Origin of the sequence: Glutamicibacter mishrai (assembly GCF_012221945.1) — a bacterium.
GTDB lineage: Bacteria > Actinomycetota > Actinomycetes > Actinomycetales > Micrococcaceae > Glutamicibacter > Glutamicibacter mishrai.
Map to the genome: position 1 here is coordinate 1 of NZ_CP032549.1, position 56,915 is coordinate 56,915.

The following is a 56,915-nucleotide window of genomic DNA, read 5'->3' on the forward strand; positions in this document are numbered from 1 at the left end:
TGCTAATGGCATCAGTCTTGTTCCTCCTGATGGTGCTGATCTTCTAGCGTACGCGCGTGATTGGTGAGAACTGGCATCTCGTGGCGCTAATCACAGCTGTTCGAGTTGCGGCAAAATCTCTTCGACAATTTGTAGAACGGACTTTCCGTCGACCACAACATGCACGTCAGCCAGCATTTCGTAAATAGGGCGTCGCTTTTCGTAAACCGAAGCCCAGACGGTGAGTGCTTCGTCACCTGCCAGCAGCGGGCGGTTGGAGTCGGCTTTGATCCGCTCGCCGCCGCCTGCTGGCCCAGCTCCAGATAGACCACGGTGCCGCGCGAGAGCAATTGCTGGTTCTCTTCGCGGAGCACCGCGCCGCCACCGGTGGCAACTACCCCGGTGAGCAGGCGCGCCAAGGCCTGGACTTCCAGATCGCGGAAATGCGACTCGCCATGCTCGGCAATATCTGCGGAATGGTGCCATGATGGGCCACCACGGCAGCATCCGAGTCGGCGAAACTGGTTGATAAGGCCGTGGCCAGTGACCTGCCCACGGTGGACTTGCCACTGGCCATCGGACCAATGAGGTAAATCATTACCGAATGCTTCCTAGACGCCAGTCGATCCCAGATTATCCGGGATGTTCGCCAGGTAGGAGTCGATATTGCGCTTGGTTTCAGCCACCGAGTCGCCGCCGAACTTCTCCAGCAGGGACTGGGCTAGCACCAGGGCCACCATGGCTTCGGCGACAACGCCAGCTGCCGGAACGGCACAAACATCCGAACGCTGGTGGTGCGCAGTGGTGTCCTCGCCGGTGGCGGTGTCAACGGTGCGCAGCGCGCGCGGAACGGTGGCGATCGGCTTCATGCCGGCGCGAACACGCAGCACCTCGCCAATGCTCATGCCGCCCTCGATGCCGCCAGCGCGGTTCGAGTTGCGCTTGATGCTGCCATCTTCGGCATGCACGATTTCGTCGTGCGCTGCCGAGCCGCGGCGGGCTGCGGTTTCAAAGCCGTCGCCGACTTCCACGCCCTTGATGGCCTGGATGCCCATCAATGCGGCAGCAAGGCGCGCATCCAGACGGCGATCCCAGTGCACGTAGGAGCCGATGCCCGGAGGGAGGTTGTAGGCGAGAACCTCAACCCGCCGCCGAGGGTCTCCCCTGCCTTGTGCGCGTCGTCGACCTCGGCGACCATGGCTTCGCTGGTCGCCTTATCGAAGCAACGCAGCGGATCGGCGTCCAATGCTTCAACGTCGTCGGCGGTAGGCAACGGCGCGTCGGCAGGAACGGAAACGGCACCTACGGCGGTGGTGTGTGAAACGAGCTGGATGCCCAGGTCGTTGAGGAAGCGGGAAGCCACCGAGCCCAGGGCCACGCGGGCCGCGGTTTCGCGGGCGCTGGCACGCTCGAGGATCGGGCGGGCATCGTCGAAGCCGTACTTCTGCATGCCGGTGAAATCGGCGTGGCCTGGACGAGGGCGGGTCAGCGGCGCATTGCGCGCCAGCGAAGCGAGCTCATCAAGATCGACGGGATCCGCGCTCATCACGCGCTCCCACTTTGGCCATTCGGTGTTGCCGATTTCAATGGCCACCGGACCACCCTGGGTCTTGCCGTGGCGTACGCCGCCAAGGAAAGTCACCTGGTCCTTTTCAAACTTCATTCGCGCCCCGCGGCCATAGCCCAAGCGGCGGCGCGCCAATGCTTCACGTACTACTTCGCTATCCACCGATACTCCGGCAGGTAGCCCTTCAAGAATTCCAACAAGTGCCGGGCCATGCGATTCGCCCGCGGTCAACCAACGCAACATGTCCTCTATTTTGCCATGACCTGATGGAATTACTGGTGTCGGAGCAGTCCCAGAGAGTCATACATCGCATTTGTGACGTCAACCCGCCGCTGCTCATCCCACGCCTCGGAGGCGAAAAGGCGGACCTGTTCGACCGCTTGGTGCACGAGCATGTGCAGGCCGGAAATGACCTGTCCCTGCCAGGACGAGGCCAATCGCGAGGGCCATGGATCGTAGGCGACATCCAGCAGGATCCCGGTTCCGGAGCCCACGGCCGGGACCCAATCGTCGCCCGCGCGCGGCGGCAGGGTGCTGAAGACCAGGGGCAGCTGGCGCAGCTGCTCGGCAAGTTCCTCGGTGATCGCCGATATTTCGTGGACGACCGGGACCATGCCCAGCTCTGTGGCCAGTTCCACGGCGCGCCCGGAGCGCTGGGCGGAGCGGACGACCAGGGTGACGTGCTTGACCCCGATCAGGGCGCTGGCCTGCAAGGCCGCCAGAGAGGTATTGCCCGAACCGAGGATCATGGCCCGGTCGGTGGAGGTCATCGAGAAGTCCGCGAGGGCCTGGACCAGTCCGTCGATGTCGGTGTTCTCCCCGTACAGGGAGCCGTCCTCGCGCACCACGATGGTGTTCAGCGCGCCAAGTTGCCGCACCCGGGTGGAGACCTCGTCCATCAACGGGACGAAGGCATCTTTCAGGGGCATGGTCACCGAGCAGCCGGCCCAGTTGCCCTGGCGCAGGCGCGCCACATGCTCGGCGCACTGCGCAGGCTGCAGATCGATGGCTTCATAGCTCAGCGCCGCGCCCAGCAGCTCGTAGGCGGTGCGGTGCAATACCGGCGACTTGGAGTGGCCGACCGGATGGCCCAGAACGGCAGCCTGCTTCATCAATTCACGTACTTTCTGCGGTGATGCCGCGTTTAGCAGACATCCGAATTCTGTTGGCACCATGCGCGGAATTCAGCCTGGTTCTGCTGGTGTTCGGCATAGCTGGAGGCGAACTTCGTTTCGCCGGTTTTGATGTTCACGGTCACCCAGTAGTAGTAGCCGTTTTCCTGCGGGTTGGCCGCAGCCTTGATCGCCGACGTGGCAGGCGAGCCGATAGGGGTCGGAGTCAGGCCCCTGTGCACGTAGGTGTTGTACTTGTTGCCAGCGTCCTTGCGTTCGGCCTGGCTGAACTGCAGGCTGTAGCGGTTCAAGCCATAGATCACCGCAGAGTCGACCTGGAGCAAACCGTGGGTTTCCTTGTTGGCTGGATTCAATCGGTTCTCGATGGCACCGGCTACGGTTGCGTAGTCCTTTTCGCGGGCTTCGGCTTGCAGGATCGAGGCGACTTTCAAGGTGCGGTAGCCCTTGTCCAGGTCGCTGATCCCGGCGTCCTTCAGGGTGTCCTTGGTGGCGCGCACCATCTTGGAAAGTACTTCCTTCGGGGTGCTGTCCAGTGCGAAGCGGTATTCGCCCGGGTGCAGCCAGCCTTCAAGGTTGGGCACTGAATCCGGCAGTCCGAATTTTTCCGGCTGGTTGGCCAGCTTTTTCAGGTCAGCCAGTTTCAGGCCGGAGCCCTTGGCGATTTCTTCCAGCGCCGCGTTCATGCGCAGGTTCGCCTTCAGGCCGATGTAGAAGACCTTGCCGGGTCGATTGTCCACGAGCACTTCGGCGGCATCCGCTGCCGGCATCTGGGATTTGAGCAGGTAGGTTCCGGGGTGGATGACCTTATTGGCCTGCTTGGAGTTCTCCACCGCCTTGATAAGCAGCTTGTCGTTGGAGATCACATCCAGGTCTTCAAGCTTGCGCGAGATCACGCCAAGGCCCTGGCCGTCTTCCACGGTGAATTCGACGGTGGCTCCGCCCGGACCGGGATAGTCGTCCGGGTTGAACTGCTTGACCAGGGATTTGATGAAGTAGAAGGACCCTGCCACCACTAGAGCGAAAATGAGCACGGTGGCCAGCATCACCAGATTGCGCTTGCGCCTGGTCTTCTTGCGGTGCAGTTTTTCGTGCTCTTGATCGTCCTGGCCGAGCAGGCCGTTGCTGTGCAGCGAGTCCTGCGGCTCGACGATCGGGGTTTGGGCGGTGTGCACCGGGGCAAGGGTGGGCAGGAACCGGGTGTGGGTGTCCTGCCCGCCCTTATCACCGGCAGCGTCCGCATTGGTGTCGCCGGCCGTCTCTGGATCGGCCGGAGCATTCAAGTAATGATCGAGTCCAGTGACTTCCGGGGTCGAAGGTTCAGCGATCGGCAGGCCTTGGCCTGCCGCGAAGCTTTCATACAGCGCGCGATGCGTTTCGCGTTGCCGTTCTTGACGGGCTTCTTCTCGCATCAACTCTCATTTCTCGGTGTGGCATCGTCCTCGGCCGCGTAGCGCGAAACCTATTTCATGACGATCCGGCTGGCCTGCACGCGGACGTTGTTCCGACGCATTTCCAGCACTTGCTGCAGGATCTCGGTGGCTGCGACCTGGTCGACAACCTTTCGATGATCCTCCATCTTACGGCCCGAGGCGTGCAACGCGCGATGCGCATTCACGGTGCTCAAACGCTCGTCAACCAGAAAAACCTCAAGCTCGATATTAGCGCTCACGGCTTCTTCTGCCAAAGCAATGGCGTAGTCACGGGCCATTTTGGTGGAGTCTGTGTCATTGCCCGCCAAGGACTTGGGCTCGCCGATGAACACCTCGCCGACATTTCGATCGGCGATGATGCGCAAGAGCATCCGGCGATCCGAATTCTTCTTCAGATCGCGGCGCAGGGTCATCACCGGGGTGGCCAAGATGCCCGAGGGGTCGGAGATGGCGACGCCGACGCGGGCCAGGCCCACGTCGACGCCGAGTGCCAATTTAGCCATTGGCCAAAGCCGCCCGAATGGCATCCAGCGCTTCATCGATCTTCGAAGCGTCCTGGCCGCCACCCTGGGCCATGTCGTCCTTGCCGCCGCCACCGCCGCCGAGCACGCCGGTTGCGGTGCGCACCAGCGCGCCAGCCTTGAAGCCGTTGGCGCGTGCATCGTCATTGGTCACAGCCAGTACCAGTGGCCGGCCATTGGAGACGCCGATCAGCACGATCACTGCCGCTTCGCTGCCCAGCTTGCCACGCAGATCCAAAGCCATGGTGCGCAGCGCGTCGGCTGAATCGATGGAGCCGGCGTTGTGGGCCAGCAACCGGGTCGAGCCGATGGTCTGGACCTTCTCCAGCAGTGCTGCCGACTGGGCGAGCATGGCCTGGCTCTTGAGCTCGGCGATCTGCTTTTCAGCGGCCTTGAGCTTGGCAACGGTGTCGTTGACACGCTCGGAGACCTGGTTGGACGGCACGCGGAACAGGCCCGAGAGCTCGGAAACCAGTGCGCGCTCGGCAGCACCGTGGCGGAAGGCCTCCATGCCGACCAGCGCTTCAACACGGCGGTTGCCCGAACCCACCGAAGCCTCGGAGAGCAAGGTCAGCTGGCCGATGCGAGCGGTGGTATCTACGTGGGTACCGCCGCACAGTTCGCGCGACCAGGCGCCGTTCATTTCCACGACGCGCACGTCGTTGGAGTACTTTTCGCCGAACAGGCTCATGGCGCCCAGCTTCTTCGCCTCGGCCAGGGCCATCTCATTGGTGATGACCTGGTGGTTGGCGGCGATCGCGAGGTTTACGACTTCTTCGACTTCGCTGCGAGCGGCAGCTGAGAGGGCTTCAGCCCACGAGAAGTCGAAGCGCAGGTAGCCTGCCTTGTTGAAGGAACCTGCCTGGGTGGCCGTTGGGCCGAGCAGTTCGCGCAGGGCGGCGTGCACCAAGTGGGTGGCCGAGTGGGCCTGCTCGCCGGAACGACGGCGGACCGCGTCAACCTGGGTGCGTACCAAGGCCTCGGCAGGAAGCTCGCCTTCGCGCACGATCACCTTGTGCACGTTCAGGCCCTTGACCGGTGCCTGGACGTCGGTGACTTCCAGCACGAAGCCGTCACCGGTGATCAGGCCGCTGTCGCCAGCCTGGCCGCCGGACTCGGCATAGAACGGGGTCTCGTTCAGGACCAGGTCGATTTCCTGGCCCTGCTCTGCGTAAGGCACGACCTGGCCATCGCGGATGATGCCGCGGATGGAGGATTCGCCTTCCAGAGTGTCGTAGCCGGTGAAGTGCACGTTGCCGGCCTCGGCCAGCTTGTTGTAGACCGAGAGGTCGGCGTGGCCGGCCTTCTTGGCCTTGGCATCCTTCTGGGCGCGGGTGCGCTGCTCGTTCATCAGCTCGCGGAAACGCGACTCGTCAACGGACAGGCCAGCCTCGGCCGCGATCTCCAAGGTGAGGTCGATCGGGAAGCCGTAGGTGTCGTGCAGGGTGAAGGCGTCGTCGCCCGAGAGGTTCGCGCCCTCTTCCTTGGCGTGGATCAGTGCCTCGTCAAGGCGGGTGGTGCCCGAAGCGATGGTGCGGCGGAAGGCGCGCTCTTCGGCGTAGGCGATGCGGGCGATGCGCTCGAAATCAGCCTCGACCTCAGGGTAGACGCCCTTCATGGCGTCGCGCGAGACCGGAAGCAGCTCTGGGAGCACTTCGCTCTCCACGCCCATCAGGCGCATGGCGCGCACGGCGCGGCGGATCAGGCGGCGCAGCACGTAGCCGCGGCCTTCGTTGCCCGGGGTGACCTGATCGGAGATCAGCATCAGCGAGGAGCGGATGTGGTCGGCGATCATGCGCAGGCGCACGTCGTTGGCGTGGTTGGGGTCTGCTGGATCCTCGGTGGAGGTGTAGCTGACGCCTGCCAGTTCAGCGGCCTTGTCGAGCACCGGACGGACCTGGTCGGTCTCGTACATGTTCTCGACGCCCTGCAGGATCATGGCCAGGCGCTCGAGGCCCAGACCGGTGTCGATGTTGCGCTTTGGCAGTTCGCCGGCAACGTCGAAGTCGGTCTTGGAGCGTACTGCCGAGAGGCGGTACTGCATGAACACGAGGTTCCAGATCTCAATGTAGCGGGTCTCGTCGACGGCTGGGCCGCCTTCTTGGCCGTACTGCGCACCGCGGTCGTAGTAGATCTCCGAGCAAGGACCGCCGGGGCCGGGCTGGCCGGTGTTCCAGTAGTTATCTTCCTTGCCGGTTCCCACGACGCGCTCGGTCGGGATGCCGATCTCTTCTTCCCAGATGCGGCGTGCTTCCACGTCCTTCTCGTCGCCGTCTTCGTAGACGGTGACCCAGAGGCGTTCCTTGTCCAGGCCGTAGCCGCCAGCTTCAACCGGGCTGGTCAGCAGCTCCCAGGCGAAGTGGATGGCATCCTTCTTGAAGTAATCGCCGAAGGAGAAGTTGCCGCACATCTGGAAGAAGGTGCCGTGGCGCACGGTCTTGCCGACTTCTTCGATGTCGCCGGTGCGGATGCACTTCTGCACCGAGGTCGCACGGTTGTAGGGGGCCTCTTCGCGGGCGGTCAGGTAAGGAATGAAGGGAACCATGCCGGCCACTGTGAACAGCAGCGATGGGTCAGATGAGACCAGCGAGGCGCTGGGCACCGCCGTGTGGCCCTTCGAGACGAAAAAGTCGACCCACCGACGGGCAATTTCCTGCGTTTTCATCGTGTTACGGATGATCCCTTCACTTAGCGGCGTCCACGCCCAAGGCGGAACGTAATTCTTCTTCTCTGGAGGTCATGCCTTGATGGAAGGCTTCCAGATATTCGGCGACACGGTCGGCGTACTTGCCGACCTGGCGGTTGAGCGCTGCACCGGATTTAACTTCAGCGTATTTCTTGGTGGCGAGCACTCCTACGCCCACTCCAATAGAAACCCACAAGAACTTTTTCATTCTAGTCTCCTTGGCGGCCTTCGATTGGCCGTCCCTCGTTCAGCGCGCCGATACGTGTTCGATCGAACAGGCTCTGGCTTAGCGGCTGCGGCGTGCCTTGCCGCTTGGCTTGGTGTTCATCGCGGCCTTCACGCCTTCGGTGAATGCGGCCACCTTGATCAGCGGCTTACCGACAGTGGCGGCGACCAACGAGGACAGCGCGGAAACATTGGCGGTCGTATCAGAAACGTTATTGGTGATCGTATCGACCTTTTTGAGCTGGTCGTTAGTGGTCGCCACAGTGTTGGCGACTTCACCTAGCAACGGGGTGGTTCCGTCGGACACGTCTTTGATCGTGGTGCGAAGCTCATCAAACACCTTGCCTAACTTGATGATCGGCACGGCCAGCAGCACTACTAGTACAACAAACGCGCCGGCTGCGATAAGCCCTGCAATATCCGAACCCGACATATGCTTCCTCTTCTGCTTGGGTTTTTGGTGCCAGTTCACCTTATCGAAGTCTGCGCTCCAATAGGTAGTTAAGCGACAAGCCCGCAACCGAAATCGGTTGCGGGCTTGGAACTAGCGCACGGATTTAGCGTGCGTAGTACTCGACCACGAGGTTCTCTTCGCAGGTCACTGGGATCTCTGCACGCTCAGGAGCGCGCAGGTAGGTAGCCTGAAGGGCTTCCAGCTTCACGTCCAGGTAAGCAGGAACAGCTGGCAGCACCTTGGAGTGCTCGCCGGCAGCAGCCATCTGGAATGGAACCATCTTCTCGCTCTTCTCGTGTACGTGGATCAGCTGACCCGGCTGTACCTTGAAGGACGGGCGGTCAACACGCTGGCCGTTGACCAGGATGTGACGGTGCACAACCAGCTGGCGAGCCTGCTGGATGGTGCGGGCGAAGCCTGCACGCAGAACCAGGGCGTCCAAGCGGGACTCGAGCAGTGCCAGCAGGTTGTCACCGGTCTGGCCGCCGAGGCGCTTGGCTTCCTTGAAGGCGCTCAGCATCTGAGCTTCGCGGATGCCGTACTGGGCACGCAGACGCTGCTTCTCGCGCAGACGTACTGCGTAGTCGCTGTCCTGCTTCTTACGGGCGCGGCCATGCTGGCCTGGACCGTATGGACGGCGCTCCATGTACTTTTCAGCTTTAGGGGTCAATGCAAGGCCGAGCGCACGCGAAAGGCGTACGGTGCGGCGGGCACGGGCGTTAGCCATTGATGTGTCCTTTTCGTTCAGCGACGGTATCTACTGGCCTCCAGGATGGAGAGTGTGTGGGCGTCGCGTCCCTGCTACACTGCAACCTTGCTCCGGTCGCCGATCACTCGGATTCCGGGCAGGGCTTGCCAGCCAAAGATCAAGTCTACACGAAGCGAAGGCAGCAAGTCTTGAGGCATAGCGCACAATTAGCGCTTGCGTGCCCCGCGCACCGGGTCCTTGCCGCGAATGATCTCCCGCAGTCGCGCCAGCCGCGATCCGATGGTTTTCTCCGCGCCATTGACCGTAGGCGTGTAGTAATTGGTGCCCAACAAATCATCGGGCAGGTACTGCTGGGTCGCAATGGAATGCGGCGCGTCATGGGCGTAGATGTACCCGACGCCATGGCCGAGTTGCTTGGCCCCGGGATAGTGCGCGTCGCGCAGGTGATCGGGCACCAAGGAGCCTTTGCCCTCGGCGACATCGGCCAGCGCGGCGTTGATGGCGTTGTATGCGGCATTGGACTTTGGCGCGGTGGCAAGATGCACCGTGGCATGGCCCAGCATGATCCGGGCTTCGGGCATGCCGGTGAGCTGCACCGACTGGGCCGCGGCCACGGCCAGTGGCAGTGCGGTCGGATCGGCCATGCCGATATCTTCACTGGCAGAGATCATCAACCGCCGGGCGATAAACCGCGGGTCCTCCCCCGCCGAAAGCATGCGCGCAAGGTAGTGCAGGGCAGCATCCACGTCCGAGCCGCGGATGGACTTGATGAAGGCCGAGATGATGTCGTAGTGCTGGTCGCCGTCTTTGTCATAACGTTGCACAGCCTGATCCATGGCCAGCTGGACGTGATCCTGGGTGATCCGCACCGGCGGTGTGACCTTAGACCCGGCAGCATTCCAGGCGACCGCCCCGGCGGCTTCGAGCACAGTCAGCGAGCGGCGGGCATCCCCCTGGGCCAGGCGGATGATGGCGTCGCGCTGTTCATCCTCGAGCTGGACCTGCCCGTCGAAACCTCGTTCATCTTCGATGGCCCGTTCCAGCAATGAGGCCAGGTCGGCATCGGTCAACGGACGCAGGGTAAGCAGCAGGGAGCGCGAAAGCAGCGGCGAGATCACCGAGAAGGAAGGGTTCTCCGTGGTGGCGGCTACCAAAACCACTACGCGGTTTTCGACCCCGGGAAGCAGCGCGTCCTGCTGGGCCTTGTTGAAGCGGTGGATCTCGTCGAGGAAGAGGACCGTAGTCACCCCGCGCAGGTCACGATCGTCCTTGGCCTGCTCGATGACCCGGCGTACGTCTTTCACGCCCGCGGTGATGGCCGAAAGCTCAACGAACTTGCGATTGGTCGCCCGCGCGATCACGTGCGCAATGGTGGTCTTGCCGATGCCTGGCGGGCCGTAGAGGATAACGCTGGCCGGGCCGGCCAGTCCCGTTTCGGGATTCTCGGCCAATTGGCGCAACGGCGAGCCGGGGCCGAGCAGGTGCTGCTGGCCTACGAGTTCCTCGAGCGATTTCGGGCGCATTCGCACTGCCAGCGGCGGACGCGGCCGGTTGACTTGGGACTCGCGTGCGTCGTGCGGATCATCGGACAGGGAATCGAACAAATCGCTCACCGTTCAAGCCTACCGATATTCTGGTGTGGATGCGGTACCGGTCCCCTGGCCACCGCCGAGAGCTTAACGAGAGGAATCCCTGAATGCGCGCCGTCGTCCAGGTTGCCAGTACTGCCCACGTCGAGGTCGAAGGGCAGATTGTCGGGAAGCTCGACTCCCCCGGGTTGGTGATCCTGCTGGGCGTGACCCACGATGACGATCAGGCAACCGCCCGCAAGGTGGCGGAGAAAATCTGGCAGCTGCGCATCATGGAGGATGAGACCTCGGCTGCGGGCAATAACGCGCCGCTGCTGGTGATCAGCCAATTCACGCTGTATGGCTCGGTGCGCAAGGGCCGCCGTCCGTCGTGGTCAGATGCCGCGCCCGGGCCGGTGAGCGAACCGCTATACGACCACTTCGTTGACTATCTGCGCGAGCTTGGCGCTCATGTCGAGACCGGAGTATTCGGCGCGATGATGGATGTGTCGCTGACCAATACCGGGCCGTTCACAATGATTGTCGACTCAGCGGACCTGGCTTAGCCCAGTGGCCTTGACCAGTTGGACCAGCTGGTCGAATTGCTCGCGCTGTGCTTTCAACTCGATGCTTCCGGCGTCCGAGAGTTCGTAGACTTTGCGTCCAGGCCCGCCTTGGCCTTCTTCCCAGCGTGTTACAACCAGGCCGGACGCCTCGAGTTTCGCCAGGGCTGGATACAGGGTGGCACCCTTCAATGGCCCCAAACCGCGCTGCTGCAGATTCTTGGATAAGGCATAACCGTGGGTTGGCCCGAGGGAAAGCTCGGCCAACAGCAGCATCGGCAGCATCGCGCGCTGCCAGCTGCCGGGGAATGGTGCTTGCTCACTCATCTCGGCCTTCTTCCAGCCCGCGGGCCTGTGCGCGCCTTTCGGCAAGCTTGGATTCCACGTATTCTGCGCGGTTTGCAGGACGCAGTTCATAGAGGGTCAGCGCTGCAAAAATCAAAAGACATACTGCGAAGAAGATATCCCATCCGCTGCGATCGGCAGCCAGCAGCCCTTCCACGATGCTCGGGGTGTAAATGCCGGCAATGGCCAGGGGCAGCAACCGCCGAAGCAGCCAGCGCCGCTGCAGCGCCTTTGCGGTGTTGACACCCAGGCCGATGGCGAATTCGCCCGGAGTGCCGAATTCTTCGACAATCGAAGCTTCCTCTCCCTCCATGCTCATATTTGACCAGTGCTCGCGTGCCGGTGCCATGACTGTCGCCGCCTCTTGGCCCCGCAATCCGTAGTGTCCGCGAAGCAAACGCGTGGATTCGGCAAACCACGCTTCTGGATCTGCGAAAGCAGAGGCGCCTTTGCGTACTGGTTCAGTCTCGTCCTTGAATGGCAGCCTAAACACGCCGAAACCAAGTGCCAGGCCCAGGATCGGTGCCAGCCAGTTGGGCATCGGCATGGTCTGTTCTCCACCGAGGATTGCGATAATTACGGCCACGGCAATGGATACAGCTATTCCACCCAAGCCCAATGCCCATGACAGAGCGAACTTGCCTTTGCTCCGGTAGAACCACCAAAGGTGCCCGAATAAGGCGATTCCCGTGCCTGCACACAACGCCGCTAGCTGCCAGAAGTGCCACGAGTTCGAAGTCCATCCGTCACGGAATCCGACCCACGTGCCAAAACCGGTGCACAGCAGGCCAACAACGAGCCCGAAACCAGCCAGGAGCAGCACGCTGCTGCTGATCGACATCTCCGAATCCGCTAGCTGCTGCGGGGTCAGGCGCGCATAGGCCCGGCCTTCGCCGAATTCCGCGGGATCTCCAAAGAGTTCTTCTGCGCTTTGACCGCTGTCGCGGATGGCATCCAGCGCTTTGCCCAGTTCTGCGGCGCACTGGGAATCGTTCAGGTCCTTCCACCACATGGCGATGTTGAAGTCCTGCGCCCATTCGCGGTCGCCTTCAGGGTACAGCTCGATGATGTCATTGGGTTCTGCTGAGGCCACGTGCTCTCCTGGGTTCGAAATAACTAGGTTGAAAACTAACCTAGTATCAAAACCAGCCTTAATCCACTTTCTGGCCTATTCTGATGCGAAAAAGAAGCCGGGTGGAACGCGATTAAGCGTTCCACCCGGCTTCGTGAAGCTGCCTAAGCCTACTTGGCCTCTTCGGCCTTTGCTTCGGTTTCCTCAGCCTTCTTCTTTTCAGGCTTGAAGTCGATGCCAGCTTCCTTGCGCTGCTGCGGGGTGATTGGCGCAGGAGCCTGGGTCAGCGGATCGAAACCGCCACCGGTCTTCGGGAAGGCGATGACGTCGCGGATGGACTCCGAGTTGGTCAGCAGCTGCAGGACGCGGTCCCAGCCCAGTGCGATGCCGCCATGTGGCGGGGCGCCGTACTTGAAGCCTTCAAGCAGGAAGCCGAACTGCGTGTCAGCCTGCTCCTGGGTGACACCCATGACCTTGAAGACGCGTTCCTGGACGTCACGCTGGTGGATACGGATCGAGCCGCCACCGATTTCATTGCCGTTGCAGACGATGTCGTAGGCGTAGGACAATGCCGAACCTGGATCGGTATCGAAGGTGTCCATGAACTCTGGCTTCGGGCTGGTGAAGGCGTGGTGCACAGCGGTCCATGCGCCAGCGCCAACGGCCACGTCGCCCGAAGCCACAGCGTCGGAGGCTGCTTCGAACATTGGCGCGTCGACGATCCAGACGAAAGCCCAGTCGCCTTCCTTGATCAAACCGGTGCGGTGGCCGATCTCAACGCGGACCGAGCCGAGCAGTGCGCGGGATTCGTTCTTCTTGCCGGCCGAGAAGAAGATGCAGTCGCCGGCAGATGCGCCGGTGGCTGCGGCCAAACCGGCCTTCTCTTCCTCCGAAAGGTTCTTGGCCACTGGGCCAGCCAGCTCGCCATCTTCCTTGATCAAAACGTATGCCAGGCCCTTGGCGCCGCGCTGCTTGGCGAATTCCTGCCAAGCATCCAGGGTGCGGCGTGGCTGGGAAGCCCCACCAGGCATGACCACGGCACCGACGTACTCGGACTGGAAGACCTTGAAGGAGGTGTTCGCAAAGTACTCGGTCATCTCGGTCAGCTCCAAGCCGAAGCGCAGGTCCGGCTTGTCCGAACCGTACTTGGCCATGGCCTCCGAGTACGCCATGCGGCGGATCGGGGTTGGGACCTGTACGTCGATCAGGCTCCACAGTTCCGAGACCAGCTTCTCGCCGAGCTCGATGATGTCATCTTCCTCGACGAACGAAGCCTCGATGTCCAGCTGGGTGAATTCCGGCTGGCGGTCCGCGCGGAAGTCCTCATCGCGGTAGCAGCGTGCGATCTGGTAGTACTTCTCGAAGCCGCCGACCTGCAACAGCTGCTTGAACAGCTGCGGGGACTGTGGCAGCGCGTACCAGCTGCCTGGCGTCAGGCGTGCCGGCACGACGAAGTCGCGGGCGCCTTCCGGGGTGGAGCGAGTCAGAGTTGGAGTTTCGATCTCGATGTAGCCCTGATCGTGCAGCAGGTTGCGTGCCACGCGGTTGGCTTCCGAGCGCAGGCGGATGTTGCGTGCCGGGGTGGGGCGGCGCAGATCCAGGTAGCGGTGGCGCAGGCGCGCTTCTTCGCCGACCTCAACGTGCTCGTCAACCTGGAAAGGCAGCGGTGCGGCGGTGTTCAGCACGGTCACGGTGTCGGCAATAACCTCGATGGCGCCGGTTGGCAGGTTCGGGTTCTCGTTGCCTTCCGGGCGGCGCTCGACAGTGCCGACGATCTGCAGCACGAACTCATTGCGCAGCGGGTGGAAGTCCTCTTCATCGCGTACGACGACCTGGGCTACGCCCGAGGCATCACGCAAATCCAAGAAGGCGACACCACCGTGGTCACGGCGACGGGCGACCCAGCCGGTGAGGGTGACCTGCTGTCCAATGTGCTCGGCGTTCAAGACGCCCAGCTGATGAGTGCGTAGCACTACGATCCTTTCGGTCGGTTGGGAAAGTTTCTCCCCATGAAGTTTAGTGCACCCGTCAGGGGTGCCGGTGCGGGCCGCTAGGCCCGAAGTATTAGCTGATGGCGATCGAAAGGTCTTCGGCCGCAGGCATCCAGGACTGCGGATCGGCCGCAACCTGTTCGCCAGACCGGATGTCCTTGACCTCGTGGGTGCCATCGGCGTGGGTAAACCAAACAAATGGAATGCCGCGGCGATCAGCGAATTTGATCTGCTTGCCGAACTTCTCCGCGCTGGCCGCCACCTCGCACGCAATGCCTCGTTCGCGCAGTTTGGAAGCGACATCCTGGGCTTCGTGCCAGGAATCGTCATTGGCCAAAGTGACGTATACCACCGATGGCACGCTGCGGCTGGCAGTGACTACCTCTTCAGCCAAGATGCGTGAAATCAGGCGGGTCACGCCGATGGACAGGCCCACGCCCGGGTAATTCTTCTTGCCCTTGGAGGCCAGCGATTCATAGCGGCCGCCGGAGCAGATGGATCCCAGGGACTCGTGGCCCACCAAGACGGTTTCGTACACGGTGCCGGTGTAGTAGTCGAGGCCGCGGGCGATGGACAGATCGGCCATGACCTTGCCCGGAGCGCGCTTGGAGGCGGCATCGATCACCTGGGAAAGCTCATCGAGACCGGTATCCAGCAGCTCGTGGGTTACGCCCAGGGCGCGGACCTGTTCGACGAAGGAGGTATCCAGGGTGCGGATCTTCGCCAAGGCCAGGGCGGCATCGGCCTGTTCGCGGGTAGCACCGACTTCCTCAACCAGGATCTTGGCGACAGCTTCATCGCCGATCTTCTCCAGCTTGTCGATAGCGCGCAGCACGGCGTCCGGGTCATCCAGGCCCAGGCCGCGGTAGAAGCCCTCCGCGAGCTTGCGGTTGTTCACGCGCAGGCGGAAGTCCCCGATCGGCAATGCGGACAGGGCATCGGCAATGGTCAGCGCCAATTCGACATCGTAGCTGAAAGGCAGGGTGCCATCGCCCACCACGTCGATGTCCGCCTGGGTGAACTCTCGGAAACGGCCATCCTGCGGGCGTTCGCCACGCCAGACCTTCTGCATCTGGTAGCGGCGGAACGGGAAGGCCAGGTAGCCGGCGTTCTCCACCACGTAGCGCGCGAAAGGCACGGTTAGATCGAAGTGCAGGGCCAGCGCGTTGGGATCGTTCTTGTCATCTTCGGCAGCTAGGCGGGAAAGTCCGTAGACTTCCTTGTCGATTTCGCCCTTGCGCAGCAATTGCGCGCGGGTTTCCACGGCACGGGTCTCGATATTGGCGAAACCATGAAGCTCGAATACATGACGCAAGGTGTCCAGCACGTGCTGTTCGACAGCCCGTTCGGCTGGAAGCCATTCGGGGAAACCTGAAAGTGAGGCCTTGCGTGCCATGAAACTCCTTAGTGCAATTTGGTCTACAAAACCATCTTAAGCCTGTTTTGCAAGAAACCTGTGCACGTCGGCTTACTAAGAAACGGAGGTCACAGGTAGAGTTGCCTATAGCAAGTGCTCGTAAAGTGAAAGAGTTTCAGCGGTGACCACCAGTCAGCAATCCGACGACAGCCAGAAGACCCCTTTGCCGCAGGCGCAGAAGCCTGCAGCAAAACCGGTTGTAGCGCCCAGCGTCGCACACACCACTCCCCTCGATGAAGCGGCAAAATTCGCCCGAGTCACCGAGGACGGCCACGTCTTCGTGATTATCGATGGCGCCGAATTCCCAGTGGGCCAGTACCCAGATGCCTCGCAGGAAGAGGCCCTGGGCTACTTCGTGCGCAAATATGACGATGCGCTCTCGCAGCTGATGCTGCTCGAGCAGCGTGTCGTGGCCAAGGCTCCGGCTGGCGAACTGGGCAAGGCCGTCCAGGCCCTGTCGGCCACCGTCGCAGAACGCCACATGGTCGGCGACATCCCGGCGCTCGAATCGCGCCTGGAAGATGTCCGGGTGGCCGTGGAGAGCCTGAACGCCGAACAGCGCAAGGCCCACGATGAAGCCCGTGCCGAACAGCTGGCCGCTCGCGAATCGATCGTCGAGCAGGCCGAGGCCATGGCTGGCAAGCGCCCCGAGCAGATCCAGTGGAAGACCGCTTCGGCTTCCATGAATGAATTGTTCGAACAGTGGAAGGCCTCCCAGCGTTCCTCGGTGCGCCTGCCACGTGCCACCGAAGACGCGCTGTGGAAGCGGTTCCGCGCCGCTCGCACCACCTTCGACCGCCACCGTCGCGCCTACTTCTCGCAGCTCGATTCGACCAATGCATCGGCCAAGGCCGTGAAGGAAGAATTGATCGCTCGCGCCGAAGCTCTGCAGAGCTCCACGGACTGGGCCGCTACCGCTGCCGAGTACCGCAAGCTCATGGATGAGTGGAAGAAGTCGCGCCGTGCGTCGCGCAAGGATGACGACCAGCTCTGGAGCCGTTTCCGTGCGGCCCAGGACGTCTTCTTCCAGGCACGTGCCGCGGAGAACGCCAAGATCGACGAGGAATACTCGCAGAACCTGGTCGTGAAGGAAGCCTTGCTCGAGGAAGCCCGCGCTCTGCTGCCGATCAAGGATCTTGCAACGGCCAAGGCCAAGCTGGATTCCATCCGCGATCGCTGGGAAGCTGCCGGCAAGGTGCCGCGCAACGACTTGCAGCGCATCGAATCGGCACTGCGCCAGGTTGAAGACGCAGTCAAGGGCGCTGAAGACGAGCAGTGGCGCCGGTCCAACCCGGAGACCAAGGCTCGCTCCAACTCGATGCTCAGCCAGCTGCAGGACACGATCGCAGCTTTGGAAGAAGACCTTGCAGCAGCCCAGGCCAAGGGCAATGCAAAGCAGATCGCAGCTGCCCAGGAAGCCCTGGACGCACGCCGCATGTGGCTGAACACCCTGGAGAAGTCGGCAGCCGACTTCCAGTAAGTAATCCACAGATCGTCAGCACACCGTCAACGCGACGGCGCATGCTGGTTCAGTAGCCACATGGAATCGAAAAATTACCAGGCTACCGGGCCAGGCGCCGTCGCGTTGCGCATTCCAGAAGACCTCTGGATCGCGGGCCAGATGTTCAGCCGCAATGAGTTGCAGGCAATGGCTTCGAATGGGCTGCTGCGCGAAGTGCTTGGAGATTGCTTTCTCCCCAGCCAGATTCAGATCACCGCGTCGCTGCGCGCGCGAATTGCCGCTTTCGTGTGTGGACGGGAATTGAATTCGCGTACTGTACTAGCAAGGCAAACCGCCGCATGGGTCCATGGGTTATTGCCCGAAGTTTTCACGATGTGCATCTACACCAATGCCTATCATCGCCCGTTTGAACCGGGCTTCGGACTCACCGCCGAATTCATGCAGGCCGTGGTGCCGGAGACGCAAATGGTTTTCCGTAGCCGGGTCAAGGTGACATCAGCGTTGCGCAGCGTCTGCGACTGCGCCCAATTCGACCCGCTACCGATAGCAAGCCGCGTTTTGGGCAATGCGATTTCCCTGAACGATCCTTATCTGAATCTGATCTCTATCAGGCAGAACCTGAATACCTATGAGAAATCTCCGGAAAGATCCCGTGCCCTGCGCCTCATCGACTCTTTCGACGACATGGCGCAGGCCGCGTGAGCTTCTACTCCGGTTGCCGCTAACGGCGTGAACCGGCAGTGGTGCGGTACACGTCGTACACGCCATCGATGCGGCGCACTTGATTGAGCACGTGGCTCAGGAATTTCGGATCGCCCATTTCGAAGGAGAAGCGCGAGAGCGCCACGCGGTCCTTGCTGGTCTGAACGGTAGCCGAAAGGATATTCAAGTGGCTCTCGGACAGGATCCGGGTGACATCGGAAAGCAGTGATTTGCGGTCCAGCGCTTCAACCTGGATCTCCACGAGGAATACGCCATGATGCTTGGCGGCCCAGGTGACATTGACCAGGCGGTCAGGCTCATTGGAAAGCTGCGTGAGGTTCAGGCAATCTGAGCGGTGCACCGAGACGCCAGCGCCGCGAGTGACAAAGCCCTGGATCTCATCGGGCGGCACCGGGGTGCAGCACCGAGCCAGCTTCACCAGAACGTCGCCAACACCTTCGACAATCACACCCGCGTCATTGCCCGTAGTGGGGCTCGGAGCGTTCGGGCGGACTACAGCTTCCTCGTCGACCTGTTCGGCCTCTGGAGGGCCAATGAGGGCCGTCAGGTGCTCAATGACATTCTGTGCGCTGGTATGCCCGTCGCCAACTGACTGGTACAGGGCGGAAATATCCGTATGGTGCAGCTCGTTTGCGACGGCAGTGAGCAGGTCATGGGTCATCAGCTTCTGCAGCGGAAGGTGATTGCGTCGAAGCTCCTTGGTGAGGAGCTCCTTGCCCTTTTCGATCGCTTCTTCGCGGCGTTCCTTGGAGAAGTAGCCGCGGATCTTAGCTTTGGCCCGTGGCGACTTGACGAAGTTCTGCCAGTCCTGGGATGGGCCTGCGCCTTCAGCCTTCGAGGTGAACACCTCAACGACATCGCCCTGCTTGAGCTCGGTATGCAGCGGCACGAGCTTGCCGTTGACACGGCTGCCAATGGTGCGGTGGCCGACATCGGTGTGGATCGCGTAGGCAAAGTCGACCGGTGTTGCGCCCACTGGCAGCGACATGATGTCGCCCTTTGGAGTGAAGACATAGACCTCGGCCGAGCTGATCGTATAGCGCAGGCCATCGAGGAACTCTTCGGAGTCGGTGGTATCGGCCTGCCACTCCATCAATGAACGCAGCCAGTCCATGTTCTGCTCCGGCGAAAGCATGGAGTTGGCGTTTTGCCCGTGCTTGTACTGGAAGTGCGCAGCCACACCGTACTCAGCTCGTACGTGCATATCATGGGTGCGGATCTGGATTTCTACCGGCTTGCCCTCGGGTCCCATCACCGTGGTGTGCAGGGACTGGTAGAGGTTGAGCTTCGGGATCGCGATGTAATCCTTGAAGCGGTTGGGCAGCGGGTTCCACTCAGCATGGACGACGCCCAGCGCGCCATAACAATCCTTGACGGTGTCGACCAGGATGCGCACACCCATCAAGTCATGGATGTCGTCGAAGTCTTTGCCTCGAACGATCATCTTCTGATAGATCGAGTAGTAGTGCTTGGGACGCCCGGATACGGTGGCGTTGATATCGACGTTTCCGAGATCGCCGGACAACGTCTGGCGGATGGATGACAGATACTTTTCGCGTTCAGGGGTGCGATCCCCCACCATGCGAACAATCTCTTGGTAGACCTTTGGGTGCAAGGCCGCGAAGGAAAGATCCTCGAGTTCCCATTTCACGGTGTTCATGCCGAGACGATGTGCCAGCGGAGCAAAGATTTCGAGGGTCTCTTTGGCCTTGCGCGATGAAGACTCCGGGGAAACGTAGCGCCAAGTGCGGGCGTTGTGCAGACGGTCAGCAAGCTTGATGAGCAGGACCCGGATGTCTCGGGACATCGCGACAACCATCTTGCGCACGGTTTCAGCTGGAGCGGCTTCGCCGTAGGTGACTTTGTCGAGCTTGGTCACGCCATCAACGAGCATGGCGATTTCTTCCGAGAATTCCTTCTTGACCGATTCAAGCGAATACTCGGTATCTTCAACCGTGTCGTGCAACAGCGCTGCTGCGAGAATTGCGCCGGTCATTCCCATCTCTGCCAAGATGGTGGCCACGGCGACGGGGTGCGTGATGTAGGGATCACCACTCTTGCGCTTTTGGCCCTCGTGGTACTTCTCAGCCACTTCGTAGGCGTGCACAAGCAAATCCAAATCCGCGCGCGGATGCTTGGACTTAACGGTGCGAAGCAACGGCTCAAGTGTCGGCGAGGTGCTCGGGGTATTCCCACGACCAGCAAAACGCACTAAACGGGAAATTGAGCGTCGTTTCGAATTGTTCAGGTTTGGCGTATTGGCCATGCCCCGCTCCTTCCCCATTGCCACCTAACGTCACTGGCATGTGCGAGCTCTAGCGACGTTATCCGGTGGTAGTTTTCAGCCGTGGGTACCTCCACGACCTTGCACCAAAAAACACGTTGTTTAGTTCATTCGTTATAGCACGTTCGGCCGGTGACAACTAATTACACCGCTTCACGCTATTGCAAAAAGGCACCTCCAGCGGATGCTGGAAGTGCCTTTTGCCTGCTAGGTCGTAGCTAAGCTACTTCCATTTTCTTCGTGTGCTCAACGACGTCCGAATCGTTGCGGCGCAGCCATTGGTACAGCGGCGCTTGAACGAACAGGGTGGACAATGCCGAGATGATAATGCCGACGAACAGGGCCAGCGAAAGGTCCTTGAGCGTACCGGCACCGAGCATGTAGGAACCGATGAAGAGAATCGATGCTACTGGCAGTACGGCGACTACTGAGGTGTTGATCGAGCGGACCAGGGTCTGGTTCACCGCGAGGTTCACCAGCTGTTCAAAGGTGCGCTTTGACTGCTTAGTGAAGTCCTTGGTGTTTTCGCGAACCTTATCGAAGACCACGACGGTGTCATAGAGGGAATAACTCAGAATCGTCAGGAAGCCAATGATGGCACTTGGAGTGATCTCGAAACCGGTGATCGAGTAGATCCCGGCGGTCACGACAATCACGACCAACAGGCCGACGATGGCAGCCAGGGACATCTTCCAGGTGCGGAAGTACGCGGCCATCAGCAAACCAACCAGGACGACGAACGCGCACAGACCCAGCAGTGCCTGACGCGAAACGTCTTGGCCCCAGGTAGGGCCGATGAAGTTACTGGTAACCTCGTCGCTCGATACCTGGTATCCGTCAGCCAGCGATGCTGCGATGGCCAGGGTCTCGTCGTCGCTCAAGCGCTCGGTCTGGACACGCATGGTGCCCGGAGCGATGTTGGTGACGGTTGCCTCGGCGCCCGAAGCCACCGAGGTCACTGCATCTTCACCAATTTTGATGTCGGTGCTCTTGACATCCGAGACGGTGAATTCCGAACCGCCGCGGAAGTCGATACCAAGGTTAAAGCCGCCCTTGACCACTGGTACGAGGACCGACAGGATCACCAGCGCGCCCGCGATGGCAAACCACAATCGGTGCTTGGAGGTGAACGGGTAGGAACGCTTGCCGGTGTAGAGCTCGTTGCCCCAAGTCACTAGCTTATTCATTGTTCTCCTCCTGAGCCTTCGTCTCTGCAGTGCCTGACTGTTTCGACTGGGCTGCCTCTGCGCGGCGACGTTCAGCGATGGTCATGCGCTTGGCAGCTTCGCCTGAAGCCTTGGCATTTTTCTTGCCTCGGTTCGCTTCTACGTTCTCGCCGAAGCGACGGATCTGGCCGGCGCCCTTGTACAGTGGCTCGACGCCCATGAGTGATGGGTCCAAACCGGAGAGGCGGTGTCCGTCAGCGAAGAACTTGGTTCGAGCCAGTAGGACCAGCGTTGGGTGCGTCAGACCGTAAACCACGACAAGGTCGATGATTGCGGTCAAGCCCAAGGTGAAAGCGAAGCCACGCACGTTACCCACCGCAACGATGTACAGCACCACTGCAGCCAGTACGTTCACGGCCTTGGACGCAAGGATGGTTCGCTTGGCGCGGCCCCAGCCGACGTCGACTGCGCTGGCCAATGGGCGGCCTTCACGCAATTCGTCTCGCACACGCTCGAAGTAGACGATGAACGAGTCGGCAATCAGGCCAATAGCCACAATCAGACCGGCGACACCGGCCAAGGAGAGACGATAGTTCATTCCCCAACCGAGCAAGACCAACGCGAGGTAGGTCAAGACACCGGAGACCAGCAGCGATGCGATGGTCACGATGCCCAACGCGCGGTACTGGAACAGCGAGTACACGAACACCAGGCCCAGGCCGATGATGCCAGCGATCAATCCGGCAGTCAGCTGGTCGGCACCAAGAGTCGCAGAGACCTGGCGCTCAGACTGAATGTCGAAGCTGATCGGCAAGGCGCCGTATTTGAGCTGCTCGGCCAGTGCTTGTGAAGTTTCCTGGGTGAAGCCACCGGAGATCTGCGGGCGCCCGTCGGAAATCACGGCATTGGTCGTCGGGGCAGAAATGATCTGGCCGTCAAGCACAATGGCGAACTGGTTCTGCGCACCCTGAAGCGCGATCAGACGCTGGGTGGTGTCAGCAAAGGTCTTGGTGCCCTGCTGGTTGAATTCGATGACAACAACCCACTCGCCGGTAACCGAACCGTTGACGCCACGGGCAAGCTGCGCGTAAGCGTCAGAAATCTGGTCGCCCGGGATCTCCTGCGGGCCAAGAATGTATTTGGCGCCAACGCTCGAATCACACGAGATCATTGGCTCCTTCGGATCAGCATCTTCACTGCTCTTCTTGTCTTCGTCATTGGTGCAGTCGAAGGCTTCGAATTTCTGGTAAAGATCCGCGGTCACCCAATTGGTGTCCGAAGCGTTCTTTGGCTTGCCGTTGGGCTTAGGAAGGTCAGCCGTGGCGGTTCGCTGCTCCTTGGGAGTCGCTTCGTAGGAACCCGAAACGAGTACCGGACGGAATTCCATGGCAGCTGAGGCCTGGATCAGGTCGCGGGTGGCCTGGTCTGGAGTACCTGGCATGGAGACAACCACGTTGCGTCCGGACTGCGTGGTGATTTCAGCTTCGGATACGCCGGAGCCGTCCACGCGCTGGCGGATGATTTCTACCGCTTGGTCCAGCTGTTCCTGGTTGATCTCCTGATCGCCCTGGACCCGTGGGGCCAGGATCATCTCGGTGCCGCCTTCAAGGTCGAGGGCCAGCTTGGGTCCCCACCCGGTTTTACCAGTCGTCGCACCAGCCACCAGCACGCCGGTTGCGATGATGAAGACGATCAGCAACCACAGCAACGCCTTGCGCGCCTGCTTAACAGGTCTGATTGATGACATCTAATGTGCTTTCTCGTGTTGGTGGCTGTAGCTTCTAGCCACCGCCTACTACCCGGAACTTAGGAGTTGCGCTCGTCCTTGCCCTCGTCGTTCAGACGACGCAGGGACTCTTCTGGGGTTTCAGCAACATCGTTGGACTCGGCAGGCTGCTGCACTGGCGCAGCTGCCGGCTGGTCATCCAAGAAAGTGGAAATAGCCTGGCGGTGCAGGGTCAGAACGACGCCATTAGCGACCTCCACCTGCACGCGATCCTCCGCATCAATGCCCACCACGGTACCGAAGATGCCCGAGTTGGTCATCACCTTGGCGCCTGGCACGGTGTTGTTCTTCAGCTTCTCCTGCTGTGCGGCCTGCTTCTTGCGGCCACGGAACATCATGAAGATCAGCACCGCGAACAGTGCGACCATCAAGATGAGCGAAGGGTTGAAGCCACCGCCGCCGGCGGCCTGAGCGATTACGAGGGAATTCACGTATTTACCTGCTAACGAGTTGTTGCGATTGAATCAAAAGTTCTAGGTTGCCGATGCGCCCACGGATGGGAATTAACAGCAAAGACGCCCTACCAGACCCATAAACGGGTAGAGGTCGGGCGTCTTTAGTCTAATGGCTTACAGTCAACCGGCAGACCATTTACGCGTGCAGTGAAGTATTGCTTGCCTAATCCTCATCGGATTCATAGCTTTGCGCGCTCGCGAAAATCGCATCCTTTGGCATTGCCAGGCCCAGATGCTCCCAAGCTCCGGGCATTGCGATACGCCCTCTCGGCGTGCGGCCCATCAATCCTTCACGGACCAAATACGGTTCGGCAACGGTTTCAACGGTCTCTGTTTCCTCGCCGACTGCAATGGCCAGGGTGGACAGTCCCACCGGTCCCCCGCCGAATTTAGTGCACAGGGCTTCCAGGACTCCGCGGTCCAATCGGTCTAGGCCTCGCGCATCCACTTCATACATATCCAATGCAGCAGCGGCGGCCTTGTGGTCGATTTCTTCCAACTTATGTACCAGTGCCCAGTCGCGCACGCGGCGCAGCAAGCGGTTGGCAATACGAGGTGTTCCCCGCGAGCGGCCGGCGATCTCGGTGAATGCCGCTGAAGTGACGCTGAGATCCAGCATCATCGCTGAGCGGCGCAGCACCAGTTCAAGCTCTTTGACTACATAGAATTCGAGGTGTCCGGTGAAGCCGAAACGGTCGCGCAACGGGCCGGGCAATAATCCTGCGCGGGTGGTGGCGCCGACCAGGGTAAAGGGCGGCAGTTCCAGGGGAATCGCTGTGGCACCGGCACCCTTGCCGACAACAATATCAACGCGGAAATCTTCCATCGCCATGTACAGCATTTCTTCGGCAGGACGCGACATTCGATGGATCTCGTCCAGGAAGAGGACTTCGCCCTCGGTCAACGAGGAAAGAATGGCGGCAAGATCGCCGGCATGCTGAATGGCAGGGCCCGAGGAAATGCGCAATGGCGCGTTCATTTCCGCGGCGATAATCATCGAAAGCGTGGTTTTGCCGAGGCCCGGAGGCCCCGAAAGCAGCACGTGATCTGCGGTGCGTTCGCGGATTTTGGCAGCTTCGAGCACCAGCGAAAGCTGCTGCCTGACGCGCGACTGCCCGACGAAGTCGTCGAGGTTGCGGGGGCGCAAGGCCGCCTCTAGAACCCGCTCCTCAGGTTCGCTGCCTGCATTGGTCAACCCAGTGGAATCGTTCATCGTAAAGATCCTCTCGGAGTCCGTTTAGACTCGGGTCCCGCTGGACATGCTGCGCAGCGCGGCGCGCAGGATTTCGGCGACATTGCCCCCGGAAACAATTTCCGGTTCGGCCTTGGATAGCGACTTCAGAGTGCTGGTTGCGTCCTTCTCACTCCACCCCAGGCCGGTGAGCGCCTCGATAACCTGAGGTTCCCAGACGCTGGCCGTATCGGCGCCGGCTACCGGAGTCACGGCAGCGCCGGTTGGAACGAGTTTGCCGTTCAATTCCAGCACGATCCGGCTCGCACCCTTGGGGCCGATACCCGAAACCTTGGTGAAGGCGGCAGTGTCCTTGGTGTTGGCTGCAATGCGGACTTCTTCTGGGCTGTGCACCGCCAGAATAGCCAATCCGGTGCGAGGGCCGATGCCAGAAACGGAGATCAGGACTTCGAATACGTCGCGTTCATCAGCGCTGGCGAATCCGAAAAGAGTCATGGAATCTTCGCGGACCACCATCGAGGTGAATACGGTGGATTCCCGTCCTACGTGCAAGGTCGAAAGGGTTCCTGGGGTGGCATTGACCAGCATGCCGAAGCCGTTGACGTCAATAACTGCCGTGTTGAGGGTCACCGCTTGAACGGTGCCGGTCAATGAGCTGATCATGCCACTCCTTGGGATATATGTTCGATCGAACCCAGTTTATCGAAGATACCTACGAATCGCGACGTGTGCGCTGCAACGGTGGGTCGTGTTGCCTACCGGCGAACGGCTCGACGTTTGGCCGAGGCCTCGGCTGCGATCCACGCTTGCTGCGCACCGGTGAGCTGGGAGGAGCCAGTGGCACCGGCGGCTGAAGCCGAAGCGTTGGACCCGGAGGCCGCTCCACGCCAACCGTGCGCGATCGCCAAAGCTACGGCGTCTGCCGCATCAGCGGGTTTCGGCGGCTCATCGAGCCGGCAGATCTTCGCGACCATTTTTCCGATGGCGGCTTTCGTGGCCTGGCCGGAACCGGTCACCGCGGCTTTCACCTCGGTGGGAGTATGCAGTGCCACGGGGATTCCGCGGCGTGCCGCCGCGGTGATGACGACACCTGTGACCTGGGCCGTGCCTATCACGGTCGAAACATTGGCCGAAGCGAAGACGCGTTCGAGCGCCAGGACATCAGGCTTGTGCTCATCGAGCCATGCGTCGATGGCATTGGCGATCTTCAGAAGCCGAGCATCCAATGGAGTGCCCGGGGGTGTGCCGGCGACAGTGACGTCGACCAGCGATACTTGCCTGTTTGCAGCGACGTCGACCACGGCCAGACCACAACGGGTCAGTCCGGGGTCGACGCCGACTACGCGAAGGGACAAGCCTTACTGCTCTTCGTCCAGCGCGGCGCGAACCTCGTCGGACAGATCGGCGTTGGTGTAGACGTTCTGCACGTCATCAAGTTCTTCCAGCGCGTCGAAGAGCTTGAGGAACTTGCGGGCGCCGTCAACGTCCAGCTCCACCTTCATCGAAGGCAGGAATTCCATTTCATCGGACTCGTAGGAGATCTCTGCCTCGTCCAGTGCGGCGGCAACAGCGCGCAGGTCCGATGGGTCCGAAACGATGGCGAAGCTATCGCCCTCGTCCAGGATCTCGTCGGCGCCGGCATCCAGCACGGTCATCAGCAGGTCGTCTTCGGTCAGTTCGCCCTTTGGCAAACGGACAACGCCCTGGCGGTTGAACAGGTAGGCCACCGAGCCCGGGTCGGCGACGGTGCCGCCGTTGCGGGTGATGCCCACGCGAACCTCGGAGGCTGCGCGGTTCTTGTTGTCGGTAAGGCACTCGATCAGCAGCGCCGAACCCTGCGGGCCGCGTGCTTCGTAGATGATTTCGGTGTAGTCAACGACCTCACCGGTCAGGCCGGCGCCACGCTTGATTGCGCGGTCGATGTTGTTGACCGGCACTGAATTCTTCTTGGCCTTGCTGACAGCAAGTTCCAGTGCCGGGTTGCCGGACATGTCGGCGCCGCCGGCACGGGCTGCAACTTCGATGCCCTTAATGAATTTGGCGAAGGCTTTGGCGCGCTTGGCGTCGATCGCAGCCTTCTTGTGCTTGGTGGTTGCCCATTTGGAGTGGCCTGACATGCTTTAAGCGTCTCCTCGCGTGAGTTGGATGAAAAATTCGTGGATCGCCGTGCTGCCGGTGACTTCCGGGTGAAAGCTGGTTGCCAACAAATTTCCCTGACGTACTGCAACAATTCTACCCTGTTCGCCGTCGCCTTCCGCCGGAACCGTGCTGATCACTTGGACATCGGGGCCAACCTGCACCGCTTCCGGAGCGCGAATGAACACCGCTTCGAGGTTCTTCCCCAGAAAGTCCAGCTGGTATTCAAAAGAGTCCACTTGGCGGCCAAATGCATTGCGTCGAACGGTCATATCGATGCCGCCAAAGCTCTGCTGAACTGCACCCGCGCTGGAGACCGCAGGGTTTTCAATCCGGTCTGCGAGCATGATCATCCCGGCGCAGGAACCGTAGGCCGGCATGCCATCTGCAATGAGCTGCTTGATGGGTTCCGCCAGTGAGTAATTCCGGGATAGCCGGTCGATAACCGAGGACTCTCCCCCGGGGATGACCAATGCGTCGACAGCGGCAAGATCTTCCGGTGTTCGCACAGCAAGAGTTTCCTGTCCCAAACGCTGCAGGGACGCAAGGTGTTCGCGGAAATCGCCTTGGAGGGCGAGGACGCCAATTTTCGGCATGGGTGTGACCTTCATAGTTCGCGGGGTTCAAAGCGCATGACGCGCCGAATCAACGTTAGTACCGAGCGTCGTAGCAGTTAATTTTGTTGCTCGGTGTGTCGCATTCCCATCGCTCGCCTAATCCAGCTTCCATTCCGAAAGTCCATCTTTGAATGCGCCATACGCGTTAACGGTGTCTTTAGTACGAGCCAGCGACGCCTTGGCATCGCCCTGCGGCAGGCAGCTGGAGACCTCGAAGACCTGGCACCAAACCACCGGCGATTCCGAGAGCTGATGGGGAACCCATTGAAGCTTCGAGACCTTCCAATCATCCGCCTCGTTGTGCCGCGCGAACGTGGCTTTAACGCTGATTCCTTCACGGTTCAGAATGGTCTTGGTCGCATGCTTCGCCACCGAATTGCCCAGGCCATAGACGATCCAAGTGCCATCATGTTTTTCGATGGGCAACACGGAGTGCGTGTGATGCATGTAGATGAAGTCGAAGACTCCGGATTCAGCCAGTTCACGCCCAAGCTGGCGCTGCTGGAATGTTGGCTTGGTGGAATATTCGGTGCCATCATGGATCGCCGCCACCACAATTTCGGCGCCATCCACTTTGGCCGCTTTTCCACGCTGTATGAGTCTCTTCGCGTCAACACCGGTATCAACTTGCCAGTCGGTGGCTTCCGGCAGCCCATTAAGCGAGAAGGTGCTGCTGATGACCCCGAAGTTGACGCCGTCGATTTCCAGGATCGGCGGCTGTTGGGCTTCATCCTTGCTGCGGTATGACCCGGTGGCAAATAAGCCTTGATTCTCCAGCGCATCCAAGGTCCGTTTGACCCCGCCGGTTCCGGCATCGACTGTGTGGTTGGTGGCCGTGGTGCATCCGTCGTATCCGATGGATTTGAGATCGGAGAGAATCTGTTCAGGGACGGTGAAGCGCGGGTAGCCGGAGTACGGTGGCGTGCCAATGGGAGTCTCAAGATTGCACAGCGCGGCATCGGAATCATGGACATAGGGTTTCAGGCCCTCAAGCAAAGGCGAGAAATCGTAGTCCTCGCCGTTGCCGCCCTCTGCCTGTGCTGCACTTTGGGCTTGTTCCAGCAAAGCAGGGTGCAACAGCACGTCGCCGGTCACCATCAGTGAAAATTCCTTTGGTTCCCCAGCCGCGCTGGAAGGCGCCTCCGGAGCACTGCTGGATTCTGGCGCGGGCGTGCTCGGTGTTGCACTCGGATCATCGCTGGCCGAACAGCCCGCGAGCAGGGCTGAACACAGTACACCTATGGCCAGGGCACGGCCGGCAACAACCAAACGTGAATGCATGCTTAGACCCTATCCCAGCAACCTCCCAGGGGTGTTAATGCAAGCTAAATCACGTTGCCTGTGAAAACCTATGCTTATGCAAAATCCGCTTCTCAAGCCCAGCGCCAGACCCTATCAATGGCCGGCATTCGATGTTCTCACCGCCGATCACTATTTGGAAGCGGCCAAACTCGGCGCCGCAGAACAGCGCAACGAACTGCAGCGCATCATTGATGATCATGGTGCGCCAACTTTTGCCAACACTTTCTTGGCGCTCGAATCCAGCGGACAAGTACTGCGCCGCGCGATGATGACCTATTTCAGCGTCCTTTCAGCCCACGGAACTGAACCGATCAGGTCGATCCAGACCGAGATGTCATCGATCTACAGCGCACAAGAAGACGAGATCTACCTGAATCAATCCTTGTACTCACGATTACAAGCTTTGGATTGTTCGCAGCTAACGGGCGAAGACGCGCGGCTGGCCGAGCAAACCCTCAAGGAGTTCAAGTTGGCAGGCGCTGATCTTGATGAAACCCAGAAGCAGCAGCTGAAGCAGCTCAATGCCCAGCTCTCCGAGCTTTCCAGCCAGTTCTCCAACCGGGTCCTGGAAAACCAGAATGCACACGCAGTTCACTTCGACTCGGCTGAGGAACTCGCCGGGCTGTCGGACCAGGCCATTGAGTCAGCGGCCCAGGCGGCCAAACAAGCAGGGCATTCGTCCGGCTATCTCCTGCCCCTGTTCTCCCCCACGCAGCAGCCGGTTCTTGAATCATTGTCCGACAGCGAAGCTCGCCGCAAGGTCTTCAGCGCATCGGTTTCACGCGGTATCGGCGAAAACCCGACGGTCCAGCTTGCCGCGGACATGGCGAAACTTCGTGCTGAACGCGCAACGCTGCTTGGCTTCGCGAACCATGCCGAAACGGTTCTCGCTCAGGCCACCGCCCCGTCAACCGCTGCGGTGGAAGAGCGACTTAGGGAATTGACCAAAGCCGCCACCGCCAACGCACACAAAGAAGCTGAAGTACTCGGCAACATCGCTGGCCAGGAAGTGAATGCATGGGATTGGAAGTACTACTCCAACCAGGTTCTGCGCGAACAGTATGCCGTGGACTCCGAGGCGCTACGCGACTACTTCGAACTTGACCGTGTGCTGATCGATGGCGTTTTCGCTACCGCTACCAAGCTGTATGGAATCACCTTCGTCGAGCGTTTTGACCTGCCTACCTATCACGAGCAGGTTCGGGTCTTCGAAGTTTTTGATGCCGACGGCAGCCCGCTGGCGCTCTACACCGGCGATTACTTGGCTCGTGAGACGAAGAAGGGCGGCGCATGGATGACCAGCCTGCGTGATGCCGCGTCATACTTCGACGAACGGCCCATCGTGACCAACACGCTGAATATCTCCGCCCCCGCCGAGGGCGACCCGATCCTGCTGACGTTGGACGAGACCAATACGCTCTTCCATGAATTCGGGCACGCGCTGCACGGAATGTTCTCCAACGGACAATATGCCTCCCTCTCGGGCACCTCGGTCCCCCGCGATTTTGTCGAATTCCCTTCGCAGGTCAACGAGATGTGGGTACTGGATAAGCAGGTGCTGCCCGGCTATGCCGTGCATCATCAAACCGGACAGTCGCTGGATGCCCAAACCATCAGCAAGATTCGAGCCGCAGGGCTGTGGGGCCAGGGCTTTGCCACCACAGAATATCTGGCGGCCAGCGTGCTGGACTGGGCATGGCATACGATCAGCGCGGATACCGCCATTGGTGATCCAGTGCAGTTCGAGCAGCAAGTCCTTGAAGATGCAGGCTTCGACACGGCGCTGATTCCGCCTCGCTACCGGACCGGTTACTTCCAGCACATTTTCGCCAACGGGTATTCCGCTGGCTACTACTCCTACATCTGGAGTGAAGTACTCGATGCCGACACTGTGCAGTGGTTCGAGGAAAATGGAGGCCTCATGCGCGAAAATGGTAATCGGTTCCGTGAAGAACTGCTCTCGCGTGGCAACACGCGCGACCCCCTTGAGTCCTACGAATTGTTCCGTGGCCGCACCGCACGGGTAGAACCGCTGCTGCGCCGTCGAGGATTGGTGAACGCAGAATAATGACGACGATTGCCTCCGCACAGGAAGCACTGAGCCACTGGCACCAGGCGCTGGCCGTGGCCACCGGTGGAAAGATTTTTACCACGCATGGATGCTCATGGGCCTGGCAGCCGGTGCGCAAGCGGCTGATCCTGCTGTTCCCCGAGAACGCGAAACAAGCTGGCCTGCGCCCGGCCTTGGCTGAAGGCCACCGTTTGGGAGCCCGACGCGTTGAAGCATGGGTGAATTCCGGCGCCGACTCGGCAGAGTTGAAGGCAGCAGGGTTCTCCGACAACGCGCAGGTATCCTGGCACGCTGGCCCGCTGGCGATCCCGATGGATCGATGGCCAGGCAAAATCCGGTTGGGCAATAACGTGCCGGAAGCCACCGGCGCCGATGCCGCCGAGCTGAACGTGACCAACCTCTGGCGAGACCTGAGCAGCCAGCTGTCCAGCGGCCATCCAGCCTTACGCCGAGTGGAACATGCTCTGGCCCGAACCGACGAAGGAGAAATTGTCGGTCGAGGCTTCGCCCAACAGGGTTTGGGCGGGCAGCTGATGGTTCATTCCCTGGCTGTCGGCAAGCAGCACCGCCGCCAAGGCGTTGGCACCGCATTGCTCCAGGGCCTTTCCCGATCGATGATCAACCCGCTATCCCCGCCAGATGAAGAAGTGGCCATAGAGCTCTTGGCCGCGGCGACTCCATCCAGCGCCGATTTCTTTACTGCCAACGGGCTGAAGCTGCTTGGTCGAGGACGCCATATGGTACTTCGCTCCTGGGCCTAGCGCTAAGCGGCAGTATTAACGACACGATCGGGCCGCAGGATAATTCCTGCGGCCCGATCGTTTCTTTTTTGGGGTTTCAGCCATTGCGCTTGACGCGATATACGAGACGCGCGAATGGCCCGGCCTGCCTCGCCTCTGTGAGCTCCAAGCGTTCGCTGCCAATAGTTCGCGGCAAGAGCGGAGCCCCGCCAGACATTGCTGCCGGAGCAACGGTTAGCGCCAGGGTATCGATTGCATCAATGTCGAAGAATTGTCCGAGCAGTTCGCCACCGCCGAGTACCCAAATGTTCTGTTCCCCAGCGACCTGGCGAATTTCGGGCAGGATTTCTTGCACAGATCCGTTGACCAGCCGCACATCAGCCCCTTCAGGAATCGGCAGGTTTCGAGAAGTGAACACGTATGTGGTCACGCCGGGATAGTATTCCTGCCATTTCTGCGGATTCTCGATGAGGTCCTCGTTCTCAACCATCCACATATAGGTGTTAGCGCCTTCAACGTGGACACCCACGTTGTGTGGGAGCAGGGCTGGGTCTGGCTCTTGCGCCCCAGGCACGTCGAAAAGCCATTGCAAGCTATGGTTTTCGTCGGCCAAGAACCCGTTGAGACTGACCGCCGCGTCAAAAATAATCTCGCTCATGCACCTCAGTTTGCCACACCGCGGCTAGGCGACGGCAGGTGTTGTCCTAGTGCCTGTCCGGCTAGTCCACTTCGACGATTGGCGAGTAATGCGAGGCATCTCCCAGCACGGAGTAACTGGTTTTGCCATCGACGCTGCGCGGAATATCACCGGCGACGGTGATGCGGTTGAGCTTCCGTGGAGCGCGGCTGTAGTTATCCACTGCGTAGTGCTGGGTGATCCGGTTGTCGAACAGCACCAGCTGTCCTGGTTCCCATGCGACGCGGACAACGTGCTCCGGCCTGGTGACATGGCTTTGCAACAGGCGCAGCAGGTCTGTCGACTCATACGGGGAGACGCCAACGATCTTCACGTGCCGGGCGAAGGTACCAATGAACGGCCCCTTCTCCCCGGTCAGCGGGTGCACACGGACCACCGGATGGATCGTGCGATATTTTTCGGAAACGAAGGCCTCCTGGTACTCCTTCTCCTTATCCGTATTTACGGTTCTTGGCCTGACATAGTCCGAGTCATTAGAGTGCTCAGCCCACAATGTATCTGCCAGAGCTTGAAGCTCCTTGGGCAGGCTTCGGTAGGCGGCAGCCGCATTGGCGATAAGCGTTTCCCCTCCATAAGGTGGCAGCGTGACCGCGCGAAGGGTAGAAATCTGGGGAGGATTAACAATAAAGGTGACGTCCGTGTGCCATTGATTGGCGATGGACTGCTCGCTATCGACGGGCAGCACAGTTTTCTTCACTTGTTCCTCGAAGGTCACCGTTGGGTGAGCTGTCGTCAACGGACCAAAGTGCGAAGCGAATAATTCTTGCTGTTCGTCGCTGGCAATTCCTGACTGGCTGAATACCAATGCCTTATGCTCGTTCAAGGCTTCGCGAATGGCGCTGACAGTATCCGGGTCCAGCGCCCCGGCAAGATCCAGCCCACCAATCCGTGCACCGATATGTTCGCCCAGCTTAGTGACATGCAGGCGGGTTGTGGCGGTCGTGCTCATGTTGGCCTCCTAGCAAGCAACTTTGGCGTTGCTGTTTCCATCTCGACGTTGACGCCCCAATTGTTGGAACATGCTCAATCGTAGATCTGGAAAATCACTGATCAACCGAACATTTCGTAGATGAAAAACAATGGCCTTCTGCGTCGTGCGCCTCAACGAAGCTTTGAGATTGGTTGCTGATTTGAGTCCACGCAAGTCCTCGCATGACCAATGTGAACCCACATGAATCAACATTGAAGCGGGACATTGCTGGGCCAGGACGCGCAAATGCCCCGTCAGTGTTGACGGGGCATTTGCGTGAGTGCCGCTAGCTACTCAACCGGTGGAGAGTTAGAAGTCCACTTTTGATGTTTACCAGCCGCGCTCTGCCAGGCGGTGTGGCTCTGGCAGCTCATCGACGTTGATGCCAACCATGGCTTCGCCTAGGCCGCGGGAGATCTTGGCCAGTTCGTCGGGGTTGTCGAAGAAGGTGGTTGCCTTCACGATGGCTTCTGCGCGCTGTACCGGGTTGCCGGACTTGAAGATACCCGAGCCAACGAAGACGCCGTCGGCTCCTAGCTGCATCATCATTGCAGCGTCCGCTGGGGTGGCAATGCCTCCTGCGGTGAACAACACTACTGGCAGCTTGCCAGTGTGTGCGATTTCCTTGACGAGTTCGTAAGGAGCCTGCAGTTCCTTCGCGGCTACATACAGCTCGTCTTCTGGCAGCGCGGAGAGCTTGGCGATTTCGGCACGGATCTTGCGCATGTGTCCGGTCGCGTTGGAAACGTCGCCGGTTCCAGCTTCACCCTTCGAACGGATCATCGCAGCACCTTCGTTGATGCGGCGCAGTGCCTCACCGAGGTTGGTCGCACCGCACACAAATGGAACGGTGAAAGGCCACTTGTCGATGTGGTTTTCGTAGTCTGCCGGTGACAGCACTTCTGATTCATCGATGTAGTCGACGCCAAGGGACTGCAGGATCTGCGCTTCAACGAAGTGGCCGATACGGGCCTTGGCCATCACGGGGATGGATACCTCGTTGATGATGCCGTCGATCATGTCTGGGTCGCTCATGCGCGAGACGCCACCCTGGGCGCGGATGTCTGCAGGAACGCGTTCGAGGGCCATGACGGCCACGGCGCCGGCATCTTCAGCGATGCGCGCCTGCTCGGGGGTGACTACGTCCATGATGACGCCGCCCTTGAGCATTTCGGCCATGCCGCGCTTGACGCGATCCGAGCCGACGACGGAGTTCTGGTTGTTCGTAGACATAGTGAGGAGGGGTTCCTTTCGACACTGCGTGGATTCGGTCCAGACCACTATTTTTAGTGGTGAGAACGAGGTGGTACGCCAGTAATCGTAGGAGCGGATCGCTTTATTACCTCGCGTGTTGCGTCATATTGTTACACCGGTAGATTTGTCTCCTGGAGCGGGGTTAGTGCGTAACATAGTCATTTGCTCACTTTTGACTAGTCAGGGGAGATTTCTTGGGTGAAATGCGATCTTCTGTTGCTAAGCCAATTTACGCAGTAATTTTCGCCAGTTCCTGGTGACCCGTGGCATTATTTTTGCCTTGACCGGTACGGACATTTGGCATTCGCACTGAACGTTCCTCTCAACGACGTTTAGACCGTTGCTGTCCGTGGCTGCTGCGTGCATCCGCTAGGGATTAAACGAAAAGTGACGGTAAGAATAATTGAATATTCTTACCGTCACTATTGCTGAAAAAGATTAGCTGGGGTCCTCGCTTGCCCATGCCTCAGCAATCGCTTCGCGTACCTCGGAGAGCGTCTGCGGGATTGCTTTGGTCTTCGCGATGATCGGGAAGAAGTTCCCGTCCCCATTCCATCGAGGAACGATGTGCTGATGCAGGTGGGCAGCAATCCCCGCTCCCCCGGCTTCGCCTTGATTCATGCCCAAGTTGAAACCAGCGGGATTGGATACCTTGCGGAGCACCCGCATCGATTGCTGGGTCAAAGCAGCCATTTCGGCGGTTTCTTCCAGCGTGATGTCCGTGTAGTTGGGCACATGGCGGTACGGGCATACCAGCAGGTGCCCCGGGTTGTACGGGAAGAGGTTGAGGATCACGAAGCAGGTTTCCCCGCGGTGCACGATCAAAGCTTCTTCATCGGTGCGGTCAGGACCTGCGCAGAATGGGCAACTAGCCTCGTCCTTGACCTGGTCCTGCCCGCCCTTGATGTAGGCCATACGATAGGGAGTCCACAGTCGCTGGAACGAATCCGGCACTCCGGCGAGTTCAAAGTCGTCGGTGACGGACTGATCTGATTCCTGCATGCTGTGGGACTCCCTATCGGTACTAGCTGGGACTAGTTGTTGTTGTCGCGGCTCTTGATGGCTTCAACAATGCGAGCCACCGCGTCATCGATCGGCACCTGGTTCTCCTGGCTGCCATCGCGGAAGCGGAAGGACACGGCATTCGCGTCTGCATCTTCGCCACCGGCGATGAGTACAAACGGAATCTTGTCCTTGGACGCGTTGCGGATCTTCTTCGGGAAGCGGTCCGAGGAATCATCCAGTTCCACGCGTACGCCCTGGGCCCTGAGCTTTGCGACAACCTCGGAAAGGTAGTCGTTGAAGGCTTCAGCCACAGGGATGGCGCGAACCTGCACTGGCGACAGCCATGCAGGGAAGGCGCCAGCGTAGTGCTCGGTGAGCACGCCGAGGAAGCGCTCGATGGATCCGAACTTGGCAGCGTGGATCATCACCGGTTCCTGGCGGCTTCCATCAGCAGCCTGGTACTCCAGGCCGAAGCGGGCCGGCTGGTTGAAGTCGTACTGCACGGTGCCCATCTGCCAGGTGCGGCCGATGGCGTCCTTGGCCTGGACCGAGATCTTCGGGCCGTAGAAGGCCGCTCCACCTGGGTCGGCAACAAGTTCGACGCCGGATTCGGTGGCGACGCGCTCCAAGACTGCGGTAGCCTCTTCCCACTGCTCATCGGAGCCGATGAACTTGTCCGACTCGGGATCGCGGGTGGACAGCTCCAGGTAGAAATCGTCCATGCCGAAGTCCTTGAGCAGGGAGAGCATGAAGTTCAGCAGGTGCTCGACTTCAGCTGGAGCCTGTTCCTTGGTGACGTAGGAGTGCGAGTCATCCTGCGCGAAACCGCGCACGCGGGTCAGGCCGTGGACCACACCGGACTTCTCGTAGCGGTAGACGTGGCCGAACTCGAACAAGCGCAGCGGCAGTTCGCGGTAGGAGCGTCCGCGGCCGCGGAAGATCAGGTTGTGCATCGGGCAGTTCATTGCCTTCAGGCGATATTCCTGGCCCTGCTTGGTGATGTTGCCGTCTTCGTCGCGCTCTTCGTCGATGTGCAGCGCCGGGAACATGGTGTCCGCGTAGTACGGCAGGTGGCCCGAGGTGTGGAACAGCCCATCCTTGGAGATGTGCGGGGTGCCCACGTACTGGAAGCCTTCTTCTACGTGGCGGTCGCGCACGTAGTCTTCCATCTCGCGCTTGATGATGCCACCCTTGGGGTGGAACACCGGCAGGCCCGAACCCAGCTCATCCGGGAAGGAGAACAGGTCCAGTTCCGCACCAAGCTTGCGGTGGTCGCGGCGCTCGGCCTCGGCCAGGCGCTCCTGGTAGGCCTTGAGGTCTTCCTTGGTTGGCCATGCGGTGCCGTAGATACGCTGCAACTGCTTGTTCTTCTCGCTGCCCAACCAGTAGGCGGCGGCCGAACGGGTCAGCGCAAAAGCGTTCTTGATCAGCTTGGTGTTTGGCAGGTGCGGGCCGCGGCACAAATCCTTCCACACGATGTCGCCGGACTTGCGGTCAACATTGTCGTAGATGGTGGTTTCGCCGGCGGCAACCTCTACGGTCACGCCTTCGCCCGAGGTGTCAGCCGAGTCGGCCTTGGCCAGCAGTTCACACTTGTATGGCTCGTTGGCCATTTCTGCCTTGGCTTCTTCTGGCGACACTTCGCGGCGCGCAAAGAGCTGGTTCTGGTTGACGATCTTGAGCATCATCTTTTCCAGCTGCTTCAGATCTTCTGGGGTGAATGGCTCAGCCACGTCGAAGTCGAAGTAGAAACCGTCGGTGATGTATGGGCCGATGCCCAGCTTGGCATCGGGGCGCAGCTGCTGCACAGCTTGGGCCATCACGTGGGCAGTTGAGTGACGCAGCACCTCCAACCCTTCTGGGTCGGTGATAGTGACACGGGTGACGGTGCTTCCGGCTTCCAGTTCGCGGGCCAGGTCGCGCAATACGCCGTCGACGTGCATTACTACCACGTCTTTCTGATCGGCGTAGAACTGCAGACCGGTTGTTCCCGCGTCCACCTGTACCTGCTCGCCATCGATGGTGAGAGTCAGCTGCTCGCTCATGAGATCGGGTTCTACCTTTCAATCTGGGATGGCTTCATAGCTTGTGGCATACCTTGGCCACAGCCAGCCAGAATCCAGTTTAGTTCAGGACCTAACCTCAGCGCGCGTTCACTTCGGGTTTTGTGGGGATTGATCGCCTTCGTGTGATTCGTTCAACAAGGAATCAGCGTTATACAGGGTCATGACGTGCCAGATGCAACGTTGATCGCTGCACGATGAGCAGTAATTCCTCTTCGACAGGGATGCGGAGATATTTGGGAGGCTCGCTAACCCATGGCTTTCATTTTCCATCGCTTCTACTCTGGAACTATGAACAAACCTGCTCCCCCGGTCATCAGCGCCATTACCCTCGGCGTGCGCGATGTCGGCGTTTCAACAAAGTTCTACACCGAGGGACTGGGGTTCGAACTGGTTCAACCGGCTCACCCGGAAATCGCTTTTGTCCGCGCAGGCTACGGTCTGATGCTTGCCTTGTGGGACGTTGCGCAGATGCCATCCGAGTACGGAAACGTCGGCCACGGCGAGCTGGCTCCCCCGCTGTCGCTGGGGCATAACGTCCACTCGGATGCCGAAGTCGATCACCACTATCGGCGAGCGCTGGAAGCAGGAGCTACCTCGATTTCGGAGCCGACGGTGCAGCCTTGGGGCGGGAAGAGCGCCTGTATTGCTGATCCTGATGGTTTCCGCTGGGACTTTGTCCATAACCCGTCTTTTGTCATTGACGCTGACGGGCATGTTTCTTCGGTTTGATCACGCCCCACGCTGATCCAGTCCTTCAGCTTCCATGCGTTTGGCGAGCTCTCCGACGCTTTCGATGTTGCGAGCGCCTTCGCCGAGCTTCGGCCGATAGCTGATTTGCGGTCGACTCTGCTCTTCAAGGTATCCCGCAGCGGGCAAGGTTTCTGGTTGATGCAGGTCCCAGGCGTTCAGCGCTTGCAAGGAAATGCCGCGTGGCCCGGTACGCCGGGTCACTCCGTGGATGAGCAGCATGCGGGTGGAGAAGAGCAAGGGGCCGGTGCGTTGCTGCGTGTCATCGAAGAAGGTGGCATCGATGCAGCCTGTGCCGTCATCTACGGATATGAAGACCACTCGCTTTCCGCCTCTCATGGGTGGGGTCTGCGTGGCTATGCGTACGCCCGCAACTAGCACCTCAGTTCCATTGCGCAGGTGCAGAAGTTCTGCGGCCTGGGTTATAGGCAGGTGCGAGAGTCTCTGCCTATAGGAGGTCATGAGATGCTCGCTGGCATCCAGGTGCATCAGGTCCAGTTCGGTACGTACTACTTCTGCTGGTTCCAGCTCGGTTCCCGTGGCCTTGATGTGTTCGATTTTCCCAAGGTCAAGCGCCAGCTGTCCGGGGCCGGGCCGGTATTTGGCTGGAAGGGTGCTGTGGGCCATGGATTGCGTGTGGGCGATGGTGTCGGCACGCGAGGTCCCGGCGAGCAGGGAGTCGAAGACGCCGAGGGCCGCGAGGTTCTGGTAGGTGCGGCGTGAGAGCCCCGCGCGGGCGCGGACATCTGCAAGGTGCTCATAGGGCTGGCCGGCCACGAGGCGTTGCACTTCACGTTCGCTCATCTGGTGGATGTCGCGGAAGGCCAGGCGGATGCCGTAGCGTCCGGGGCGCAGTGAGCTGGGCGCGCGGGGCACCACCGGGAGCTTCACTGGAGCGGATTCGAAAACTCGTTCGACTCGGTAGTGTCCGGTGGAGCGATTGATATCCAGAGGGAGGATGGGAACGCCCATTCTGCGTGCTTCGGAGACCAGCAACCGTTTGGGGTACATGCCCGGGTCGTGTTCCCAGATGCCAGCGAGGAAGGCTTCGGGGTGATGCGCCTTGAGCCAAGCCGAATGGTAGGTGGGCACGGCAAAGGCAGCTCCGTGGGCTTTGCAGAAGCCGAAGGACCCAAAGCCGGAGAGCACTTCCCAGACCTTGTCGATCGTCTCCTGGCTGTAGCCGCGCTTGGTTGCTTCGGTGCGCACGTAGCGTTCTACGGCTGGTTCCTTTTCCGGGTTGCCCAGCAGGCGCCGGTAGACATCAGCCATACCCAGCCCACAGCCGGTCAGCACATCGAGCATGCGCAACACCTGTTCATGGAAAACGGTGACCCCGTGGGTTTCGGCGAGCGCTGGAATCAGGTCCGGGTGCAGGTATTGGGCTGGGGCGAATCCGTGGCGGTGCTCCAGGTAGGGCTTGACCATATTCGATTGCATGGGCCCAGGCCGGAACAGGGAGATATCGATGATCAGGTCGTTGAATTCTCGGGGTGCCAGCTTGCCGACCAGTTCGCGCTGCCCCGGGGATTCGATTTGGAAGCAGCCCAGTGTGTGGGTGGAACGGATCAGGTCGAAAGTGGGTTCGTCATCCAGCGGCACCCTGGCAAGGTCGATCTTTCCGTCGGCCTCTATATAGCTGTCGTTCGTGTGTCCGCCGGCGCGAGCGGCTTGTTCCTTGCTCGGGTGCATGCGGGCGATTTCCTCGAGCGTGTAGGCGATGGCTGATTGCATGCGCACTCCGAGCACGTCGAGTTTGATCAGCCCCATCAGGTCCATATCGTGCTTGTCGAACTGGCTCATCTGCAATCCGATGCCTGAGGGTTGCACCGGGGTGCGGTCCAGCAGGCTCGCATCGGAGAGGATCACCCCGCAGGGGTGCATGGAGATATGCCGTGGCAACCGGTCCAGGCGTTCGGTGGCGTCGATGAGGATATCGAGCTGGGTGTCATCGGTGATGCGTTCGGCGAGGGCAGCCAGCTCGGGTTTCTCGGTGAGTGCTTCGCGGAATGAGGAAGCGGAGAAGCGCCAGAGCTGCTTGGCGATTTCGTCTACCTGCTCCTGTTCGATGCCAAGGGCGGATCCTGCGTCGCGTACTGCGCCGCGGGCCCGGTAGGCGTTCTGCATGCTCATCAGGCTGACGCGTTCTTCGCCGTAGGTGGAGAAGATCTTGTGGTAGATCTCGTGGCGGCGGGCTGATTCCACGTCGATGTCAATATCGGGCAGGGTGGTTCGAGTGTCCGACAGGAAGCGTTCGAACACGAGGTCGTGGGACAGAGGATTCACCTGGCTGATGCCCAGCAGGTAGTTCACCAGCGAGGAGGCTCCCGAACCGCGGGCCGCAACGCGCACTCCCATCTCGGTGATGAGGTTGACGGTTTCTGCCACGGTGAGGAAGTAGCCGGCGAAGTCCAGTCGCTGGATCACGCCCAGTTCGAGGTCCAGCTGTTTTTCAATCAGGCTTCGGTCGGCATCAGGCAGCAGGCGCGGGACCGCGGCGTAGACACGTTCAGTCAGTTCCTGCATGGCTGGCCGGTAGAGTCCGATGACTTTCGCTTCAGGGATCACCGGCTTCTTCCAGCCCAAGTCCGTTATGGGATCCAAGGCTGCCCACCGGGCGAGCGCTTCGGTTTCGCCCAGCATCTGATGTGCCCAGTGCCGCTCGGTGGCGTTGCCGATTTCGGTGGCCAGCTGGTGCATCTGTTGAGGGGTTTTGAGCCAGCCCTGGCCATTGGGCTGGCAGGAGTCCAGGTTTTTCAAGCTGTGCAGGGTGCGCGCGGAGTCAAGAATATCCGCGGTGACAGCTCCGTCGGGATCTACGTAGCGCACCGCGTTGGTCAGCACGGTTTTGATCTGCCGTTCGTGGGCGTAGCGCAACATGCGCGCGGCTTCGCCCAGGCTATAGCGCGAACCGTGCGACGAGAGGTAGGTGGTGATCTCGACCCGCAGCATCTTCCCCACCCGCTTTTTCCAGTCGGCCATGAGTGTGCGCGCTTGGGTGTATTTTCCCTTGAGGATCGCTCTGGCTACATCGGATTCACCGCCGAGCAGGATTATCAGATTGCCGCTGCGGCCCAGTTCCGCAACCTGCCGGGCGCTCAGTCCGGGAACGCCATGCGCCGTGCTGTGCGCGAGGGTAATTGCCCGGCATAGGGCCGCGTAGCCAGCTCCTGCGCAGCCTCCGCGGGCCAGCAGGGTGATTCTTCCGAGGGTTTCCCCGGAGGCATCGAGCACCGCGAGGTTGACTCCGAGGATCGGTGCCAGCCCTTCAGCCATGCAGGCCGCCACGTGCTTAACCGCGCCATATAGCCCGTCCCGGTCGGTCAGCGCCAGCATCTGCGCGCCATGCGCTTTGGCTGCTTGCGCGAGGGCGCGCGGGTGCGACACCCCGTAGTGGGCGCTATAGGAAGAACTAACGTTCAAATGGGTGAAGCTCATGACAGCCCTTCGAAGATATGTTCCCCTGGTTGCGGCCTAGGCGCTGCGGGCCAGGGACTCATGCACACGCACCAGCCGCCAGTGTTCGGTTTGCGCATCAAAGCTCACGTCGACGCTGTGCACCTGCTTCGGTCCGCGCACCGCCACCAGCTGCAGCCGCCACATCTCGTAGTCGGCCATTCCCGCGCCGATTCCACGCGGAATCCGCAGGTTTTCGTCCCACCATTTGCGGCGCTCGAACCAGCGTTGAGGTTCGGCAGCCAGGCGGTAGTCCTGCCCTTGCCATCTCACGCGCAACGGCATTCCGTTCGCCGCCCGGGCAACCTCAATTGACTCGGTGAACATCCCCACGTGTGCACTCCTTACCTAATAGAACCATTCTATTCGAACATGTATTCGAATGACAGTTACACTAGTCAGGCGCACCGACAGTTTGGTCCACCCCGGGCGCGCTGGAGGGCAAACCGAGCACTTAGGGTCACAAAACAGGGGCGATACGCTTTACGCTAATAACGCATGCGTGGCATGGCGAAGAACCAACGTAAGGGACATCAATGAAAGCGATGGAAGACTTCAAACCATGGATGAATAAGAAAAAGACCAAGGTTGTCTACCAAGGAATAAGCGATCATCTAGATTTGACCGGAATTTCGAGCTTCCCTTCCCTTGAACGAATCTCGGTATACGACGCCAAACGCGTGTTGCTTCCGGAGAATCATGATTGGTCTGGTGTCAGCACTCTCGAATTCTCGTGGGAACCGCAATGGGCCGAAGTTCTGGAACAGAGGTCAGCAACCGAGACCCTGATTTATCGCCCTACGCAGGAGGCACTTGACTGTTTCAATTGCGAGCTGCCAACAAGCGAAGAAGGGATAAGTTCCCTTAGCTTGTCCACAATCAAACATGGAGTCATTGATCGCTGGTTCCCGCAGGCATTCAGTGCGAGCTGGGTCAAAATAGTAAACTCCCGAACCGTCGATCTTAGTTCTGCAGGTCCGTTTAACTCGATTGGCTTACTGGATTTCCGGTACGTGACGAGATTATCTGGTCTTGCCCACTTCACCCACCAGGGTCGGGTTCGGGCGATCAGGCTGGAAGACCCGTTGATCATGGATCCCAAGGAGTTCTGGAATATCCGGACTGAATGCATAAAATTCGGAACAGGCCGTAAGGAAAATGACGCTTGGCTCGAAGAAATCTGGGAGCAGAGACCAAAGAATTGGGAAGAGAAGTACTTCATCAGTTCCAAATTCGTGAATAAAAAACTCGGCCGAACGACCTGGGAAGAAACCTCGCAACTATCCCAAGCTGCTGATGACAAGGCGATTGCATATCGCTTCAAGGCAGCAATGAAAGGCTAGCCGGGGCGCAAACCTTTTCCGATCTCATGCTGTGGTCCGCCTAAGGCCGGTCGATTTGATCGGCCTTACCGCGCATTGCACTAGATCCACCCTAAGAAGACATTGAAATGTCGAGAATAAAAATTATGGCAATTCTTGCACTCGATCACGTCGCAACTGATGCGCGTTCCGACTCGGCCGTTGGAAGGTTTTCAGGTAGCGGTGCCTTCGAAAATGGCAATGCCACCGCAATCAGACGGCCCGCCCCATTGAAGCCCCACGCAAATGCAGCCACTGCTCCTTTTTGGCCATCGCTGGTCAACAGCATCTGGCTGAATAGAGTTAAGAAGCCGAGGGCGCGACCAAGCTGTTCTGTCATTTTGCGAGAGATGACAAGACTCCATGGCGGCAAGGGCCGTCTAGAAATATCCCTGCATCATTCGCTTCACGATCGCCTTGGGGTAGGACCTATCCAGCTGCCGTTGCTTGGCAACTTGAAGAACTGCCAACCGCCTGGTTTATGCGCCTTATTGGGGCACGCTTGCTGTGCTCCTCACCCACGTCCAGGAACGAGCCACCCCGACATAAGTTCTGGCGGATATCGCCTTTGCTCCCCTGAAGTGCTGCGTCAATGTGGCTCGTGCACTCTGGCTCTCAATTCAAGCGCCGTTTTTCGTCCCAACTCGTGCATAGGATGAAAGGCTCATAAATGTCTGTTCGCGTAGGCTCTGCGCGAAACTTCCGGGTCATGATCAGCACAATGCTCGATTCGCATCCAACGCACCGATAGCATCGAGACAGCAACCATCAATCGTTCCAGGAGCTAAATCCCATGCCTCATAAGGTCAAAGCCGTTATTTCGCGCGTCAAGGACGCACCCGTAGAGGTCGTCGACATCATCGTTCCGGACCCAGGTCCCGGAGAAGTTGTTGTCGACGTACTGACCACCGGCGTCTGCCACACCGATCTGCACTACAAGCTCGGCGGAATCGGCGACGAGTATCCCTACCTGCTGGGCCACGAGTCCACCGCTGTCGTCAGCCAGATCGGCGAGAACGTCACCAACGTCAAGGTCGGCGACCGCGTCATCCTGAACTGGCGCGCAGTCTGCGGCCAGTGCCGCGCCTGCGCCAAGGGCGAGCCGAAGTACTGCTTCAACACCTTCAACGCCGCCCAGAAGATGACCCTCGAGGACGGCACCGAGCTTTCCCCAGCGCTGGGCATCGGCTCCTTCGCAGAGAAGACCCTGGTCCACTCCGGCCAGTGCACCATCGTTGACGAAGATGCTGATCCAGCTGCCGTAGGCCTGCTCGGCTGTGGTGTCATGGCCGGCATCGGCGCTGCCATCAACACCGGTGAGATCAAGCGCGGCGAGTCCGTCGCTGTGATCGGTTGCGGTGGCGTTGGCGCGGCTGCCATCGCCGGCGCCCAGCTGGCCGGGGCAACCACCATCATCGCGGTGGACGTCAACGTGGACAAGCTGGAAGGCGCCAAGAAGTTCGGCGCCACCCACACCGTTGATTCCTCCAAGGTCGACGCAGTAGAAGCAATCCAGGAATTGACCGGCGGCTTCGGCGCCGACGTGGTGATCGACGCAGTGGGCCGCCCGGAAACCTACAAGCAGGCCTTCTACGCCCGCGACTTGGCTGGCCGCGTGGTGCTCGTGGGCGTGCCTACCCCGGAGATGAAGCTGGAACTGCCGTTGCTCGATGTCTTTGGCCGTGGCGGCTCCCTGAAGAGCTCCTGGTACGGCGACTGCCTGCCAAGCCACGACTTCCCAATGCTGGTGGAGCAGTACAAGCTCGGCCGACTGGATCTGGATTCCTTCGTGACCGAGCGCATCACGATCGACCAGATCGAGGAAGCCTTCAACAAGATGCATGAAGGAACCGTGTTGCGTTCGGTGGTGGAACTCTGATGTCCGCACGCATCGAAAACGTCATCACCTCCGGAACCTTCTCTCTGGATGGCGGGACGTGGGAAGTGGACAACAATGTCTGGATCATCGGTGATGATTCAGAGGTCATGGTCATCGACCCAGCTCACGACATCAAAAAGATCCAAGAGGTCGTCGGTGAGCGTGAAGTGATGGCAGTGCTGCTCACGCACGGGCATGATGACCACATTCGCGCCGCTGGCGAGTTCTCGGACATTGTCGATGCGCCGCTCTTCCTGAACCCGGAAGATCGGATGCTTTGGGAAGCTGTCTATCCAGAACGTGATGTTGATGCGGAAATCAGCGATGGAGACACCTTCACCATCGCTGGCACGACGCTTACCGCTCTGCACACCCCAGGACATTCGCCCGGTTCCACCTGCTTCTACGCAGAAGATCTGGGCGTGCTGTTCAGCGGAGACACGCTGTTTAACGGTGGACCTGGCGCTACCGGCCGCAGCTACTCGAGCTTCGAAACGATTATCGAATCAATCCGCACCAAGTTGCTGGGCCTGCCGGAGCAGACCGTAGTCAACACCGGTCACGGTGATGCCACCACCATCGGTGCCGAGGCACCGAATCTGGATGAGTGGATCAAGCGCGGGCACTAGCCACCGCACAAAAGAGCAGAGGCAGCCGATCCTGGATCAGCTGCCTCTGCTCTTTAATTTTCCCAAAAAGTAGAGCAACGAATGTGCTGGCGTGGCAGAATTATTCCCATGCCTGAGCCTAAACGCCGAAAACTGCTGCTCCTGTGGCTGTCTGCCGCGGTACTCGTAATTGCGGGGGCCTCTGTACTGTGGTGGGACAGCCAGCAGGAAGTCACTTTTTACGACGGATCCTACGAATCGCTGGACGAGGGCACCGAAATCTACTTCGGTCCGGGGCCCGCCGAAATCATGGGCTCGGTTCTGGCTTTGCTCGGTATCGGCGTGGCGGGAGTCGCCTTGGGATCATTTTTTCGCCAGCTCACTCGATTCAAGACCTGGTTCTTATTGACCGGACTGCTGCTGGCAGCAGCCGGACTCGCAACGCTGCTCTGGGACTACAACCAAGTCCGGACCTTCGGCTGGTTTGCCTATGAGCCGATGAGCAAATCAGAACTCATGACAGCCGGTGCAACGCCGATTCTGGGAAAGCTGGGGCTAGCGGCAGGAATTTTTCTGACTGCCACCTACTGGGGATTACGGAGTATCTTGCCGTTCTCCAGATCCGCGATTAATAGCTAGAACAACGAATTGTTGTGCGCTTCGATGAGCTGCGGCGAATTATTGCGCACGTTGCCGACAGCTGTATCAACCTCATGCATTGTCCATTCGGAGGCGACGTCAAAAGCCTGGGCACGGATCTGCTCAATCAGCCCTTCGCCATCTTCCTCGTCCGGATTCATCCAACGGCCCATCATCTGAGAATCCAGCGGAATTGGCAGGCGATCGTGCAGGTCGGCTAATTCCCCGAGCACACCGGGTTCTTGGGCAGAAGGCGAATCCATGGTCATGATCGAAGTAGAAAGGATCCAGCTGCCGTCTTCGTCCTTCCACCACTCATAGAGGCCTGCGAAGAAGATGAGCTTCCCGTCTTCGCGGTGCACGTAGAAGGGCCTTTTCTTGCTGCCTTCCTTCTTCCATTCGTAGTAGCCTTCCACCGGCACCACCGCGCGGCGCTTCTTCACCGCCGAGCGGAAAGTCGGCTTGCTGCTGGCGGTTTCACTGCGCGCATTGAAGGCGCGCACGCCCACCGCGAGCTCCTTTGCCCAGCCGGGGACCAGTCCCCAGCGGGCCACATGGATCTGCCGGTGCAGCTGGCCGTCGATGAGCCGCTCGAGCACAATAGGCACGTCGGTGGTCGGTGCGACGTTCCACGACTGGCGAAGCTCCAAGTTGGCATCTGCCTCGGCTTCAGCTTCGGCCACCAGGTCACCGATCGCCTTGGCCATTACATACCGTCCGCACATCATCTGCTCCTTAGCACCGGCACCGGGAATCTGTTCCCCAGTCTAGCTATCGACGCGCTGGAAATCAGCGAAGTTTTTCGCGTTATTCGGGAACAAAGCCAACAACGTCGCCGTTACACCTAGCATGAGCAACGAATTGAACCTTGACCAGTATGTTCCTGCCGCCGGTGGCGTCACCATGTTCACCACCAGCTGGTGCGGTTACTGCCGAAACCTCAAGCGCCTCATGGACCAGAAGGGCGTGGCCTACAACGAGGTGAATATCGAGGAAGTCGAAGGAACTGCCGAGATCGTGGAGTCCTTCAACAATGGCAACCAGACGGTTCCAACCTTGATCTTCCCTGATGGCACTGCAGCCACCAATCCTCGGATTGAAGAAGTGGTAGAGCGCGTCGGAGCCTAGCAGGAAAACTAAAAAATCGGTGTCTGAAATTTTCAGGCACCGATTTTTTGCTGTCGTCGTTTCTAGATCAAGCTGAGGTGTTCTCGGTATTCCTCGAGCAAGGCTGCGATGAAGCCCTCAGTAGTGACCGTGCTGACGAGATCATTGGCGGCACCGACGGTCGTGGGATCCATCGGGACTTCCATCGCCTGGTACACCGCATCAAGAACCTGGCGCAGTGGCTCGGAATCCTCGACGACAAAAACCGAGGAGAACAGCCATGCTCCCGACACAACGCGCTGCGCGGTGCCTACCAGTTTCACCGGGTAATTGCGCGGTGATTCCGCGGTGGGCAGCCCATGGACTGAATGGTCTCCGGGGCAGTACTCCCCTGGGATCGGACCTACCTGGGCATCAACGCCTAAGCGCTTAAACGCATTGGCGTAAATCTCGGCGAACGCCTCAAAACGACGCCGTTGGCCCATTACGGCTTCGTGCTCGGGTTCAAGGTGATCAACGATGAGAGTTCCCCGGTGATAAGCTGCGGCGCGCCCGCCGGCCTTGCGCACCAGCGGGGCGAAACCGCGCTGGGAAGCTTCATCGCGGGCCGCTTCATAGCCGGCCAACCGGACGTCGCGTTGCCCAAAGGCCAACGTCGGGTCCGGGCGATACAGGCGCAAGCTCGGTCCACGCTCCCCTGACTGAACTTCTCGCAGCAGCTGGACACCACGTTCCAAATCAGCTGCAGGATCACCACTTGGTTCTTCGAATTCCAGTGTTAGCGGTGCATCCGACTGAGGATTGAACAAACTCATAGTGCTGAGTCTAATTCAGTCTCTGCGCTCCGGTGGAGTTGATGTCACAGCGCTCGAGTGCTGTTCAGGAGAAAATCTGCGCCATAATAATAGGCGTGCCAAAATCATCTACCCCTGTCATCCTGATCGGCGGACCTTCCGGATCAGGCAAGTCCTATCTAGCTTCCAAGTACGGCAATCCGCACCTGCCGCTGGACGAGTACTACCGACAGATCAGTGAAGACGGCAATCCGGTGGCATTCCCGCGCACAGCCTACGGCGAAATCGACTGGGATCATTCAGGGACTTGGAACAAGGAAGCCGCCCTGCGGGCCATCGACGAGCTGTTGGAACACGGCACCACCATGGTTCCCAACTACTCGATCGCGACCTCCAGCTACAGCGGCCACAGAGAAATTCGCTCGGAGAACGGGCCCATCGTGGCAGAGGGAATCTTCCTCTACGAGTTGCTTGAGCCGCTACGCGAAAAAGGAATCAACGTCCAAGCGTACTACGTTGACGAACCCGCTTTGGTGACCGGCATTCGACGCTTTGTTCGAGACGTGGCACAACGTCGCAAACCGGTCCTTTTCCTTCTCAAGCGCGGCTATGCGCTGTTCCGCGTTCATGGTGCGGATCGCGAAAAATACCGTGAACGCCAATTCATTTTGAGGTCGAAGCCTGAGCTCAAAAAGCTGCTCGCGCAGCTGGCTTCGTCGTAGGCCCCGCCTAGCGGGCACGCACCGTCAGAATCTGTTCAGCACGACCGAAGGGTCCTGATTGATCGTGTAGCACCGTCGAGGTCAATCCGATTCCATCAACACCGAAGCTCTGCTGGACTTCAAGGCCTAGCCAGGCTCCGGCAGGCTGCCGGTACATGTGGATCTGCAAGTCGAGATTCGGATAAATCCAGGTGCCCTCGTTCGGTTCGACGCGCGGCACCACGCCATTTGCCGTGTCGATCATTCCCACAAGCCTCGCCATGTCTGAAGCATCCAACGTATCAACTAGCGCGTAGTCGGTATGCAGCCATGCGATCCCCTTGCCAGGGCGCCATTGCTCGTTGGAGCGCAGTTCGATGGAACGGATATATCCACCTGGCCAGCGTTCGCTGATGTTCTGGACTTCGCATTCTTCCGGGCCAGGAATCCTGGCGTCTTCGATGCCTGCAACAGCGCTGGAGTCTCCGGTAATCACGCGCCAGGCACGGGCGACGATGCTGGTTCGTCCCTTGGCTGTCATTTCGGCTTCGATCAGCTCGATGGTCCGGCCGGGTCGTATCAGCCGTGTCGTGATTTCGAATTCTCCGGCGTGGATCAATCCATGAATTTCAAAGCTCAGCCGAGCGATACGCATGTCGTCACGAGGCTCGAAGTTCTCCAACGCATAAGCCAAGATTCCGGACGCAGGACCCATGTGTTGTTCATGTTCATTCCAGGCACCCTGTGCATGCCACGATGAGCGGTAGCGCCCCTCGCCTAGCGATTCAAAGTAAAAGTCACCTTTGGCGAGAATCTTTTCCAATTCCTCAGCGAGCTGGTGCGTCATTGCTGCCCTCCTGGCCGTACAAAAATTATTGCGCTGCACTCAGGTTATCCAAGAGCAACTGAAATCAATAGATTACTGATCTTTATCGTGTTCATGGGCCCTTTGCCCTGCGCTGTCCATAATGCCTAGAATTTCGGCAACGCCGTTCTTTGCCCACATCGCGTGTGGCGTCATCGTATCGAACTGGGCTGACTGGCCGGCTTTCACGTGATAGGTGCGTTCACCGAGTTGCAATTGGATTTCGCCAAGCAACACCGTGAACCATTCCTTGCCCGGGTGGATGCGCAATTCGCTTGGCGCCGGTGCTTTAGACGGGTCGATGCGCATTTTTGAGACGTTGACTCCGTTGACCGCGTCGTCGGTGGAGAGCTTCCACAGAGTAATCCCGGGCATGCTGATGGGCTCTGGGCGAATGATGATTTCGGCCTCGGACGTGGCCACCAGCTCGTCAAGGCTTGTGTCCAATGCCTTCGCCAGAGGCACCAACTGGTCCAAGGCGATGCGTCGGCTACCAGTCTCGATCCGGCTTAGCGTTGAAACGCTGAGTTGGGCTTTATTAGCCAATGATTCCAACGACCAGCCACGGTTCTGCCGCAGCGTGCGAATACGTTGGCGAATGATCTGGTCGACTTCCAATTCTTGCGTCATGCGCAAAAGGCTACACCTTCTCGCGCAAAACGTCGATACGCTGTGATCATCGGCAAGCAAGAGAACAAGGAGACATGCCATGGAACATTTCGAAGTCATCATCGTCGGTGGAGGAAGCGCTGGACTCGCAGCTTCGATCGCACTGGCGCGATCCCGGCGAAACGTGCTGGTGATCGATGAAGGGCATCCGCGTAACGCGCCAGCACAACACGCGCACAACGTACTGGGACAAGAAGGCACAAGCCCACTGCAGCTACTGGAACGAGGACGCGCTGAAGCTGAAAATTACGGTGTGAAAATCATCGTCGGCGCGGTGGACTCGCTGTCCGGTTCTCTCGAACAAGGATTCACGGTCAATGTGGATCAACGGGCATTTACCGCGGATCGAATCGTCCTTGCCACCGGACTCAAAGATGAACTTCCGAAGATCCCAGGCCTTCAAGAAGCGTGGGGCACTTCAGCGATCCATTGCGCTTACTGCCACGGATGGGAAGTACGGGATCAAGAAATTCTCGTTATCGGTTGCGGACCGATGAGCGCACATCAGGCCATGATGTTCCAGCAGCTGAGCTCAAAGATCACTTTCATTAATCACGCCCCGAATGAACTGACCGAAGAGAGCGCTGCATTGCTGAGCCGTCTGGAAATCCCCTTGGTCAACCAATCGGTCGCTGCTCTGGAATTCGATAGCGACGGGCAGTTGGCCGCCGCCAAACTGGACAACAACGAACGCCTGCGAGCCCAATCAGTCATCGTCGCCAGTCGAATGAACGTACATGGGGAGCTGTACCAAGCGCTGGGCGGCGAGCTAGATGAGCACCCGCTGGGAACCTACATTAAAGTCAACGAGACCGGCGCTACCGAGGTCCCAGGCGTCTATGCCGTAGGCAACGCGAGCAATCTCAGCGCCATGGTCATGGCCGCAGCAGCTTCTGGCACGCTAGCGGGAGCGGCCATCAATGCTGACCTCCTCAATGCAAAGCTAACCTAATCCGAGCTGCCACTCACCCGGAAATGAAGAGTCCCTCCCATCGCGTCAGCCTCCGTCAGACATGATGGGAGGGGCTCACGCGTGGTGTGCATGGCCGTTCGCTGACGCAGACTCGCCAGCGTCATGCGCATCACTTCCCACATCGCAAGGATCAATGGTAGGGTTAAATCGTTACCTCGACGCTTGCAGGTGTGACTCACCCGCCAGCAAGCGTTAGCAGTAGGATTTGTAGCACGGCCAACAAATCGTCTGTGCAATACAAATCGGTTCACTGATCTTCGGATTGAATGAACTCCTACCGAAACGAATTCTTCATCTTCTCTTCTTCACTGCAGAAAAAGCATCTCGACGTTTCCCAACGTCGCGCCTCTGTGGATTCCTTGTTCTACTCCGCTAGCGTGGGGTCATTACCCGTTAGCAGCCTGGATTCCGATGATGCTTAAGCTAGTGCAGCGACACCCGTTTTGGCCGATACAGGCAAAATCAGTATTCGATAGTCCGTATCGACGGCAGGCGAATAGTTCTCGGCAGCTCTGCTCGAGGTAACCCCAAAATTTTCCGATTCGGAACTTCGGATCGGCAACCGGGCCACAACGTGGCCAATCAATAAATAAGGAAATAACACTATGGCCACTGGCACCGTGAAATGGTTCAACGCTGAAAAGGGCTTCGGCTTCATCGCACCTTCGGATGGATCTGCTGACGTTTTCGCACACTACAGCGCTATCCAGAGCTTCGGTTTCCGTAGCCTCGAAGAGGGCCAGACCGTTGAGTACACCCTGGAAGCTGGTCCAAAGGGCCCACAGGCAACCAACATCCAGGCTCGCTAAGAGACTTTCTTCAAAGGTGTAGTTCCCCCGCAAGGGCTGGAACTGCACCTTTGATGCATTTAAGAATCAATATCCCCTAATTCCGGCGAGCACGTGCTGGCGGGCGCTCCCTCAGAACCCCGACGCCTAATAAACGCGCTGGCACCGCGGATAACCTCGGGAAACGCCGGAAAATCATCGCTATCGGATCCGGCAAAATAATTTCGCCCTTTACTTTCAATACCTGCTTCAGCCCTCGATGCATTACTCGTTGCATGCCTTGTACGACTAAAGTCGGCACAGTGCGCCGAAACTGGACTTTGGCAAGATGCTGCTCAGTCAGCTTGGACTCGCGTAGCGGTTCCGCCAGAAGACGCGCCGTCGCCACCGCATCCTGCACTGCCAGATTTACGCCTACTCCGCCCACCGGACTCATCGCATGGGCAGAGTCCCCGATGCAGAGCAATCCAGGTTGCCACCACTTCCGTGCGCGGTTCAATTTAACGTCCAGCAACTTCGCGTCGTCTAGTTTTAGGCCCGCGACCGAGCCGGCAAGCTCTGGCGCCGCCGAAATTATCGAGTCATGCCAGGCATCCACTCCCATCGCGCGTAGTTCAGTATCCATGCCTTTCGGCAAAATCATCGCCGTTTGCACATACCCGGTTCGAGGGATCAACACGAACATCCTGCCATTCACGAAGGCCGGAGACAGCGTAAATTCGCGTTTCAACGCTCCAGGGACCTTGAACCACCAGACGTCAATTGGAACCGAATAATCCTTCATCGCGATCCCTGCCGAATCGCGAATGCGAGACCATCTGCCATCAGCGGCGATGGTCAGATCGGCTCGTATTTCATGCTCGCCATCGGGCCCCGTGTACTGGACGCCGACAATCTTTCCCAAATCACTGAGCACATCGGTGACTTCGCAATTCATGCGCAGGGTGAAGTTCTCTTCTGCTTCGCCAGCACGTGCCAACAGATCTAGAAAATCCCACTGCGGCGCCAAAGCTATAAACGGGTACGGGTGATGCAACTTCGAAAGGTCCACCACAGTGACAGGAGAATTGTCCTGCGCTGGAAACTGCGCTTGGCTCACCTTGTTGAATTGGATCTGCTCAAACTGTTCCATCAACCCAAGCTCGTCGAGCAATTGAAGCGTCGACGGGTGGATGGTATCCCCGCGGAAGTCCCTGAGGAAATCAGAATGCTTTTCGAGCACTGTCACGGAAACTCCGCATCGGGCCAGCAATAAGCCCGCGACCATTCCTGCTGGTCCTCCCCCAACAACGATGCAACCAGTGGTTGACTTCATTGGCGTATCCCTCCGGTGACGGCGATGTGACACCAGCTTGCCATCGTTCCTCGTCATTGGCCAGCATTGAATCTCGAATCTGGCTCGATAGTCTGCCGAGGCAAAATTTCATGAGGGGCACTGATGTCTGCAGCGCGAATCCGCATCAGGACTTGCTGGCCCTTGGAGGAATAGCGAGTGGTCCTGCTATGGGCCTTAACTGAGATGATTAGGGTTTCGAGAATGGGCAGTTCCAGATAACAAATTGCCGACGAGCGCGTCTATGAAAGTCTGAGTCACAGGAAGATCAGGAATGAGCACACGATGATAGACCGCGCCCCATAATTGATCCACCATCGATTCCAAATTCGTTTCTTCACGAATCTGGCCATCTTCCTGGGCCTTGGCCAGGCGCTTGACTGCAGCTTGCCGCCGCACAGATGAATAGAGGCGGCGATACTCCGCAGCAAGTTCAGGATCCGTCTGGGCAGCTCCGATAAGTTCGGTGAGCACTCTACCGCCGCGAGTTTTTGTCATAACTCGAGTGAAAGCGGTGAGCTGGCTAGTCAGATCCGCTTTGATATCTCCGGAATCATTAAATGCCAGTTCGTTCTCTACGGCATGGACATAGCAATCAAGGATGAGTACCCCGAGCGATGGCCACCAACGGTATAGAGTCGTCTTGCTGACGCCGGCTTCGCGGGCAACCCGCTCAAAGCTGAGCTGTCCCATGCCTTCGTTGAGCAGAATCGGCCCCACTGCCGAGTACACGTCTTGGCGCACTTCAGCTGCTGGGCGTCGCCCACGACCTCGCTTGGGTGCGGGTTCTTGCATCTATCTATCTCCTAAGTCATAGTCCTACATCAGCCTGCGGGACCTATTGGATCGTGTGTTCCTGCAGCCTCATGGCACGTTGCATGTTGCCTCAGTGGCTGGATCGACCTTTGCGCAATCGAATATGTAAGTGTTGCGCTTTAGCGCAGCGGCTCCCCTGCCATGGAGGATCCGAAGGTTCAAGCAGCCGGCAGGTCGCCGGAAGATCAGGCGATCGCGCCGTTTGGAAAAACAACCTGTCCATTGATCCATCGAGCTGGGCCTGCAAGGAATGCAACGACTTCAGCGATGTCCTCTGGTGTGCCGAGCCGCTCCAATGGTGAGAGGGAGGCAAGACGATCGACTAGTTGCTGCTCTTTCCCGTCAAGGAATAGCTCAGTGGCTGTTGGCCCCGGAGCCACTGTATTGACGGTAATGTCCCTGCCTCGTAATTCGCGGGCGAGCACCAAAGTCAAAGATTCGACGGCGGCCTTGCTTGCTGCATACGCCGCATACGTGGGGTGCTGCAACCGGGTTTGGCTGGTTGAAAAGTTGATGAGTGCACCGCCTTGTGCCACTCGTTGCGCGGCGAGCTGGGAAACTACAAACGTGCCCCGTACATTGGTCTTCATCATCCGGTCGAAATCACTGAAGTCGAGCTCCTGAACTGTCGACAGAAGCATGATTCCCGCGGTATTCACGACTACGTCAACGTTGCCAAAGGCTGATTCCACATCATCGAATGCCTCAGCCATCGCTGCGTCATCTGAAATGTCGGCTTGGACCGAGATGGCTTCCCCGCCATTCGCGGTAACCTGGTGGACGATTTCCTGAGCCCGCTCTCGGTTGCCAGAGTAGTGCACCCCAATGGCATACCCATCATGGGCGAGACGCTGAACGACAGCCCGGCCGATTCCGCCGGAACCGCCGGTGACAAGTGCAACACGTCGTTTCGCTCCGCTATTGGCGCTGTTCTCAGACATTTGGCTCTCCATACTTGAAATGAACACCACGTCCATTACTTTGGTGTAGATTCACAGCAGCACGTGACTCGTCCAGATAGTTCGATGAATGCCCATCATTGGCCGCCATTGCAACGGCTTTCTCCCCTTTCTGATAACTCGAAACGGGACTCCGGTTTGAACTATGCATCAATCAGGAGCTCCAGCTCCCAAATAAGTGCTGTCAAGAGATGAAAGTCCCTGGTCACCCGATAACGTTGGACGGCACGCAAAAAGCGGCCAGGACCTGCAATGTTCTGCAAGTCCTGGCCGCCTTTTAGAATTCAGACGCCCTTAGGCCTGTGGACTAGAAATCCCAGTCCTCGTCCTCGGTGTTCACGGCCTTGCCGATAACGTAGGACGAACCGGATCCGGAGAAGAAGTCGTGGTTCTCATCAGCGTTCGGGCTCAATGCAGCCAGAATTGCTGGAGAAACGTCAGTCACCGAAGCCGGGAACATCGCCTCGTAGCCAAGGTTCATCAGAGCCTTGTTGGCGTTGTAGTGCAGGAACTTCTTAACGTCCTCAGACAGGCCCACTGGATCATAGAGATCGTGGGTGTACTGAACTTCGTTTTCGTACAGTTCAAACATGAGCTCGAAGGTGTAGTCCTTCAGTTCCTGCTTGCGCTCCTCGCTCAGGCCTTCCAGGCCCTTCTGGAACTTGTAGCCGATGTAGTATCCGTGAACGGCTTCGTCACGAATGATCAGGCGGATCAAGTCAGCGGTGTTGGTCAGCTTTGCGTGCGAAGACCAGTGCATTGGCAGGTAGAAACCGGAGTAGAACAAGAAGGATTCGAGCAGGGTCGAAGCGATCTTGCGCTTGAGCGGATCTTCACCGTGGTAGTAGCTCTCGATGATCTGCGCCTTCTTCTGCAGATTCACATTCTCGGTTGACCAGCGGAAGGCTTCGTCAATTTCCTTGGTGGAGGCCAAGGTCGAGAAGATCGAGGAGTAGCTCTTAGCGTGAACCGACTCCATGAACGCGATGTTGGTGTACACAGCCTCTTCGTGAGGAGTGATTGCGTCTGGGATCAACGACACAGCCCCGACAGTACCCTGGATGGTATCCAGCAGGGTCAATCCGGTGAACACGCGCATGGTCAGCAGTTTTTCATCTTCGGTCAAGGTGGCCCAGGACTGAATGTCGTTGGACAGTGGCACCTTTTCCGGAAGCCAGAAGTTATTAACGAGGCGGTTCCAAACCTCAACGTCTTTGTCATCCTGGATACGGTTCCAGTTGATCGCTTCAACCTTATTGGTCAGCTGAATCTTTTCGGTCATTGCCCCTCATCGAAAAGCTAAATCGTGTAACGAACGTTGCTACCAACTCTACCGTTCTTTCGAACCGCGAGGACGCAGCGAATCTCAAAGTTAATGCCAGAATCTATTGCTTCTGACTTGAGTTTTTATACAAAGCGGCTGCCGTTAGGTCGGACCAAACGGCAGCCGCTTCGTGATATTAATGTCCTACTTGGCGGCCACTAATGCGGGTTTACAGTGCGCAGGAAACGCAACCCTCAACTTCGGTGCCTTCCAAGGCCATCTGGCGAAGTCGAATGTAGTAAAGGCTCTTAATGCCCTTGCGCCATGCGTAGATCTGAGCCTTGTTGATGTCGCGAGTGGTTACGGTGTC

General features: G+C 59.2%; 53 protein-coding genes and 2 pseudogenes (1 of these 55 running past the window's edge). 14 read left to right on the forward strand and 41 right to left on the reverse strand.

Translation table 11 applies throughout. The features are described 5' to 3' along the window. Positions 1-90 precede the first annotated feature (90 nt). The 11 genes and pseudogenes from D3791_RS16885 to D3791_RS00055 form a co-directional block, all read right to left on the reverse strand. A complete protein-coding gene (locus D3791_RS16885) occupies positions 91-330 on the reverse strand; it encodes a shikimate kinase (protein ID WP_425483165.1) in 240 nt (79 codons plus the stop codon). A 14-nt stretch (positions 331-344) separates the two neighbouring features. Next, a pseudogene (locus D3791_RS00010) lies at positions 345-577 on the reverse strand (shikimate kinase); the annotation flags it as partial. A gap of 13 nt (positions 578-590) precedes the next feature. Further along, positions 591-1,789, reverse strand: a pseudogene (aroC, locus tag D3791_RS00015) (chorismate synthase). A gap of 29 nt (positions 1,790-1,818) precedes the next feature. Continuing rightward, a complete protein-coding gene (locus D3791_RS00020; RefSeq protein ID WP_172510951.1) occupies positions 1,819-2,658 on the reverse strand; it encodes a shikimate dehydrogenase family protein in 840 nt (279 codons plus the stop codon). A gap of 32 nt (positions 2,659-2,690) precedes the next feature. After that, positions 2,691-4,088 (reverse strand): endolytic transglycosylase MltG, encoded by a 1,398-nt coding sequence (gene mltG / locus D3791_RS00025; protein WP_172510952.1) that lies wholly within the window; start codon positions 4,086-4,088, stop codon positions 2,691-2,693. Between the two features lie 50 nt (positions 4,089-4,138). After that, on the reverse strand, positions 4,139-4,612 hold the full coding sequence (gene ruvX, locus D3791_RS00030; RefSeq protein WP_022875197.1) for a Holliday junction resolvase RuvX: 474 nt from the start codon (positions 4,610-4,612) through the stop codon (positions 4,139-4,141). After that, positions 4,605-7,295, reverse strand: coding sequence for an alanine--tRNA ligase (gene alaS, locus D3791_RS00035; protein ID WP_172510953.1), 2,691 nt, complete (start codon positions 7,293-7,295; stop codon positions 4,605-4,607). The genes ruvX and alaS overlap by 8 nt, the downstream gene beginning before the upstream one ends. A gap of 19 nt (positions 7,296-7,314) precedes the next feature. Further along, positions 7,315-7,524, reverse strand: a complete 210-nt coding sequence (locus tag D3791_RS00040; RefSeq protein WP_022875199.1) for a hypothetical protein — start codon at positions 7,522-7,524, stop codon at positions 7,315-7,317. A gap of 78 nt (positions 7,525-7,602) precedes the next feature. Further along, positions 7,603-7,974, reverse strand: a complete 372-nt coding sequence (locus tag D3791_RS00045) for a DUF948 domain-containing protein (RefSeq protein WP_022875200.1) — start codon at positions 7,972-7,974, stop codon at positions 7,603-7,605. A 124-nt stretch (positions 7,975-8,098) separates the two neighbouring features. Then, the gene (rpsD, locus tag D3791_RS00050; protein WP_022875201.1) at positions 8,099-8,722 is read right to left on the reverse strand and encodes a 30S ribosomal protein S4; all 624 of its coding nucleotides are present in this window, start codon (positions 8,720-8,722) and stop codon (positions 8,099-8,101) included. A 188-nt stretch (positions 8,723-8,910) separates the two neighbouring features. Next, entirely contained in the window at positions 8,911-10,317 is a 1,407-nt protein-coding gene (locus tag D3791_RS00055) for a replication-associated recombination protein A (protein WP_172510954.1), read from the reverse strand. Positions 10,318-10,400: 83 nt separating this feature from the next. On the opposite strand from D3791_RS00055, the gene dtd reads away from it, so the two are divergent. Beyond that, a complete protein-coding gene (gene dtd, locus D3791_RS00060; RefSeq protein ID WP_172510955.1) occupies positions 10,401-10,838 on the forward strand; it encodes a D-aminoacyl-tRNA deacylase in 438 nt (145 codons plus the stop codon). Here dtd and D3791_RS00065 read toward each other — a convergent pair. The 4 genes from D3791_RS00065 to hisS all read right to left on the reverse strand — a co-directional run bounded on the left by D3791_RS00065 (position 10,821) and on the right by hisS (position 15,639). Next, positions 10,821-11,162, reverse strand: coding sequence for a PadR family transcriptional regulator (locus D3791_RS00065; RefSeq protein WP_172510956.1), 342 nt, complete (start codon positions 11,160-11,162; stop codon positions 10,821-10,823). The two genes, dtd and D3791_RS00065, sit on opposite strands and share 18 nt — an antisense overlap. Next, a complete protein-coding gene (locus D3791_RS00070) occupies positions 11,155-12,273 on the reverse strand; it encodes a hypothetical protein (RefSeq protein WP_172510957.1) in 1,119 nt (372 codons plus the stop codon). Before D3791_RS00070 ends, D3791_RS00065 begins: the two co-directional genes overlap by 8 nt. Before the next feature lie 149 nt (positions 12,274-12,422). Further along, positions 12,423-14,225 (reverse strand): aspartate--tRNA ligase, encoded by a 1,803-nt coding sequence (gene aspS, locus D3791_RS00075; protein ID WP_172510958.1) that lies wholly within the window; start codon positions 14,223-14,225, stop codon positions 12,423-12,425. Between the two features lie 91 nt (positions 14,226-14,316). Beyond that, the gene (gene hisS, locus D3791_RS00080; protein WP_022875207.1) at positions 14,317-15,639 is read right to left on the reverse strand and encodes a histidine--tRNA ligase; all 1,323 of its coding nucleotides are present in this window, start codon (positions 15,637-15,639) and stop codon (positions 14,317-14,319) included. A gap of 142 nt (positions 15,640-15,781) precedes the next feature. On the opposite strand from hisS, the gene D3791_RS00085 reads away from it, so the two are divergent. Both D3791_RS00085 and D3791_RS00090 read left to right on the forward strand, forming a co-directional pair. Continuing rightward, positions 15,782-17,140: a DUF349 domain-containing protein gene (locus D3791_RS00085; protein ID WP_172510959.1), complete on the forward strand. Its 1,359-nt coding sequence runs from the start codon at positions 15,782-15,784 to the stop codon at positions 17,138-17,140. 60 nt (positions 17,141-17,200) lie between these two features. Continuing rightward, on the forward strand, positions 17,201-17,824 hold the full coding sequence (locus D3791_RS00090; RefSeq protein WP_022875209.1) for a hypothetical protein: 624 nt from the start codon (positions 17,201-17,203) through the stop codon (positions 17,822-17,824). A gap of 19 nt (positions 17,825-17,843) precedes the next feature. Here the strand turns inward: D3791_RS00090 and D3791_RS00095 are convergent, their stop codons facing one another. From D3791_RS00095 to D3791_RS00140, 10 genes are all read right to left on the reverse strand, one after another. Further along, on the reverse strand, positions 17,844-20,111 hold the full coding sequence (locus tag D3791_RS00095; protein WP_172510960.1) for a RelA/SpoT family protein: 2,268 nt from the start codon (positions 20,109-20,111) through the stop codon (positions 17,844-17,846). Positions 20,112-20,347: 236 nt separating this feature from the next. Then, positions 20,348-21,316 carry a protein translocase subunit SecF gene (secF, locus tag D3791_RS00100; RefSeq protein ID WP_172510961.1) on the reverse strand — a complete coding sequence of 323 codons (969 nt, stop codon included), beginning with the start codon at positions 21,314-21,316 and terminating at the stop codon, positions 20,348-20,350. After that, positions 21,309-23,042, reverse strand: coding sequence for a protein translocase subunit SecD (gene secD, locus D3791_RS00105; protein WP_172510962.1), 1,734 nt, complete (start codon positions 23,040-23,042; stop codon positions 21,309-21,311). The genes secF and secD overlap by 8 nt, the downstream gene beginning before the upstream one ends. A gap of 59 nt (positions 23,043-23,101) precedes the next feature. Then, entirely contained in the window at positions 23,102-23,512 is a 411-nt protein-coding gene (gene yajC, locus D3791_RS00110; RefSeq protein WP_172510963.1) for a preprotein translocase subunit YajC, read from the reverse strand. Between the two features lie 187 nt (positions 23,513-23,699). After that, entirely contained in the window at positions 23,700-24,749 is a 1,050-nt protein-coding gene (gene ruvB / locus D3791_RS00115; protein WP_172510964.1) for a Holliday junction branch migration DNA helicase RuvB, read from the reverse strand. A 24-nt stretch (positions 24,750-24,773) separates the two neighbouring features. Then, positions 24,774-25,391, reverse strand: coding sequence for a Holliday junction branch migration protein RuvA (ruvA, locus tag D3791_RS00120; RefSeq protein ID WP_022875215.1), 618 nt, complete (start codon positions 25,389-25,391; stop codon positions 24,774-24,776). A gap of 92 nt (positions 25,392-25,483) precedes the next feature. Next, positions 25,484-26,083: a crossover junction endodeoxyribonuclease RuvC gene (gene ruvC / locus D3791_RS00125; protein ID WP_022875216.1), complete on the reverse strand. Its 600-nt coding sequence runs from the start codon at positions 26,081-26,083 to the stop codon at positions 25,484-25,486. Positions 26,084-26,086: 3 nt separating this feature from the next. Beyond that, a complete protein-coding gene (locus tag D3791_RS00130; protein WP_172510965.1) occupies positions 26,087-26,845 on the reverse strand; it encodes a YebC/PmpR family DNA-binding transcriptional regulator in 759 nt (252 codons plus the stop codon). Between the two features lie 3 nt (positions 26,846-26,848). Beyond that, positions 26,849-27,460, reverse strand: coding sequence for a pyridoxal 5'-phosphate synthase glutaminase subunit PdxT (pdxT, locus tag D3791_RS00135; protein ID WP_172510966.1), 612 nt, complete (start codon positions 27,458-27,460; stop codon positions 26,849-26,851). Positions 27,461-27,577: 117 nt separating this feature from the next. Further along, entirely contained in the window at positions 27,578-28,762 is a 1,185-nt protein-coding gene (locus D3791_RS00140) for a CapA family protein (RefSeq protein ID WP_172510967.1), read from the reverse strand. Positions 28,763-28,838: 76 nt separating this feature from the next. Between D3791_RS00140 and D3791_RS00145 the strand changes: the two genes are divergently transcribed. Continuing rightward, a complete protein-coding gene (locus D3791_RS00145) occupies positions 28,839-30,851 on the forward strand; it encodes a M3 family metallopeptidase (RefSeq protein ID WP_172510968.1) in 2,013 nt (670 codons plus the stop codon). Then, complete coding sequence (locus tag D3791_RS00150) at positions 30,851-31,615, forward strand: GNAT family N-acetyltransferase (protein ID WP_172510969.1); 765 nt, start codon at positions 30,851-30,853, stop codon at positions 31,613-31,615. The genes D3791_RS00145 and D3791_RS00150 overlap by 1 nt, the downstream gene beginning before the upstream one ends. A 76-nt stretch (positions 31,616-31,691) precedes the next feature. Here D3791_RS00150 and D3791_RS00155 read toward each other — a convergent pair whose 3' ends face one another. From D3791_RS00155 to thrS, 5 genes are all read right to left on the reverse strand, one after another. Next, positions 31,692-32,252, reverse strand: coding sequence for a dihydrofolate reductase family protein (locus D3791_RS00155; protein ID WP_172510970.1), 561 nt, complete (start codon positions 32,250-32,252; stop codon positions 31,692-31,694). 61 nt (positions 32,253-32,313) lie between these two features. Continuing rightward, positions 32,314-33,240: a TauD/TfdA dioxygenase family protein gene (locus D3791_RS00160; RefSeq protein ID WP_172510971.1), complete on the reverse strand. Its 927-nt coding sequence runs from the start codon at positions 33,238-33,240 to the stop codon at positions 32,314-32,316. A gap of 351 nt (positions 33,241-33,591) precedes the next feature. Next, a complete protein-coding gene (pdxS, locus tag D3791_RS00165; RefSeq protein ID WP_022875224.1) occupies positions 33,592-34,494 on the reverse strand; it encodes a pyridoxal 5'-phosphate synthase lyase subunit PdxS in 903 nt (300 codons plus the stop codon). A gap of 459 nt (positions 34,495-34,953) precedes the next feature. Continuing rightward, a complete protein-coding gene (locus tag D3791_RS00170) occupies positions 34,954-35,517 on the reverse strand; it encodes an HIT family protein (RefSeq protein WP_172510972.1) in 564 nt (187 codons plus the stop codon). A gap of 32 nt (positions 35,518-35,549) precedes the next feature. Beyond that, positions 35,550-37,565, reverse strand: a complete 2,016-nt coding sequence (thrS, locus tag D3791_RS00175) for a threonine--tRNA ligase (protein ID WP_172510973.1) — start codon at positions 37,563-37,565, stop codon at positions 35,550-35,552. A gap of 309 nt (positions 37,566-37,874) precedes the next feature. Here thrS and D3791_RS00180 point away from each other — a divergent pair, with 309 nt between their 5' ends. Then, entirely contained in the window at positions 37,875-38,315 is a 441-nt protein-coding gene (locus D3791_RS00180; protein WP_172510974.1) for a VOC family protein, read from the forward strand. Here D3791_RS00180 and D3791_RS00185 read toward each other — a convergent pair whose 3' ends face one another. Both D3791_RS00185 and D3791_RS00190 read right to left on the reverse strand, forming a co-directional pair. Further along, positions 38,316-41,771 carry a DNA polymerase III subunit alpha gene (locus tag D3791_RS00185; protein WP_172510975.1) on the reverse strand — a complete coding sequence of 1,152 codons (3,456 nt, stop codon included), beginning with the start codon at positions 41,769-41,771 and terminating at the stop codon, positions 38,316-38,318. Between the two features lie 36 nt (positions 41,772-41,807). Continuing rightward, a complete protein-coding gene (locus tag D3791_RS00190; protein ID WP_246242230.1) occupies positions 41,808-42,116 on the reverse strand; it encodes a DUF6504 family protein in 309 nt (102 codons plus the stop codon). A gap of 209 nt (positions 42,117-42,325) precedes the next feature. Between D3791_RS00190 and D3791_RS00195 the strand changes: the two genes are divergently transcribed. The 4 genes from D3791_RS00195 to D3791_RS00210 all read left to right on the forward strand — a co-directional run bounded on the left by D3791_RS00195 (position 42,326) and on the right by D3791_RS00210 (position 46,276). After that, complete coding sequence (locus D3791_RS00195; protein WP_172510977.1) at positions 42,326-43,132, forward strand: hypothetical protein; 807 nt, start codon at positions 42,326-42,328, stop codon at positions 43,130-43,132. Between the two features lie 811 nt (positions 43,133-43,943). Beyond that, positions 43,944-45,029, forward strand: coding sequence for an S-(hydroxymethyl)mycothiol dehydrogenase (locus tag D3791_RS00200; RefSeq protein WP_172510978.1), 1,086 nt, complete (start codon positions 43,944-43,946; stop codon positions 45,027-45,029). Then, on the forward strand, positions 45,029-45,658 hold the full coding sequence (locus D3791_RS00205) for an MBL fold metallo-hydrolase (protein WP_022875246.1): 630 nt from the start codon (positions 45,029-45,031) through the stop codon (positions 45,656-45,658). The genes D3791_RS00200 and D3791_RS00205 overlap by 1 nt, the downstream gene beginning before the upstream one ends. A gap of 108 nt (positions 45,659-45,766) precedes the next feature. Continuing rightward, positions 45,767-46,276, forward strand: coding sequence for a DUF2537 domain-containing protein (locus D3791_RS00210; protein ID WP_022875247.1), 510 nt, complete (start codon positions 45,767-45,769; stop codon positions 46,274-46,276). Here the strand turns inward: D3791_RS00210 and D3791_RS00215 are convergent. Then, the gene (locus D3791_RS00215; protein WP_172510979.1) at positions 46,273-47,001 is read right to left on the reverse strand and encodes an SOS response-associated peptidase; all 729 of its coding nucleotides are present in this window, start codon (positions 46,999-47,001) and stop codon (positions 46,273-46,275) included. The genes D3791_RS00210 and D3791_RS00215 overlap by 4 nt on opposite strands. A 124-nt stretch (positions 47,002-47,125) precedes the next feature. Between D3791_RS00215 and D3791_RS00220 the strand changes: the two genes are divergently transcribed. Continuing rightward, a complete protein-coding gene (locus D3791_RS00220) occupies positions 47,126-47,404 on the forward strand; it encodes a mycoredoxin (protein ID WP_022875249.1) in 279 nt (92 codons plus the stop codon). A 62-nt stretch (positions 47,405-47,466) separates the two neighbouring features. Here D3791_RS00220 and D3791_RS00225 read toward each other — a convergent pair whose 3' ends face one another. Beyond that, entirely contained in the window at positions 47,467-48,198 is a 732-nt protein-coding gene (locus tag D3791_RS00225) for a lipoate--protein ligase family protein (protein WP_172510980.1), read from the reverse strand. A 95-nt stretch (positions 48,199-48,293) separates the two neighbouring features. Between D3791_RS00225 and D3791_RS00230 the strand changes: the two genes are divergently transcribed. Continuing rightward, positions 48,294-48,899 carry a uridine kinase family protein gene (locus D3791_RS00230; protein ID WP_022875251.1) on the forward strand — a complete coding sequence of 202 codons (606 nt, stop codon included), beginning with the start codon at positions 48,294-48,296 and terminating at the stop codon, positions 48,897-48,899. Between the two features lie 7 nt (positions 48,900-48,906). On the opposite strand, the gene D3791_RS00235 is transcribed toward D3791_RS00230, so the two are convergent. After that, positions 48,907-49,725 (reverse strand): thioesterase family protein, encoded by an 819-nt coding sequence (locus D3791_RS00235; protein ID WP_022875252.1) that lies wholly within the window; start codon positions 49,723-49,725, stop codon positions 48,907-48,909. A 72-nt stretch (positions 49,726-49,797) separates the two neighbouring features. After that, positions 49,798-50,373 (reverse strand): helix-turn-helix domain-containing protein, encoded by a 576-nt coding sequence (locus D3791_RS00240; RefSeq protein WP_022875253.1) that lies wholly within the window; start codon positions 50,371-50,373, stop codon positions 49,798-49,800. A 79-nt stretch (positions 50,374-50,452) separates the two neighbouring features. Between D3791_RS00240 and D3791_RS00245 the strand changes: the two genes are divergently transcribed. After that, positions 50,453-51,364 (forward strand): NAD(P)/FAD-dependent oxidoreductase, encoded by a 912-nt coding sequence (locus tag D3791_RS00245; protein WP_172510981.1) that lies wholly within the window; start codon positions 50,453-50,455, stop codon positions 51,362-51,364. 626 nt (positions 51,365-51,990) lie between these two features. Next, on the forward strand, positions 51,991-52,194 hold the full coding sequence (locus D3791_RS00250) for a cold-shock protein (RefSeq protein WP_013349123.1): 204 nt from the start codon (positions 51,991-51,993) through the stop codon (positions 52,192-52,194). Positions 52,195-52,270: 76 nt separating this feature from the next. On the opposite strand, the gene D3791_RS00255 is transcribed toward D3791_RS00250, so the two are convergent. The 5 genes from D3791_RS00255 to nrdE form a co-directional block, all read right to left on the reverse strand. Next, on the reverse strand, positions 52,271-53,488 hold the full coding sequence (locus tag D3791_RS00255; protein WP_022875256.1) for an FAD-dependent oxidoreductase: 1,218 nt from the start codon (positions 53,486-53,488) through the stop codon (positions 52,271-52,273). 195 nt (positions 53,489-53,683) lie between these two features. Continuing rightward, positions 53,684-54,301 (reverse strand): TetR/AcrR family transcriptional regulator, encoded by a 618-nt coding sequence (locus D3791_RS00260; RefSeq protein WP_172510982.1) that lies wholly within the window; start codon positions 54,299-54,301, stop codon positions 53,684-53,686. A gap of 206 nt (positions 54,302-54,507) precedes the next feature. Then, a complete protein-coding gene (locus D3791_RS00265) occupies positions 54,508-55,263 on the reverse strand; it encodes an SDR family oxidoreductase (protein ID WP_172510983.1) in 756 nt (251 codons plus the stop codon). Positions 55,264-55,588: 325 nt separating this feature from the next. Then, positions 55,589-56,563: a class 1b ribonucleoside-diphosphate reductase subunit beta gene (gene nrdF / locus D3791_RS00270; protein WP_022875259.1), complete on the reverse strand. Its 975-nt coding sequence runs from the start codon at positions 56,561-56,563 to the stop codon at positions 55,589-55,591. Positions 56,564-56,774: 211 nt separating this feature from the next. Beyond that, a protein-coding gene (gene nrdE, locus D3791_RS00275; RefSeq protein WP_022875260.1) for a class 1b ribonucleoside-diphosphate reductase subunit alpha crosses the window boundary here: on the reverse strand, positions 56,775-56,915 show its final stretch. 1,998 nt of this gene lie beyond the right edge of the window; 141 of the gene's 2,139 nt are visible here — the last part of the coding sequence; its start codon lies off the right edge, out of view; the stop codon is at positions 56,775-56,777.

Bases quoted from the DNA above. Each gene is read 5' to 3' on its own strand.
- pdxT (WP_172510966.1), bottom strand. From the start codon at position 27,460: ATGCCGAAAATTGGCGTCCTCGCCCTCCAAGGCGATTTCCGCGAACAC.
- D3791_RS00155 (WP_172510970.1), bottom strand. From the start codon at position 32,252: ATGAGCGAGATTATTTTTGACGCGGCGGTCAGTCTCAACGGGTTCTTG.
- D3791_RS00225 (WP_172510980.1), bottom strand. From the start codon at position 48,198: ATGAGTTTGTTCAATCCTCAGTCGGATGCACCGCTAACACTGGAATTC.
- D3791_RS00130 (WP_172510965.1), bottom strand. From the start codon at position 26,845: ATGTCAGGCCACTCCAAATGGGCAACCACCAAGCACAAGAAGGCTGCG.
- D3791_RS00205 (WP_022875246.1), top strand. From the start codon at position 45,029: ATGTCCGCACGCATCGAAAACGTCATCACCTCCGGAACCTTCTCTCTG.
- dtd (WP_172510955.1), top strand. From the start codon at position 10,401: ATGCGCGCCGTCGTCCAGGTTGCCAGTACTGCCCACGTCGAGGTCGAA.
- secF (WP_172510961.1), bottom strand. From the start codon at position 21,316: ATGAATAAGCTAGTGACTTGGGGCAACGAGCTCTACACCGGCAAGCGT.
- D3791_RS00240 (WP_022875253.1), bottom strand. From the start codon at position 50,373: ATGACGCAAGAATTGGAAGTCGACCAGATCATTCGCCAACGTATTCGC.
- nrdF (WP_022875259.1), bottom strand. From the start codon at position 56,563: ATGACCGAAAAGATTCAGCTGACCAATAAGGTTGAAGCGATCAACTGG.
- D3791_RS00160 (WP_172510971.1), bottom strand. From the start codon at position 33,240: ATGAGCACGACCGCCACAACCCGCCTGCATGTCACTAAGCTGGGCGAA.
- D3791_RS00020 (WP_172510951.1), bottom strand. From the start codon at position 2,658: ATGAAGCAGGCTGCCGTTCTGGGCCATCCGGTCGGCCACTCCAAGTCG.
- D3791_RS00210 (WP_022875247.1), top strand. From the start codon at position 45,767: ATGCCTGAGCCTAAACGCCGAAAACTGCTGCTCCTGTGGCTGTCTGCC.
- D3791_RS00255 (WP_022875256.1), bottom strand. From the start codon at position 53,488: ATGAAGTCAACCACTGGTTGCATCGTTGTTGGGGGAGGACCAGCAGGA.
- D3791_RS00180 (WP_172510974.1), top strand. From the start codon at position 37,875: ATGAACAAACCTGCTCCCCCGGTCATCAGCGCCATTACCCTCGGCGTG.
- D3791_RS00095 (WP_172510960.1), bottom strand. From the start codon at position 20,111: ATGGCCAATACGCCAAACCTGAACAATTCGAAACGACGCTCAATTTCC.
- D3791_RS00195 (WP_172510977.1), top strand. From the start codon at position 42,326: ATGAAAGCGATGGAAGACTTCAAACCATGGATGAATAAGAAAAAGACC.
- pdxS (WP_022875224.1), bottom strand. From the start codon at position 34,494: ATGTCTACGAACAACCAGAACTCCGTCGTCGGCTCGGATCGCGTCAAG.
- D3791_RS00215 (WP_172510979.1), bottom strand. From the start codon at position 47,001: ATGTGCGGACGGTATGTAATGGCCAAGGCGATCGGTGACCTGGTGGCC.
- D3791_RS00245 (WP_172510981.1), top strand. From the start codon at position 50,453: ATGGAACATTTCGAAGTCATCATCGTCGGTGGAGGAAGCGCTGGACTC.
- D3791_RS00220 (WP_022875249.1), top strand. From the start codon at position 47,126: ATGAGCAACGAATTGAACCTTGACCAGTATGTTCCTGCCGCCGGTGGC.
- D3791_RS00045 (WP_022875200.1), bottom strand. From the start codon at position 7,974: ATGTCGGGTTCGGATATTGCAGGGCTTATCGCAGCCGGCGCGTTTGTT.
- D3791_RS00065 (WP_172510956.1), bottom strand. From the start codon at position 11,162: ATGAGTGAGCAAGCACCATTCCCCGGCAGCTGGCAGCGCGCGATGCTG.
- D3791_RS00190 (WP_246242230.1), bottom strand. From the start codon at position 42,116: ATGTTCACCGAGTCAATTGAGGTTGCCCGGGCGGCGAACGGAATGCCG.
- D3791_RS00090 (WP_022875209.1), top strand. From the start codon at position 17,201: ATGGAATCGAAAAATTACCAGGCTACCGGGCCAGGCGCCGTCGCGTTG.
- ruvB (WP_172510964.1), bottom strand. From the start codon at position 24,749: ATGAACGATTCCACTGGGTTGACCAATGCAGGCAGCGAACCTGAGGAG.
- mltG (WP_172510952.1), bottom strand. From the start codon at position 4,088: ATGCGAGAAGAAGCCCGTCAAGAACGGCAACGCGAAACGCATCGCGCG.
- D3791_RS00170 (WP_172510972.1), bottom strand. From the start codon at position 35,517: ATGCAGGAATCAGATCAGTCCGTCACCGACGACTTTGAACTCGCCGGA.
- D3791_RS00140 (WP_172510967.1), bottom strand. From the start codon at position 28,762: ATGCATTCACGTTTGGTTGTTGCCGGCCGTGCCCTGGCCATAGGTGTA.
- ruvA (WP_022875215.1), bottom strand. From the start codon at position 25,391: ATGATCAGCTCATTGACCGGCACCGTTCAAGCGGTGACCCTCAACACG.
- D3791_RS00145 (WP_172510968.1), top strand. From the start codon at position 28,839: ATGCAAAATCCGCTTCTCAAGCCCAGCGCCAGACCCTATCAATGGCCG.
- alaS (WP_172510953.1), bottom strand. From the start codon at position 7,295: ATGAAAACGCAGGAAATTGCCCGTCGGTGGGTCGACTTTTTCGTCTCG.
- rpsD (WP_022875201.1), bottom strand. From the start codon at position 8,722: ATGGCTAACGCCCGTGCCCGCCGCACCGTACGCCTTTCGCGTGCGCTC.
- ruvX (WP_022875197.1), bottom strand. From the start codon at position 4,612: ATGGCTAAATTGGCACTCGGCGTCGACGTGGGCCTGGCCCGCGTCGGC.
- D3791_RS00040 (WP_022875199.1), bottom strand. From the start codon at position 7,524: ATGAAAAAGTTCTTGTGGGTTTCTATTGGAGTGGGCGTAGGAGTGCTC.
- D3791_RS00235 (WP_022875252.1), bottom strand. From the start codon at position 49,725: ATGACGCACCAGCTCGCTGAGGAATTGGAAAAGATTCTCGCCAAAGGT.
- D3791_RS00200 (WP_172510978.1), top strand. From the start codon at position 43,944: ATGCCTCATAAGGTCAAAGCCGTTATTTCGCGCGTCAAGGACGCACCC.
- D3791_RS00265 (WP_172510983.1), bottom strand. From the start codon at position 55,263: ATGTCTGAGAACAGCGCCAATAGCGGAGCGAAACGACGTGTTGCACTT.
- D3791_RS00185 (WP_172510975.1), bottom strand. From the start codon at position 41,771: ATGAGCTTCACCCATTTGAACGTTAGTTCTTCCTATAGCGCCCACTAC.
- hisS (WP_022875207.1), bottom strand. From the start codon at position 15,639: ATGGCACGCAAGGCCTCACTTTCAGGTTTCCCCGAATGGCTTCCAGCC.
- D3791_RS00250 (WP_013349123.1), top strand. From the start codon at position 51,991: ATGGCCACTGGCACCGTGAAATGGTTCAACGCTGAAAAGGGCTTCGGC.
- thrS (WP_172510973.1), bottom strand. From the start codon at position 37,565: ATGAGCGAGCAGCTGACTCTCACCATCGATGGCGAGCAGGTACAGGTG.
- D3791_RS00260 (WP_172510982.1), bottom strand. From the start codon at position 54,301: ATGCAAGAACCCGCACCCAAGCGAGGTCGTGGGCGACGCCCAGCAGCT.
- D3791_RS00150 (WP_172510969.1), top strand. From the start codon at position 30,851: ATGACGACGATTGCCTCCGCACAGGAAGCACTGAGCCACTGGCACCAG.
- secD (WP_172510962.1), bottom strand. From the start codon at position 23,042: ATGTCATCAATCAGACCTGTTAAGCAGGCGCGCAAGGCGTTGCTGTGG.